The 57671-nt window shown below is 48.9% G+C and carries 56 protein-coding genes (2 of these 56 running past the window's edge); 33 read left to right on the forward strand and 23 right to left on the reverse strand.

The genetic code is table 11. From position 1 onward, the window contains the following. Positions 1 to 935, reverse strand: the 5' portion of a protein-coding gene (gene dnaN, locus HXZ99_RS06830; protein ID WP_194756535.1) for a DNA polymerase III subunit beta. The gene continues 166 nt to the left of window position 1, outside the view; only the first 935 of its 1101 coding nucleotides appear in the window; its start codon is at positions 933 to 935; the stop codon falls past the left edge of the window. A 39-nt stretch (positions 936 to 974) separates the two neighbouring features. Next, positions 975 to 2390 (reverse strand): chromosomal replication initiator protein DnaA, encoded by a 1416-nt coding sequence (gene dnaA / locus HXZ99_RS06835; protein ID WP_194756536.1) that lies wholly within the window; start codon positions 2388 to 2390, stop codon positions 975 to 977. Between the two features lie 332 nt (positions 2391 to 2722). On the opposite strand from dnaA, the gene rpmH reads away from it, so the two are divergent. From rpmH to mnmE, 6 genes are all read left to right on the forward strand, one after another. Continuing rightward, positions 2723 to 2857: a 50S ribosomal protein L34 gene (gene rpmH, locus HXZ99_RS06840; protein ID WP_143235735.1), complete on the forward strand. Its 135-nt coding sequence runs from the start codon at positions 2723 to 2725 to the stop codon at positions 2855 to 2857. 24 nt (positions 2858 to 2881) lie between these two features. Continuing rightward, a complete protein-coding gene (gene rnpA, locus HXZ99_RS06845; RefSeq protein ID WP_194756537.1) occupies positions 2882 to 3256 on the forward strand; it encodes a ribonuclease P protein component in 375 nt (124 codons plus the stop codon). Beyond that, complete coding sequence (gene yidD, locus HXZ99_RS06850) at positions 3208 to 3498, forward strand: membrane protein insertion efficiency factor YidD (RefSeq protein WP_194756538.1); 291 nt, start codon at positions 3208 to 3210, stop codon at positions 3496 to 3498. The genes rnpA and yidD overlap by 49 nt, the downstream gene beginning before the upstream one ends. Before the next feature lie 2 nt (positions 3499 to 3500). Further along, positions 3501 to 5174, forward strand: a complete 1674-nt coding sequence (gene yidC, locus HXZ99_RS06855; RefSeq protein WP_194756539.1) for a membrane protein insertase YidC — start codon at positions 3501 to 3503, stop codon at positions 5172 to 5174. A 69-nt stretch (positions 5175 to 5243) separates the two neighbouring features. Beyond that, the gene (locus HXZ99_RS06860; protein WP_194756540.1) at positions 5244 to 5960 is read left to right on the forward strand and encodes a type 2 periplasmic-binding domain-containing protein; all 717 of its coding nucleotides are present in this window, start codon (positions 5244 to 5246) and stop codon (positions 5958 to 5960) included. 2 nt (positions 5961 to 5962) lie between these two features. Next, positions 5963 to 7339, forward strand: a complete 1377-nt coding sequence (gene mnmE / locus HXZ99_RS06865) for a tRNA uridine-5-carboxymethylaminomethyl(34) synthesis GTPase MnmE (protein ID WP_194756541.1) — start codon at positions 5963 to 5965, stop codon at positions 7337 to 7339. A gap of 52 nt (positions 7340 to 7391) precedes the next feature. Here mnmE and HXZ99_RS06870 read toward each other — a convergent pair whose 3' ends face one another. Continuing rightward, a complete protein-coding gene (locus HXZ99_RS06870; RefSeq protein WP_194756542.1) occupies positions 7392 to 12743 on the reverse strand; it encodes an alpha-2-macroglobulin family protein in 5352 nt (1783 codons plus the stop codon). Between the two features lie 276 nt (positions 12744 to 13019). Between HXZ99_RS06870 and HXZ99_RS06875 the strand changes: the two genes are divergently transcribed. From HXZ99_RS06875 to HXZ99_RS06890, 4 genes are all read left to right on the forward strand, one after another. Then, the gene (locus tag HXZ99_RS06875; protein ID WP_194756543.1) at positions 13020 to 13898 is read left to right on the forward strand and encodes a patatin-like phospholipase family protein; all 879 of its coding nucleotides are present in this window, start codon (positions 13020 to 13022) and stop codon (positions 13896 to 13898) included. A 53-nt stretch (positions 13899 to 13951) separates the two neighbouring features. Next, the gene (locus tag HXZ99_RS06880) at positions 13952 to 15100 is read left to right on the forward strand and encodes a dicarboxylate/amino acid:cation symporter (RefSeq protein ID WP_194756544.1); all 1149 of its coding nucleotides are present in this window, start codon (positions 13952 to 13954) and stop codon (positions 15098 to 15100) included. Positions 15101 to 15122: 22 nt separating this feature from the next. Beyond that, a complete protein-coding gene (locus HXZ99_RS06885) occupies positions 15123 to 15563 on the forward strand; it encodes a hypothetical protein (protein WP_194756545.1) in 441 nt (146 codons plus the stop codon). Positions 15564 to 15727: 164 nt separating this feature from the next. Continuing rightward, positions 15728 to 15982, forward strand: a complete 255-nt coding sequence (locus HXZ99_RS06890; protein WP_194756546.1) for a hypothetical protein — start codon at positions 15728 to 15730, stop codon at positions 15980 to 15982. Positions 15983 to 15993: 11 nt separating this feature from the next. On the opposite strand, the gene HXZ99_RS06895 is transcribed toward HXZ99_RS06890, so the two are convergent. The 4 genes from HXZ99_RS06895 to HXZ99_RS06910 form a co-directional block, all read right to left on the reverse strand. Continuing rightward, on the reverse strand, positions 15994 to 16416 hold the full coding sequence (locus HXZ99_RS06895) for a hypothetical protein (protein ID WP_194756547.1): 423 nt from the start codon (positions 16414 to 16416) through the stop codon (positions 15994 to 15996). 5 nt (positions 16417 to 16421) lie between these two features. After that, positions 16422 to 16766 carry a TraR/DksA family transcriptional regulator gene (locus HXZ99_RS06900; RefSeq protein WP_194756548.1) on the reverse strand — a complete coding sequence of 115 codons (345 nt, stop codon included), beginning with the start codon at positions 16764 to 16766 and terminating at the stop codon, positions 16422 to 16424. Positions 16767 to 16888: 122 nt separating this feature from the next. Beyond that, on the reverse strand, positions 16889 to 17755 hold the full coding sequence (locus HXZ99_RS06905) for a universal stress protein (protein ID WP_194756549.1): 867 nt from the start codon (positions 17753 to 17755) through the stop codon (positions 16889 to 16891). Between the two features lie 12 nt (positions 17756 to 17767). Continuing rightward, positions 17768 to 19246: a SulP family inorganic anion transporter gene (locus HXZ99_RS06910; protein WP_194756550.1), complete on the reverse strand. Its 1479-nt coding sequence runs from the start codon at positions 19244 to 19246 to the stop codon at positions 17768 to 17770. A gap of 386 nt (positions 19247 to 19632) precedes the next feature. On the opposite strand from HXZ99_RS06910, the gene HXZ99_RS06915 reads away from it, so the two are divergent. The 17 genes from HXZ99_RS06915 (at position 19633) to HXZ99_RS06995 (ending at position 36080) form a co-directional block, all read left to right on the forward strand. Beyond that, complete coding sequence (locus tag HXZ99_RS06915; RefSeq protein WP_194756551.1) at positions 19633 to 20079, forward strand: flavodoxin domain-containing protein; 447 nt, start codon at positions 19633 to 19635, stop codon at positions 20077 to 20079. Between the two features lie 550 nt (positions 20080 to 20629). Beyond that, on the forward strand, positions 20630 to 22531 hold the full coding sequence (gene mnmG / locus HXZ99_RS06920) for a tRNA uridine-5-carboxymethylaminomethyl(34) synthesis enzyme MnmG (RefSeq protein ID WP_194756552.1): 1902 nt from the start codon (positions 20630 to 20632) through the stop codon (positions 22529 to 22531). Between the two features lie 55 nt (positions 22532 to 22586). Then, positions 22587 to 23252 (forward strand): 16S rRNA (guanine(527)-N(7))-methyltransferase RsmG, encoded by a 666-nt coding sequence (rsmG, locus tag HXZ99_RS06925; protein WP_194756553.1) that lies wholly within the window; start codon positions 22587 to 22589, stop codon positions 23250 to 23252. Between the two features lie 73 nt (positions 23253 to 23325). After that, positions 23326 to 24108: a ParA family protein gene (locus tag HXZ99_RS06930; protein ID WP_194756554.1), complete on the forward strand. Its 783-nt coding sequence runs from the start codon at positions 23326 to 23328 to the stop codon at positions 24106 to 24108. A gap of 12 nt (positions 24109 to 24120) precedes the next feature. Next, complete coding sequence (locus tag HXZ99_RS06935; protein ID WP_194756555.1) at positions 24121 to 25008, forward strand: ParB/RepB/Spo0J family partition protein; 888 nt, start codon at positions 24121 to 24123, stop codon at positions 25006 to 25008. Positions 25009 to 25230: 222 nt separating this feature from the next. Then, a complete protein-coding gene (locus tag HXZ99_RS06940) occupies positions 25231 to 25629 on the forward strand; it encodes an ATP synthase subunit I (protein WP_194756556.1) in 399 nt (132 codons plus the stop codon). Between the two features lie 15 nt (positions 25630 to 25644). Beyond that, entirely contained in the window at positions 25645 to 26493 is an 849-nt protein-coding gene (gene atpB / locus HXZ99_RS06945; protein WP_194756557.1) for a F0F1 ATP synthase subunit A, read from the forward strand. A gap of 90 nt (positions 26494 to 26583) precedes the next feature. Next, positions 26584 to 26838 carry a F0F1 ATP synthase subunit C gene (atpE, locus tag HXZ99_RS06950; protein WP_143235714.1) on the forward strand — a complete coding sequence of 85 codons (255 nt, stop codon included), beginning with the start codon at positions 26584 to 26586 and terminating at the stop codon, positions 26836 to 26838. A gap of 38 nt (positions 26839 to 26876) precedes the next feature. Next, on the forward strand, positions 26877 to 27347 hold the full coding sequence (gene atpF / locus HXZ99_RS06955) for a F0F1 ATP synthase subunit B (protein WP_194756558.1): 471 nt from the start codon (positions 26877 to 26879) through the stop codon (positions 27345 to 27347). A 17-nt stretch (positions 27348 to 27364) separates the two neighbouring features. Beyond that, positions 27365 to 27898, forward strand: coding sequence for a F0F1 ATP synthase subunit delta (atpH, locus tag HXZ99_RS06960; protein WP_194756559.1), 534 nt, complete (start codon positions 27365 to 27367; stop codon positions 27896 to 27898). Positions 27899 to 27912: 14 nt separating this feature from the next. Further along, positions 27913 to 29454 (forward strand): F0F1 ATP synthase subunit alpha, encoded by a 1542-nt coding sequence (gene atpA, locus HXZ99_RS06965; RefSeq protein ID WP_194756560.1) that lies wholly within the window; start codon positions 27913 to 27915, stop codon positions 29452 to 29454. A gap of 55 nt (positions 29455 to 29509) precedes the next feature. Beyond that, positions 29510 to 30370, forward strand: coding sequence for a F0F1 ATP synthase subunit gamma (gene atpG / locus HXZ99_RS06970; protein WP_194756561.1), 861 nt, complete (start codon positions 29510 to 29512; stop codon positions 30368 to 30370). 40 nt (positions 30371 to 30410) lie between these two features. After that, complete coding sequence (gene atpD / locus HXZ99_RS06975; protein ID WP_194756562.1) at positions 30411 to 31796, forward strand: F0F1 ATP synthase subunit beta; 1386 nt, start codon at positions 30411 to 30413, stop codon at positions 31794 to 31796. A gap of 18 nt (positions 31797 to 31814) precedes the next feature. Next, positions 31815 to 32243, forward strand: coding sequence for a F0F1 ATP synthase subunit epsilon (locus HXZ99_RS06980; protein WP_194756563.1), 429 nt, complete (start codon positions 31815 to 31817; stop codon positions 32241 to 32243). Positions 32244 to 32461: 218 nt separating this feature from the next. After that, on the forward strand, positions 32462 to 33841 hold the full coding sequence (gene glmU, locus HXZ99_RS06985; protein WP_194756564.1) for a bifunctional UDP-N-acetylglucosamine diphosphorylase/glucosamine-1-phosphate N-acetyltransferase GlmU: 1380 nt from the start codon (positions 32462 to 32464) through the stop codon (positions 33839 to 33841). A 1-nt stretch (position 33842) separates the two neighbouring features. Beyond that, positions 33843 to 35672 (forward strand): glutamine--fructose-6-phosphate transaminase (isomerizing), encoded by a 1830-nt coding sequence (gene glmS, locus HXZ99_RS06990; protein ID WP_194756565.1) that lies wholly within the window; start codon positions 33843 to 33845, stop codon positions 35670 to 35672. Between the two features lie 9 nt (positions 35673 to 35681). Beyond that, the gene (locus HXZ99_RS06995) at positions 35682 to 36080 is read left to right on the forward strand and encodes a cytochrome c oxidase assembly factor Coa1 family protein (RefSeq protein WP_194756566.1); all 399 of its coding nucleotides are present in this window, start codon (positions 35682 to 35684) and stop codon (positions 36078 to 36080) included. Here HXZ99_RS06995 and HXZ99_RS07000 read toward each other — a convergent pair. Both HXZ99_RS07000 and HXZ99_RS07005 read right to left on the reverse strand, forming a co-directional pair. Continuing rightward, positions 36046 to 36369 (reverse strand): hypothetical protein, encoded by a 324-nt coding sequence (locus HXZ99_RS07000; RefSeq protein ID WP_194756567.1) that lies wholly within the window; start codon positions 36367 to 36369, stop codon positions 36046 to 36048. The genes HXZ99_RS06995 and HXZ99_RS07000 overlap by 35 nt on opposite strands. Before the next feature lie 58 nt (positions 36370 to 36427). Further along, a complete protein-coding gene (locus HXZ99_RS07005; protein ID WP_194756568.1) occupies positions 36428 to 37075 on the reverse strand; it encodes a hypothetical protein in 648 nt (215 codons plus the stop codon). 438 nt (positions 37076 to 37513) lie between these two features. Here HXZ99_RS07005 and HXZ99_RS07010 point away from each other — a divergent pair, with 438 nt between their 5' ends. From HXZ99_RS07010 to HXZ99_RS07030, 5 genes are all read left to right on the forward strand, one after another. Next, positions 37514 to 38440, forward strand: a complete 927-nt coding sequence (locus HXZ99_RS07010; protein ID WP_194756569.1) for an ABC transporter ATP-binding protein — start codon at positions 37514 to 37516, stop codon at positions 38438 to 38440. Then, positions 38437 to 39198: an ABC transporter permease gene (locus HXZ99_RS07015; RefSeq protein WP_194756570.1), complete on the forward strand. Its 762-nt coding sequence runs from the start codon at positions 38437 to 38439 to the stop codon at positions 39196 to 39198. The genes HXZ99_RS07010 and HXZ99_RS07015 overlap by 4 nt, the downstream gene beginning before the upstream one ends. A 47-nt stretch (positions 39199 to 39245) precedes the next feature. Next, the gene (locus tag HXZ99_RS07020) at positions 39246 to 39992 is read left to right on the forward strand and encodes a hypothetical protein (RefSeq protein ID WP_194756571.1); all 747 of its coding nucleotides are present in this window, start codon (positions 39246 to 39248) and stop codon (positions 39990 to 39992) included. Between the two features lie 142 nt (positions 39993 to 40134). Further along, positions 40135 to 40350 (forward strand): VF530 family protein, encoded by a 216-nt coding sequence (locus tag HXZ99_RS07025; RefSeq protein WP_194756572.1) that lies wholly within the window; start codon positions 40135 to 40137, stop codon positions 40348 to 40350. Positions 40351 to 40657: 307 nt separating this feature from the next. Then, a complete protein-coding gene (locus tag HXZ99_RS07030) occupies positions 40658 to 41770 on the forward strand; it encodes an OprO/OprP family phosphate-selective porin (RefSeq protein ID WP_194756573.1) in 1113 nt (370 codons plus the stop codon). Between the two features lie 241 nt (positions 41771 to 42011). Here HXZ99_RS07030 and HXZ99_RS07035 read toward each other — a convergent pair whose 3' ends face one another. Genes HXZ99_RS07035 through yghU form a run of 3 tightly spaced genes read right to left on the reverse strand, consistent with a single transcriptional unit; the run spans position 42012 to position 44607 of the window. After that, on the reverse strand, positions 42012 to 43112 hold the full coding sequence (locus tag HXZ99_RS07035) for a metal-dependent hydrolase (RefSeq protein WP_194756574.1): 1101 nt from the start codon (positions 43110 to 43112) through the stop codon (positions 42012 to 42014). After that, positions 43084 to 43689, reverse strand: a complete 606-nt coding sequence (locus HXZ99_RS07040; RefSeq protein ID WP_194756575.1) for a TetR/AcrR family transcriptional regulator — start codon at positions 43687 to 43689, stop codon at positions 43084 to 43086. The genes HXZ99_RS07035 and HXZ99_RS07040 overlap by 29 nt, the downstream gene beginning before the upstream one ends. A gap of 54 nt (positions 43690 to 43743) precedes the next feature. Next, positions 43744 to 44607, reverse strand: a complete 864-nt coding sequence (gene yghU, locus HXZ99_RS07045; protein ID WP_194756576.1) for a glutathione-dependent disulfide-bond oxidoreductase — start codon at positions 44605 to 44607, stop codon at positions 43744 to 43746. 281 nt (positions 44608 to 44888) lie between these two features. Here yghU and HXZ99_RS07050 point away from each other — a divergent pair, with 281 nt between their 5' ends. After that, positions 44889 to 46559, forward strand: coding sequence for an esterase/lipase family protein (locus tag HXZ99_RS07050; protein ID WP_194756577.1), 1671 nt, complete (start codon positions 44889 to 44891; stop codon positions 46557 to 46559). 29 nt (positions 46560 to 46588) lie between these two features. Here the strand turns inward: HXZ99_RS07050 and HXZ99_RS07055 are convergent, their stop codons facing one another. From HXZ99_RS07055 to HXZ99_RS07105, 11 genes are all read right to left on the reverse strand, one after another. After that, positions 46589 to 46984, reverse strand: a complete 396-nt coding sequence (locus HXZ99_RS07055) for a hypothetical protein (RefSeq protein ID WP_194756578.1) — start codon at positions 46982 to 46984, stop codon at positions 46589 to 46591. A gap of 97 nt (positions 46985 to 47081) precedes the next feature. Further along, a complete protein-coding gene (locus HXZ99_RS07060) occupies positions 47082 to 48044 on the reverse strand; it encodes a vWA domain-containing protein (protein WP_194756579.1) in 963 nt (320 codons plus the stop codon). Further along, a complete protein-coding gene (locus tag HXZ99_RS07065; RefSeq protein WP_194756580.1) occupies positions 48044 to 49102 on the reverse strand; it encodes a vWA domain-containing protein in 1059 nt (352 codons plus the stop codon). Before HXZ99_RS07065 ends, HXZ99_RS07060 begins: the two co-directional genes overlap by 1 nt. A 6-nt stretch (positions 49103 to 49108) precedes the next feature. Then, a complete protein-coding gene (locus HXZ99_RS07070; RefSeq protein WP_194756581.1) occupies positions 49109 to 49882 on the reverse strand; it encodes a MotA/TolQ/ExbB proton channel family protein in 774 nt (257 codons plus the stop codon). A 160-nt stretch (positions 49883 to 50042) separates the two neighbouring features. Beyond that, entirely contained in the window at positions 50043 to 52145 is a 2103-nt protein-coding gene (locus HXZ99_RS07075) for an SUMF1/EgtB/PvdO family nonheme iron enzyme (RefSeq protein WP_194756582.1), read from the reverse strand. Further along, entirely contained in the window at positions 52132 to 53571 is a 1440-nt protein-coding gene (locus HXZ99_RS07080; protein WP_194756583.1) for a tetratricopeptide repeat protein, read from the reverse strand. The genes HXZ99_RS07075 and HXZ99_RS07080 overlap by 14 nt, the downstream gene beginning before the upstream one ends. 8 nt (positions 53572 to 53579) lie before the next feature. Then, positions 53580 to 54845, reverse strand: coding sequence for a hypothetical protein (locus tag HXZ99_RS07085; RefSeq protein WP_228517743.1), 1266 nt, complete (start codon positions 54843 to 54845; stop codon positions 53580 to 53582). A 38-nt stretch (positions 54846 to 54883) separates the two neighbouring features. Continuing rightward, positions 54884 to 55462 (reverse strand): hypothetical protein, encoded by a 579-nt coding sequence (locus HXZ99_RS07090; protein ID WP_194756584.1) that lies wholly within the window; start codon positions 55460 to 55462, stop codon positions 54884 to 54886. A gap of 272 nt (positions 55463 to 55734) precedes the next feature. After that, positions 55735 to 56955 (reverse strand): ATP-binding protein, encoded by a 1221-nt coding sequence (locus tag HXZ99_RS07095; RefSeq protein WP_194756585.1) that lies wholly within the window; start codon positions 56953 to 56955, stop codon positions 55735 to 55737. Positions 56956 to 56957: 2 nt separating this feature from the next. Next, a complete protein-coding gene (locus HXZ99_RS07100; protein WP_194756586.1) occupies positions 56958 to 57659 on the reverse strand; it encodes a response regulator in 702 nt (233 codons plus the stop codon). Next, a protein-coding gene (locus HXZ99_RS07105) for a DUF3019 domain-containing protein (protein WP_194756587.1) crosses the window boundary here: on the reverse strand, positions 57659 to 57671 show its end. Its footprint extends 290 nt past the window's final position; only the last 13 of its 303 coding nucleotides appear in the window; its start codon lies off the right edge, out of view; the stop codon is at positions 57659 to 57661. The genes HXZ99_RS07100 and HXZ99_RS07105 overlap by 1 nt, the downstream gene beginning before the upstream one ends.

The raw sequence follows: 57671 nt of genomic DNA on the forward strand, positions 1-57671 counted from the left end.
CCGCCGTACTCAACTTCCAGCTTTTCTTCTGCTTGTTCTTGCTCTGGGTTATTCGCCGTGAGCACAACTTCATTTGCAGATAGACCCATGCGAACGCCACGGAATTTTTCATTGGATAAAATCGATGCCCGTACACAGCTTTGGCGCAATAGGTCACGATCCGCGACAACAATACGATCGCCGCCCTGAGGCAATACACGTCGATAATCAGGGAATCGGCCATCGAGCAGTTTGCTGGTAAAGGTCATGCTGCCGGTGCTTACACGAATATGATTCTGGCCAAGGGATAAAGATACCGGGGCATCGTCATCAGCCAGCAATCGCAGCAGTTCTGTTACTCCTTTACGTGGCACAATCACTTGCTTATGTGGCAGTCCGCTTTGTTCCAAGCCAACCGCGGCTAAGGCCAACCGGTGGCCGTCTGTGGCAACCGTACGCAACACGTCGTCGTTTACTTCAAACAACATCCCGTTGAGGTAGTAGCGAACGTCTTGATTTGCCATGGAGAAATGGGTCTTTTCCATCAGCGCTTTTAGCTCGCCCTGACTCATCTCAATTTGAATCTCACTTTCCCACTCATCGATATTCGGGAAATCAGAGGCAGGAAGACTACTTAGCGTGAATCGACTCCGGCTCGCGCGTACAATCACTTTGTCGTCGCTTGCCTCAAATTTCACATCCGCACCTTCCGGAAGACTCCGCACAATATCAAGAAGCTTTTTCGCGGGTACCGTTACATCCCCTGGGGTAGCGTCATCGAGACCCACATCCGATACCAACTCCACTTCTAAATCGGTCCCGGTCATGCGCAACTGCTCATCCGTGACCTGAATAAGTACATTACTTAATATAGGTAAGGTGTTTCGGCGTTCAACAGCTCCGCTAACCACCTGCAACGGCTTCAGCAGTGCATCTCGGCTAATTGTGAATTTCATGGGGTTCGCTCCCTTTATTTTTATTCGTTAACACCTGCATCAAACCGATAACGTACGGTTCAGGTTACGGTAGTCTTCTTGTATTTCGTGATCCGATTCAATCAGCTCTTTCACTTTTCGGCAGGCATGCAGCACCGTGGTGTGATCCCGACCACCAAAAGCGTCGCCAATTTCCGGCAAACTATGATTGGTTAACTCTTTTGCCAACGCCATCGCCACTTGCCGCGGACGCGCAATGGAGCGGCTACGTCGCTTCGAAATTAAATCAGATACTTTAATATTGTAATATTCAGCGACCGTGCGCTGAATGTTGTCGATGGTAACAAGGCGTTCCTGTGCAGCAATAAGATCGCGCAGTGCTTCTTTCACGAAATCAATCGTAATGTCGCGGCCAGTAAGCGTCACGTTAGCGATTACGCGATTTAATGCCCCTTCCAGCTCCCGAACATTAGAGCGCAAGCGCTTGGCGATAAAGAAGGCCACTTCATGGGGGAGCTTAATTTTTCGCTCTTCCGCTTTCCGTTCAAGGATAGCCACCCGAGTAGGTAATTCTGGCGGCTCAATAGCCACCGTTAATCCCCAGCCAAAACGCGACTTCAATCGTTCATCAACGCCTTCGATCTCTTTTGGGTACACGTCACTTGTTAGTATAACCTGTTGATTTCCCTCAAGAAGCCAATTGAACGTGTGAAAGAACTCATCTTGAAAGTGCTCTTTCTTGGCAAAAAACTGCACATCATCAATCAGCAATGCATCGACGCTGCGATAACTCTCTTTAAAGTTGTCGATTTTATTATGCTTCATGGCATACACCATGTCTTGCACAAAGCGTTCAGCGCGCAGGTAATACACTTTCGCGTCTGGCTTGTTTTTTAGAATGCCGTTACCAATGGAATGTAACAAATGGGTTTTACCCAGACCCGTTCCTCCATAAATAAACAGAGGGTTATAAGCCTTACCTGGGTTTTCGGCGACTTGTAGCGCAGCGGCGCGGGCCAGTTGGTTTGATTTACCTTCAACGAAATTGTCAAAGGTGTGGTTCGGCTGCAAATTACTGTGTTGCAACGAAACCGGGCGTTCACCTTGCTTTAAATTCGATTTCTTACGGCTAGTGTTTTCAACTTCAGTTTGCGGTTCTGAATTGTCGGTGGGCACATCCGCCGTAGCACCATTTACACCGTTCGTTTTCGCAGCCGGCGCACTCACTTTACGAGCACCCCCCACGCGTAGCTCAACATTCGGCGATTGCTCACCGCCCTCGGCACGCATGAAGGTCATAATTTGTTTTAGGTACTTGTCTTTAACCCAATCCATCACATAGGTGTTTGGGGCATACAAAAACAATGTATTGTTCTCGAAGTCTGCTTGTAGTGGACGAATCCAAGTGCTGAACTGCTGAGCAGGTAATTCATTTTGCAAGCGAGCAGCACACTCTTGCCATAATGGATTACTCACAGCAGACCTCGTGAATGTATGTTGTACCGTTAACCGTCACCGGCGAACTCCTGTTCTTATTATTTGGGCATGATAACTAAAACTAGGAACCAAATCATAACGAGCAAATGGTCGATTCCTGATCCCCCGATCCTCTACGAGATCGTTGTTTCTTACCACATGAAACCGGACTCTCCATTGTACGGAATTAAAGGGGTGGACGCCAGTGTTTTGACCCCAGAAAAGCAGACTTATCCACAGGCATTTTTTTCTGATCCTATTTGACAGGGATCGATTTTACGGGTAGAATCCGCGCTCATTTTGAACGACATACCAGCTACGGAATTACAGCAATGAAAAGAACATTTCAACCAAGCGTACTGAAACGCAAGCGTACTCATGGCTTCCGTGCACGCATGGCAACAAAAAATGGCCGTCAAGTTTTGGCCCGCCGTCGTGCCAAGGGACGGAAGCGTCTGGCTGCTTAACTAGCAACTAGCTCAGGCTGCTGAGTGAATCAGTATTCATACTCTCGGGAGTTACGTCTGTTAACTCCCGCAGATTTTCAAAACGTATTCAACTCCCCTCCCGTGAAAGCAGTGAGCACGCAGCTCACCATGCTCGCAAAACCTAATGATCGGAATTATCCTCGTTTAGGCACTACTGTCAGTAAAAAAGTCGCCAAAAAAGCCGTGGATAGAAACCGAATCAAGCGAATCATGCGCGAAACTTTCCGTTTACAGCAGCATAAATTGTCGGGCTTTGATATTATCGTCATCGCTAAGCCCGGGGTGAACGATTTGGATAATCAAGCCCTGAGTGATTTGTTAAACTATTTATGGCGAAAATTAAGCAAGCGTTGTACGCAATACTCGTCGGAGTCATGACGTTACTGATCCGAATATACCAGCTGGTGATTAGCCCGCTGTTGGGTCCGCGCTGCCGATTTTTACCAACCTGCTCAGAATACGCCATGGTTGCGCTTAAGCGCCACGGCCCATTTAAAGGCAGTTTGCTCGCCATACGTCGCATAAGTAAATGTCATCCCGGGCATCCGGGTGGTTTTGATCCGGTTCCCGAGAAGAAACGCAACGCGGAAACCCAAAAAACGCAACGAGAGACAAAGTAACTATGGATTCGCAACGTACAATTCTGGTTATTGCCTTACTGGTCTTATCATTTTTTATGTACCAGCAATGGCTAATCAAAGACGCCGCCACAACCCCTGGGATTGATCCTACCTCTGCCCCTGCGGAGCAAATTCAACCTCGCGATGCGGACGTACCTATGGGCGACGCAGATGTTCCCGTAGCAGAGGGTTCTGATGCAAGCGTTCCAGCCGGTGCAGAGACAACCGCAACCATGGGCCGCAGCATTTTCGTCAATACAGACACCCAACGCGTTGAAATTAGCTTACGCGGCGGCGATATTATTCGCACTGAGTTGCTTAATCATGCGGAAACACTTGGCGAAGATGAGCGCTATACCATCCTTTTCCAACGTCCCGGTGAATTACATGTGGCCCAAAGTGGTCTAATTGGCCCAGATGGCATCGACAATCGCGAAGAGCGACCGCTGTATCGCGTTGACCAAACCGAATTTGCCTTAGAAGGCGATACCCTCACCGTTCCTTTGCACTACACCCTTGATGATGGCACCGAAATCACCAAATTGTTCACGTTTAATCGCGGCGATTATGCGGTTAAAGTTGGCTATCGTGTAGAGAACAACAGCGAAAACACAAAAACTGTATCGTTTTATGGGCAACTCAAACAGACCATGTTAAATGGTGGTCGTGGCAGTATGTTTATGCCGACCTACCGTGGTGCCGCCTACTCGAGCGATGGCAACCGCTACCGTAAATACAGCTTCGGCGATATTCGTGACCGCAACCTAAGTCAGAACACGCCTGCAGGCTGGGTCGCCATGCTTGAACATTACTTTGTGACCGCTTGGGTTCCTGATCAAGACGTCACCAACCGCCTGTACAGCAACAGCAACGCTCTTGACGAAGCCATGATTGGTTTCATTGGTCCACAAACCACTGTGGCGCCGGGAGAAGTACTTGAGCTTAACAGCGTGCTTTACACAGGTCCGAAAGATCAGGCGCGTTTACGTGAAATTGCCCAGCATTTGAACCTGACCGTTGATTACGGCTTTCTCTGGTGGCTGGCACAACCTATCTATTGGTTACTGTCTTTCCTGCAATCTTTCGTGCATAACTGGGGCTTGGCCATTATTTTGGTGACCATCGTGGTGAAAAGTTTGCTTTACCCACTCACCAAAGCGCAGTATGTGTCTATGGCGAAGATGCGTAAAATTGCACCTCGCATGAAAGAAATGAAGGAACGTTTTGGCGATGATCGGCAGAAAATGTCGCAAGCCATGATGAAAATGTACAAAGAGGAGAAAGTGAATCCTCTCGGTGGTTGTTTGCCGATGTTGCTGCAATTGCCTATATTCTTAGCACTATACTGGGTACTTCTGGAAAGTCCGGAAATTCGCCACGCCGATTTCATGCTGTGGATTAACGACTTATCGAGCCGAGACCCGTACTTTATATTACCGCTGCTGATGGGTGCGAGTATGTACCTTATGCAACGCTTGCAGCCAACGCCGGTAACGGATCCGATGCAAGCGAAGATCCTTCAGTACATGCCGGTCGTATTTACAGTATTCTTCCTGTTTTTCCCTGCAGGTCTGGTATTATACTGGTTAGTAAGTAACCTGATTTCGATTACCCAGATGACATACATCTACCGGCAAATCGATAAACAAGGGTTAGGAAACAAGAAAAAAGCCTGATCGGACGCAACTTAACGTAGTAAAGCCCGGCAGGAAGCCGGGCTTTTTTACAGCCAGAGGATATGTGGAGTGATAAATACAATTGCAAAAGGAATGATTGCAGGACTGTGTAGCCTGCTTGTTGCACTGGGCACACACTCAGCATTTGCATCGGAACGCGAGATTGTTATTGGCACCTTAAGCGACGTTGATTCATCACACCCAACGTATCAGTTAGTGCAAGAAGCATATCGACGCATAGGTGTCCGCACCCGCCTGCTGTCTTTACCCTACGAACGCAGTGAATACGAAGCCAACCGCGGCCGCATAGTCGATGCGGAACTTGCTCGTACCTCTGAAGCCGAAACCTTGTTCCCCAATTTAGTAAAAATCGACGTGCCCTTACAACCTGTCACCGTTACCGTGTTTACCAGTAACCCCGATTTGAAAGTGCGCTCTTACGCCGACTTACAAGACCTACGCATCGACACCGTTCGTGGGATGCAAGTCGTGGTTAGTCGTCTTGGTAATTTGCCATACACGGAAGTGGCCACGATCGAGCAAATCTTTAAGCGCTTAGAGAGTGGACGCAGCGATGTCGCTGTACTTCCCGGCGATGTCGCCAGTATTGTCTTGGAACGAATGAATATTCGCGGCGTATACCAACTGACGCCTAATCTAGAAGAACTCCTACTGTATCATTGGTTACACCTACAACATGCAGACTTGGCCGAACCCTTAGCGAAGGCCTTGCGCGATGTTATTGAAGAACATGAAGCGCAACAACAGTTATCCAAATCGAATTAACCATGAGTGAGCTCGACCTGCTAAACGACACCATTGTTGCTCAAGCCACACCGCCAGGAAAAGGCGGTGTCGGAATTGTACGTGTCAGCGGACCGCATGCAAAAAGCATTGCAGAACAATTGTTAGGTCATTGTCCCAAGCCCCGTTACGCCGATTATACCGGTTTTCGTGATGCGCAGGGCCAGCTCATCGATCAGGGCATTGCCCTTTATTTTGCCGGTCCGAACTCCTTTACCGGTGAAGATGTGCTCGAACTGCAAGGGCATGGCGGTCCTGTCGTGATTGATATGCTCATCAAAGCTATTCTAGCCACCGGTGTCGCTCGTTTAGCCCGCCCTGGTGAATTTAGCGAGCGTGCGTTTCTTAACGACAAACTCGATCTCGCCCAAGCAGAAGCCATTGCCGATCTTATCGATACAACCTCCGAGCAAGCGGCTCGTATGGCGCTACAAAGCCTGCAAGGTGAATTCTCACATCGCATTGATCAACTCGTTGATGCGGTGATTCATCTTCGCATGTATGTGGAAGCGGCGATTGATTTCCCCGACGAAGAAGTCGATTTTCTCAGTGACGGAAAAGTCGCCGCCGATCTGGAAGAAATTATAGATTCACTATTACGCGTAGAAGCCGAAGCAAAGCAAGGCAGCCTGCTCCGTGAGGGCATGCGCGTGGTTATCGCGGGTCGTCCGAATGCCGGTAAATCATCACTGTTAAATGCCTTAGCTGGGCGAGAATCGGCCATTGTGACCGATATCGCGGGCACCACCCGCGATGTCCTGCGTGAGCATATTCAAATTGATGGAATGCCCCTGCACATCATCGACACAGCAGGCCTGCGGGAAAGTCCGGATAAAGTAGAGCAAATTGGCATTGAGCGCGCGTGGGCCGAGATAGAACAAGCCGATCGGGTTTTGTTTATGGTGGACAGCACCGAAACCGATGCCATTCACCCCGATGATATATGGCCTGAGTTCTTCGCCCGTTTGCCGGACCATTTGCCCTTTACCGTCATACGCAACAAAATCGATCAAACCCACGAAAACAAGGGCTACCATGAGTACCAAGGCATCCCTCTGGTCGCTTTAAGCGCATCAACGGGTGCCGGCATTGAATCATTGCGCGAGCACTTAAAAGCATGCATGGGCTTTAATAACAGTATGGAAGGTGGCTTTATGGCGCGCCGCCGCCATCTCGACGCCATCGAACGCGCCAAATCCCACTTACTCTCCGGGCAAGAGCAACTCGAAGTATTTCAAGCTGGCGAACTGCTCGCCGAAGAGTTACGTCTTGTTCAACATCACCTAAGCGAAATCACCGGCGAATTTACCAGCGACGACCTGCTTGGAAAGATCTTTGGATCCTTTTGTATCGGGAAGTAGTAGAACCACAGGCTACCTCCCTAATATCTATGTTTAGGTCGCCCTTTTCTCGTTATTTCCCTAACTCTTTCACTTGCCAGATCTCACTTGCAGAACGACCGCGAACATCACTTCTAAATAAGGTTTCAACCGTTGCTCCGGGAGCAAGGAAGGTTCCTGAATTTCTAACTTCAACGACATAGTCGAGCTCAGTAAGCCCTGCTGACAGACGCCACCGGTACATGCCGATTTGTTGGGGCTCTATGGTTTGATGGCAATGGTACATACAAAATACGCTGCGCGAGCCGAAGAAGCCCGACCGATTGACATACCACCCACCGGGCACAGAGTCTCGAATCACGACATGTTCATAATCAACCGGTGACTGAATTTTCAGGGTAACACGCACCCTATCGCCGAGTTGCAGCTGCGAGCTACTATCCAAAGGCTGCCATTCTCCCTTGCGTCCAGGTTCGCCTCGAAGTAGCGCATACTCTCTTACAATTTGTACACCATCGTAACGGCTGGGCAATTCTGTGTAATGGCTTTGATACCGTGCAAATAGTGCAGACTGAGGCGACTGCAAGTCTAATTCCCATATACTTGAGCCTAACTCATTTCCATGAACAGCAAGCTCAGTTTGGGGTTCATTGTCATCTCCACCTTTCACCAAAGCACTCACGCACAATCCTCCTGCTATAACCGAAGCAAAGGAACCTTGAGTTCGTTGCAGCAGCAGTAAATCCTGCTTCTCTTGCTGTTTAAGCGGATGCGCCTGAGGATATCCATGTAAGACCAGGCAGCGCTCCCATGTGTGTCTAAACACAGGACCTACTCCACTTTGATACCCCATATCTTGCAGGCGGTCTACTAAATGTCCCCGAAGAGACTCAGCCTCAGGGAATCGCTCCAAACTGGCCAGATACACCAATATTTCTTGCGCTTCATCCTCAACAATCAAGTGTTGAGCTAACGTCTGAAAGGCATCAAAATCGAGGTCTTGATATTCCGTTAGACCCCATAATGCAAATGCTCGCGCGACAGCGTTATTTGATCGCTTTAACACCTCTTTAATGCGGCTTTGTATTCGACCGTGCTCTAAGAGTTTTGTGGCATATTCACCGTAGCGATGTTGTGCAATTTTCTGTAATACCAAAAAACTATAGGCGTTTAGTAGATCGTCATCGATAAACGAATGTTGAGGTATCATCTGAAAATATCGATAACCATAATCCATTGAAAATTCAATAAGCTGCGCCACTAACGCCTCATCTTCTGGCTCCACATAAGCGTCAGGAAGAATGGAAAGCAGCAACGCCGCGTTTAATCGCTGCGGTGTGGTTTGCATCGATGACTGCAACATCTTTTCGCGAAGCGCGCTCCAGTCAATTTGCAAAGCGCCCCCGAGTTGGTAGAAGCTTACATTTGTCGCACTTTCTGGCAATTGCCAACGAATGTTATCAGACCCCCTTGGCCATAAGCTCTGCTGACTTTGCACCCAAGCAGACCGAACATTGAGCTGCAATGTCCGTACTTGCGTTTGTTCCTCATCATGGGCACTTACTCCGTATTGCCCTGTCGGCAGCGCGGGCAATCTCACTGTCTGTCGCTGTGATTGACCCGGTTCTAACTCGAAAACAACGGTATCTAGCAATTCGCCATTAAGTTTAAGGTGAATATGCTCCCGCTGCGTTCCTCGACGTTGTGTCGCACTCACCGCTAAGCTCAATTGATCACCTTCATAGCTATATTCTGCTGCTTCAATACTGAACTCAAATGCGGATTGCACTGACAAGCGCTGTTCTACAATTTCTCGCTGCTGTTTCGTGGCCGCAACCGCGATAACTCGCCAGCTTGTTGCCCGTGCTGGCAGTTCAAGAGTTAGCGATTGAGTTTCACCCGCAGCAAGGATGATCCGAGGCTGCCACAACACCCATTCCGGATGATGATTAGTAAAGGTGTTCAAATTTCCAAAATTAGGCGGTGGCGGAGGTGTGCGCCGGCGGGTGGAGTAAGAACCAAGAAAGCTCTCGAGTCGTGCGTTTGTGTAAAACCCTTGTTCTAGCGATTCTCTCACGTTGTATCTATGTGCAGAGAATGTAGAAAAAGCGGATTGCCATCGGCCCGCTGAAAGACTCCGAACATTATTGAGTTCGGGAACCCGCGCTAAATCTCCCACAATCAAGCTCTCGTCGACAAGCCACAACTGCACTTCAGACGCAAGCTCACTGTGCAGTTCGATCATGACTCGCTCACCGAGGTTAATTTCAGGCTGCGCTACCTTCATTGTGAGATGAATCGGCTCAGAAAAATGTTTTACCGGAACGTCTTCGTGCAAAAATTGGTGGCCACTTAGCGCATCGAAATGGACAACAACGATCGATGCCGCTTGTCCCCATTCTTCTGTTACAGGTAGCGTGATGGCGTTGCTACCCGGTGCAACACTCAACCATTCGCTATGCTGCACACGATCAGTAAAGACAAACAAAAATACATCTTTTGCCTCCTCGGAGTGCACATGAATTTGATTCTCTCCCTCTGCGGCAAAATCAGCCCGACTGCCACTCACGCCATCCGAAGTACGTGTGTATAGCGCTTCCGGCAACTGCAACTTTAGTTCTGAAGCAGAAACATTATTTCGCGATGAAAACCTACCTGAAAATTCATTCTCACCAACAGTAACAACGACTGTGAAAGTAGGATGTCCCTCGGGGTAATCGCATCTCGCGTTATTTTCATTGATCCTGCAGTTTGAAGGGATAGGGGTATCGCTGTAAATATCGCGCAATTGAACAACAAAATCATCGTTCAACCACTCGCCCTGCGCATTTACCAAGCGCACGGAAAACCCACCGTTCTTCTCGTGTCGAAACGCTGGGTAGGCCGGTAAACCGAAAATAGTATGCATTCCCTCTTGACGTAATTGCTCGCCGGTAACCGCTGTGGTGTTCACATGCCATCGCAAGTTCCCATGAACTTTCGGGGCCTCCTGTAAGATAACATTTGCCGCTGTGGGGCCCTCTTTCGCTACGTTGTTGGGGAGTTCGGTGTGGGCTTGAAATTTACCCCATTGATCCGTGATTAATGTCACTTCATGCTCAAAGGATGCCTCATCCGAGGTGTTATTATATGAAAAATCAAAGCTCCAGCCCGATGGCCAAGAATTCGGTGCTCGAATTGAATACGTAGGCCAAAAGCTTAATTCCAGATTTATCGCATGGTCGGCCATAGCGGCTCGAGAAATGCGCTTTAACTCCCCTTGAATCTGCAACCATTGCGAGTCCGACAAATCTAATTCTGATTGGGCCAGTAGCTCCACCTCCGGTGCTACAAAATGATTCAGAATTACGCCCTTCCGATGCAACATCCGTCCGGAGTAGCGTAGTTCTGCGGAGAAATAGCCAATGGGGAGGGTGTCATCAAATAGGAATTGCGCTGTCGCCAATCCATTCTCACTCACATCACTTACTTTGAGATCAAATGATTTCTGACCATGAATTAGCTTTAATTCAATTTTATCCGGGTCCAGCGCTTCCAAGTGTCGATGCTGCATTTCAATGGTGACATACAATGTATCTCCATGCCTGACTTGCTCTTGGGTAGTGATAATCGTCCCAACAACAGACTCCAATTGGCTTACCCAGCTTCTTTTCAGAAGCGGAATACTTGAGTGACGCAGGTGAAAAGTCGACTCTCCATCTGCCTGTATCAGATCATCGTCATGATAAGTGCCCCACAACCAACATGTTTGTTTGGAATCCGAAGGCCATTCTGGCTCGCGCTTTAAGAATCCTGATTGATCTGTTGAGCCTAGCTTAAGGGGGGCATTCTGATCCGAGCACACCAAATAGACGTCCACATCGGATAGGGGTTGGCCTTGCATATCCCATGCAAAAATGAGCCATTCATTCATAGGCAAAATATTCAGATGAAAGGCATTTCGTTGCACAATACCGGGTTTTTCTGGTAACCCAGAGGCCGCTAAAACACGAAGCTGGCCCGATGTTTCAAGCATCTGCTCTAAGGGAAGCTCATACAAATTTCCCGTGGCTTGCTCAGATATTTCCCATTGAAACTGCGTGCTTTTCGACTGATTATTTAAGACGTCCTGAAGATGTTCTGGCGATGAAATCGCGATGACCTCTAAGCTCATATCTTCTGCATAACGTAGGGCGATTTGTATGGGTTTATCTTGCTGAGCGTAGATTAGGTTATTCGATGTGAAACTATCGTCCCAAATTGGCCACCAGTCTCCCGGAAATGCTCCGATACTAAGAGTGACCTGGTCGTTCGGTGGTGCTTTCACAAGTGGCTTATCCGCAAACTGTTGCTGCCAGATTTCATTCAAGTCGAAAACGTATTCTCGATTGGGTAATAACATTGCCGTGACAACAAAAAGTGACTCTTCGTCTTCTTGAGTATAAGACTTGTGCAAAAAGGCCGGCTCTGAGCTCCATGGCAAATGATTGAGGCGGTATCCTAAGGTCGTTGGTGTAGTATTTGCCGTGGTTAAAAACTCGTGACTAAATCGCAACTGTAACGCCCCTGTCTTACACGCAATTGCAGTGTCATCGTTTACAATGCCATTTTCGCGAGTTCTCCATGGCCCAGCACGATCTCCCGTATGACATCGATATCCCAACCAACGAAATTCGTCATAAACGCGCACTTGCTTTAGCACCAAGGGGTTTTCAAGAGGCTGATTTGTTCCAGACAAAACCAGCCCGGCAGGCAGTTGCACCTTGTATAGCCCGGACTCCGCTAGGAAGATCTCAGCACGCCAAGTCCATACATCCGTCCCGGATTCGATCTCTGCTAAAACTGGCTCCGTGATCCCATCCGGTTTTCTTAACTCAATGTGCTGATAAAACTCCTCAAAATAATCAGGAGAATCCTCGAAATCGGCAAAGGCACGAAACCGATTGCTCACGCCTTGAAATATACGGGTCGATGCGTCCCAACTAAAATGAATGCGCCCGTAGTCAAACGTGATTTGTGAAACATCCGATACTCTTGCCGTCTCCAACTCGAATTGATAATCGGCTCCCAAGGTTGAGGATAGCGTGGGGAAATCAGAGCGAACGGTAAAGGTGAATTGTGAATTGAGCGGCAAGGCTTGAATAAGTTCACACGATAAGGTTTGTGTATCTAAAAAACGCCAGCGACATTCGGGGAAGTGCTCTCCCTCGACTGTGATTGCGTTCGTTTGCGCTTTACGTGGCAGTGCCCCAGCAATAGTTACAGGCTCTGTAAACTTAAAGCGAATTTGACGAATAGTCTTTGCCCGGGCATCGTCAAATTGCAATGTGACCGATGACTCACCTGTTCGCGCCATTGATTCAGAGCTTATCGCAAAAAGCGGAGCGGTCTGTAGGTAAACGAACAATCCTAGAATATGCAGTAAAATCGCGGGAAAACGGAGCATATACCTTCATTCCTTCGATGGTTGATAACGCCACTATATCAATATTTTTAAAAGCACTGGAATAACTTGTGCTCAAAAACGATCCAACTTAGAAGTTCTTTCGCTATGCACTGGCCGTCGTCATTAAGTCGTCTGATATCGTAAAATGATTACTTCCCTTGTTTTTTCAACGCCCCTTTCTTACTTCAATTTTACCCTTATTGACTGGCTTTCTTAGTTACCTCAGACCATAGTTATTAAGAACCTTGAATTGGACGATTGACCACGGAGTAATGGATGCGAAACTCCAAATTTAACAATAATCATCACACCCTCGTCGTTGAAGGTGGAGCCATGCGCGGTATTTTTGCGGCGGGGGTGCTAGATGCCTTTATTGAGCGTGATTTTTATCCGTTTGACGCTGCCATTGGCGTATCTGCGGGCAGCACCAATTTAATTGGTTATTTGGCGGGAAACCTGAAGCGCAGTTATCAAATTATTACCGATCACGCCCTTCGTGATGAGTTTATGAATATGCGTCGCTATTTGCGCGGTGGCCATTTTTGCGATGTAAATTGGCTATGGCATTGCTCGCTTGATGAACTACCTCTGAATATTCCAACCTTTCTTGAACGAAACATTCCACTCACGGTTGTGACCTGCAGCATTATTACGGGTAAAGCCTGCTATTTTGAAGTGAATGAAGACAATATGAATGCGCTTTTTCCTGCTTCCTGCGCGATGCCCGTAGTTTTTCGAGAGTTTCCACCCATCAACGGTGAACCCATGACAGACGGTGGATTAGCAGACTCCATACCCGTTGTTCACGCTTATGAGCAGGGCGCTCGGGAAATTACCGTCATTCTCTCCCAGCCTTTAGGCTACAAAAAACAACCGTCGCGTTTCCCAAATTTATTAAAGCCCTTATTTGCAGAGCACCCCGCTCTCTTCGACGCCGTTACCCGACGCAACGACCAATACAATGCAGCCCTTGAGTTTATCGCAAGTCCGCCAAAAGACTGTCAGTTGCGTATTATTGCTCCGCCAGGAAACTTTCCTGTATCGCGCTTTACCCGAGACCTAGATTCCCTCAATATGGGTTATAACCAAGGGGTGAATGCGGGTAATCGATTTATCGCAGAAGCCTTAATCAGGTCGGATGCTGCACACGCGTGAACCATGCTATGATGCCGCCATTGACCTCAACACAATAACAACGAGATCTACCCATGGCACTGATCATTAAACTATTGGCAGGTATTCTGCTAGGTACTTTTATTGGCCTATATGCACCGCATTGGTTCACACAACTCCTCCTAACCTTTAAGGTTTTATTTGGCCAACTGCTGTTTTTTACCATTCCATTGCTGATTTTCTTCTTTATCACCAGCGGAATCGCAAGCTTGCCTCAAAATTCCGGCAGGCTTCTTGGTAAAACCTTGGGGATAGCCTATCTTTCGACGATTATCGCCGGTATTTTGGCATTTTTCGCTGCAAGTGCTGTCGTTCCTATGCTGGCTCCAGACACCACCGATGTGGCGGGTATGTCAGGGACTCTGCTCGAACCCTTTATTCAGCTGGAAATCCCCCCGGTTTTTAATGTTATGACTGCGCTGGCACTCGCCTTTATTTTTGGTTTAGGCATTGCAGCAACCCAAGCAACGGCCCTGAAGAACTTAAGCGATCAAGGTCGCGACGTCATCAAGGTACTGCTTGAGAAAGTCATCATTCCATTCTTGCCGTTATATATTGCTGGTGTTTTTGCCGAAATGGCAGCTGCCGGAACGGTATTCGAGACGTTGAAAACCTTCGCCGTGATTCTCGTACTTGCGGTAGTGCTGCATTGGCTCTACATCGTCGGTATGTTTGTACTCGCTGGCCTCAAAGCAGGTAAATCACCACTGGCCCTGATTAAAAATATGCTTCCTGCCTATTTTACCGCGCTGGGAACCATGTCGAGTGCCGCAACGATTCCGGTAACTTTGAAATCGGTAAAGAGCAATAACGTACGCGATGAAGTGGCCGATTTCACGGTTCCTTTATGTGCCACTACCCATTTAGCGGGCTCAACCATTACTATCGTGGCAACAACGGTTGCGGTGATGGTGTTGCACAACGCGCTGGTTATTCCCTCATTTATGACGATGCTGCCCTTTATCATGATGCTCGCCATTGTGATGTTAGCCGCCCCAGGGGTTCCCGGCGGCGCTGTGATGGCGGCGGTTGGGCTACTTGGCTCCATGCTTGGGTTCGGTGAAACCGCTATTGCACTGATGATTGCCTTGTATATGGCACAAGATAGTTTTGGTACTGCATGTAACGTCACCGGTGATGGCGCCATTGCGGTCTTGGTCGACGATCAAGCAAAGGAAGAGTAAGCGCTCTCGAGGAGCAGCACTGATGAAGCACCCTAAGTATCCGGTCGCCATTGTGCTGCTCTTTGTCGTTTTAGGGCCTCCCTTGGGGGCCGTTACGCTTACCCTGATTATCACTGGCGAAATGCTGTGGTCCGCGTCTCTCCCGGATGCAGCTAGTATGACCATCATCGCCCTGATGTACGGGCTACCGATGAGCTACATACTGGGAGGGATTCAAGCCCTTGTATTGGGGATTATCGCCGCATTTTACGTACGTGAACGACAAACCCTGTCCTATCATTTTATGATCACCCTCTCGCTCATTGCCGCGGCGCTGTACACCAGTAATTTTTATGGCATGTTGTTGGGTCTTGCGCACACAGATTTTGTTCTTACTGCATCGCTATGGCTTGCGCATCTTGTACCCACTGTGGTGTTGACTCGCATGATACGAAAGCAATACCGACTGAGATATGATGTTTGACGTTTAGCCTAAGGCGGCGCGGGGGATGTCCATCAACTGGCGGGTGTGCGCGGCAAGGACGCCGCGCCCAAGCTTACAGGGACGTACTTGCAGCGTCCCGCAAGGTGATGAACCTCCTCTAGGTCTCAACAACCCAACGCGGTGCGTTGGTGCGGGAGTAAAATATGCCCTTTGAAATTAAGCAGCTAAGTTGGCACAAGCGGCGGCGGCCAACCGAGGTTCCTAAGCCCGTCGCTATTGAGGTCGATGATTTTCGCCAAGAAGTTAATCATCCCTGTGAAGTAACCGTCACCTTCGATAATGGTGAGGTTTTGCACATGCATGGCCGCGTAATTCGAAATCCAATCACCGGAATTTGGTCGGTCAGCGCTATTAACGGGACAGGTCAATCTGTACTTGCTAGATTCGTCGAACCCTAAATTGTAAGTGACTACTCACTTCGCTCCAAAGGTTTTTCTAACTGAGGCTTTTTATATCTACTCCGAATCCAATTAAGCGCCCGCAACACCCCACGTTGACGCACAATCCAGCGCTCAACGTCATATTTTCCTGGTACATCAGACGTGATAATCGCAATCAAGATAGTGAGTAGCCCTTGTCCTGGTAAAATCAACATGGCTATACCCGCGACTAACAACACCACGGCGATCACGTTTCGCACGACATAAAGTACAATGCGCGGACCGGTCCAACGTCTGGGTCGCTTTTTTGCCGTGAAATAGTCGGCAGGCATGCGCACCACGAGCAAAGGGATGGCAATCATGGATGCCAACGCCATCAATAAACTCAAACTTACCATCCACGGTAAGAATGGTTGCACTATCTCAAATACCGACTTAAACCACTCGATCATAGCGATTACCTTGCTTCCCGTTCTGACTGACAGTCAATACATAAGGTCGCTACCGGATCAATTTCAAGACGCGCTTCGGCAATTGCTTCCCCACAGGCTTCACAATAGCCATACTCGTCATCTTCGATACGCACCAAAGCGGCCGTAATTCGCTGCAACAGAAGTTCGCGACGGCGCTGATTGGCCTGAGCCATCTCTTGGTTTTGCATCGCATCCATGCGAGATAATCGCCCTACACTTTGCTGATCTAACGTCACCGGTTGCTGTGATTCAGCGGCGTCTTCACCTAGCGCTTGCAACTCACTGCGCAGCTCGAGCAATTTGGTTTTGTAATGTTCTAAATCCACCATCCCGTACTCCTTCAATTCTGCAGCCTATATTAAGGAAGTACCTCTTATTCTGGCACAAAAAAACCGACGAGCACGTACTCATCGGTTTTTCGTCACAATCGCACCAGCAATGGATGTGGCTATTAGCGCAATAGCAGTAGCGGCACCTTGGCACTGGAAATTAATTTATTGGTATGGCTTCCCACAAAAAACTCTCGAATACGAGAGTGCCCGTAAGCGCCCATCACCATGACATCGATTTGATTTTCTTGGGCGTATTCGTTCAGGCTTGGTTCAACGTCGCCAGAAATTAAGGCTGTTTGCACATCCGTAAAGCCTTGCTCAGCCAATATCGAGGCGGCACTGTCTAGTTGTGCTTGATGGTCTCCCGTCTCAGCACCTACCATCACCACATGCACCGGCATACCTGCAAATAACGGACTTCGCGCCACCATTTCCACGGCTTTTTTCGCAGTCGCGCTATGATCATAAGCAATCATAATGCGTTCTGGTGTTTTAAATGAGTCGGAAATAACCCAAATCGGCCGATGCAAAGTGCGAATAACGCGCTCGACTTGATGGCCAATATACTGGCCAATTTGAGAAGGTGTTTTTGTCGCCCGTTTGCCCTGGCGCCCAATCACAAGCAAGCGAACATCGTTTTCAATATCTGCCAAGGTATCGACTAAGTCGCCGTGGCGTTGCCGCAACAAAGGCTCCGGATAAACGCTTTTAACGTGTTTTTCTACCGCTTCAAGAAACAAATGACCTTGTTGCCGCGCTAACTTGGATCGTTTTTCTTCCAGATCAGTAAATTCCGTTAACAGTCGCTGACGCTCATCCATTCCAATCTGGCCACTGTAATCAGATTCATCACCTTTGCGAACATCATCGAGCACATTCAATAGCACCAGTTGATTATTCAACCGTGTCGCCGACCAAGCGGCATAATCTGCCACCGCATCAGATAAAGCGGAGCCATCGATACAAGCTACAGTATGTTTTGTCATTGCGGTGTTCTCCTAGTGGCCCATCAACTTGTCGGCAGCGTCTGGTTTATCAGATACGCCAAACTTATCAACGACAGTAGCGGTCGCTTTATTCATTCCTTGAACGACAACTTCAGCACCCTCTCGACGGAATTTTAAAATTACTTTATCAAGGGCTGCAACCGACGTGATATCCCAGAAATGGGCACGATCCACATCAATAGTTACCTTATCAAGCGCTTCTTTAAAGTCAAAGGATTCCACAAACTTCTCAGACGACGTAAAGAACACCTGACCAATCACTTTATAAGTACGGTGATCGCCCTCTTTATTCAGGCTTGAGGAGACATGCATGTAGCTGCCCACTTTTGCGGCGAAGAACAGTGCTGCCAACAGAACCCCAACGAATACACCAAAGGCTAAGTTATGAGTCCACACCACCACAACCACCGTGGCGATCATGACAATATTGGTGCTCATTGGGTGCTTTTTTAGATCCCGCACTGATTGCCAGCTAAAGGTACCAATGGAGACCATGATCATCACAGCGACAAGAGCGGCCATTGGGATTTGTCGTACCCACTCGGCTAAAAATACGACCATCACAATTAACACGACACCGGCAGTGAGCATCGATAACCGGCCGCGACCACCTGATTTCACATTAATGACGGATTGGCCAATCATGGCACAACCGGCCATACCGCCCATCAACCCTGAGCCAATATTGGCAATCCCCTGACCACGACACTCTTTATTCCGGTCTGATTTAGTATCGGTTAAGTCATCAACAATGGTTTGCGTCATCATCGATTCAAGTAAACCAACAATCGCCAACGGCAAAGCGTACGGCAAGATAATCATTAGCGTTTCAAAATTCAGTGGAATATCAGGCCATAAGAACACAGGTAAGCTATCGGGCAGCTCACCCATGTGACCGACGGTACGCACATCAACGCCGGTAAACATCACAAAAGCGGTAATCAGAACAATGGCGATTAAGGGCGATGGAATCGCTTTTGTCACATAAGGTAGGCCATAGATAATGCCCAAGCCCGCTGCTGTAAGCGCATACACATGCCACGTTACGTTGGTGAGCTCCGGCAACTGGGCAAGGAAAATAAGGATCGCTAAGGCATTCACAAAGCCAGTAACAACGGAGCGAGACACAAAACGCATCAACGAACCGAGTTTTAACAGCCCGAATATAAGCTGGAGCACACCGGTTAATAATGTCGCTGCAAGCAGGTATTCGAGGCCGTGATCACGGACCAAGGTAACCATAAGCAGAGCCATCGCGCCCGTAGCGGCAGAAATTTGTCCCGGTCGACCGCCCACAAAGGCCATAATCACACAGATACAGAAAGAGGCATAGAGGCCAACTTTCGGATCAACACCGGCAATAATAGAGAAAGCGATGGCTTCCGGAATAAGCGCTAATGCAACAACCAATCCCGCTAGAACATCCCCACGAATATTGCCAAACCATTCGTGTTTCCACGTGTTACCCATGTTTTTATTCCTATTTACCCAAGTGCACCGACTAAATTGTAGATCTATTTTTGAACTATGCTGTTTTTTTAAGCACAAAAGCTCCACGTTGAAGGCAGCTACTTTACTCGCTTACAGCGAGTGTTCGCTTCTCAACGTAGAGTAAATCTACGAAAATAAAGAGTTCATTCCAAAACCTGTAAAATGCACTGTTTTATCTATCTAAAACTGCAAGAAAACGCACTGTTTTGGTTAGATAACCTAGACATAAAGGTTAATGAGGGCGCGATGATACGGACGAATTGCGCATTAATCAAGCACCTGGATATCAACTTTTTGTTGAATTTTGTTCGTTTCCCCGAAAAACTACAACATATCCGTATCTACTCATTCATCTTAAGGTTGTTATGCATTTTCATATACTCATCGGCACCACATCAGGAAATACTGAATATCTCGCAGACGCAGTAAGCCAAGCGCTAATTTCCGAGGGCCATACAACCACCCTGCATGACCAACCCGATCTCACCGAAGTGCCCACAGAAAATGCCCTTTGGCTGTGCTGTATGGCGACCCATGGTGCCGGTGAATATGCCGATTCTATCTACCCGTTTATGCAGTCATTAAGCGATCAGCGACCTGCATTAGAAGGCGTTCGATATGCTCTTATTGGCATTGGGGATTCAAGCTACGATACCTTTTGCCAAGCCGCCCAAGATGCAGATGCCTTGTTTTCTGGCTTAGGTGCCACACGGATCTGCGACAGTCTGACGATCGATATGCTGAACGATTTAGATCCGGAAGCTAACGCAGTGAAGTGGCTAGATACATGGCAATCAGCCCGCAGTGAATAACCTTATCCACGCTATCAACCCTTGATTTAAAACGAAAATAAAAAGTTATTTGGATCTTATACACAGGTTACGCGGATCTTTACCCACCGGTTTCAAAAGCTGGGGATAAACAGGGATCAATGCTGTGATCCGATCCGGGGATAGATCTGGGGATAACTTTCACTGTGGATAAGCATCAAGTTATCCCACTGTTTATGCGTCCATAAGATCCCTGTTTATGCACATCCAAACATTAAAGCTAACCTTTTGATTTTAATTATATAAAACGGGCTATCCACAGATCTTTGGCGCGCTAATAGTAATCATAATAAAGAGATCTTAAAAAAATATAGATCTATATATTACCCAAGCCATGCGTGATCAAACGCAACCCATTCGTCCTATGCAAATCCCTTTGAAAAGCATTTTGAGTCACCCATAAAAGTGCTACAATAGTCGGCTATCTATGGGAATTGCCTAAGTTCACGATCCTTATGATCAATTGAGGATCCACTAGCTCTATCTTATAGACCTTATTTATTGACGCTTTAAGATCGAGGTTCAGATCGGTATGGCAACAGATTTACGGTTCGATGTGATTGTTATTGGTGGCGGACACGCAGGTACCGAAGCGGCACTTGCAGCTGCGCGTATGGGAAAGCAAACGCTACTGATCACGCATAACATCGATACCTTAGGACAAATGTCATGTAATCCAGCCATTGGTGGTATTGGTAAAGGACATTTGGTAAAAGAAATTGATGCCTTAGGTGGCATCATGGGTCGTGCTGCCGATCGCGCAGGTATTCAATTTCGGACTCTGAATGCCTCGAAAGGTCCAGCCGTTCGCGCTACGCGTGCTCAAGCCGATCGTCAACTATACAAAACCTTTATTCGCCAAACCTTAGAATCGCAACCGAATCTGAAAATCTTTCAGCAAGCCGCTGATGATCTTATTGTCACCGAAACAGGAACAGGTCCTCGCGTTGAAGGCGTGATAACGCAAATGGGCTTAAAGTTTTATGCACCTGCAGTTGTACTCACCACAGGTACTTTCCTAGGTGGACAAATTCATATTGGTTTATCAAATTTCAGTGGTGGTCGCGCAGGGGATCCTCCTTCGATTGCTTTAGCCCGTCGTTTACGCGAGCTTCCTCTTCGCGTTGATCGTTTAAAAACCGGAACGCCACCGCGAATCGATGCCAACACCGTTGATTTTTCAGTGATGCAAGAACAGCCTGGCGATTCACCACGACCGGTATTTTCGTTTATTGGGAGTACTGATGATCACCCCGAGCAAATTAGCTGTTACATCACCCATACCAATAACGAAACTCACGATATTATTAAATCAGGACTGGATCGCTCACCCATGTATTCGGGAGTGATCGAAGGTATTGGCCCACGATATTGCCCATCGATCGAAGATAAAGTGGTACGTTTTGCAGATAAAAACTCACATCAAATCTTCGTTGAGCCAGAAGGGTTAAATACCCAAGAACTCTATCCAAATGGCATCAGCACCAGCTTACCTTTTGATGTGCAAATGGCCTTGGTGCATTCCATCCGTGGATTCGAAAATGCGCATATTACGCGCCCAGGCTATGCCATCGAATATGATTTCTTTGATCCGCGTGATCTTAAACAATCATTGGAAACCAAATATATCCAAGGCTTGTATTTTGCTGGTCAAATTAACGGGACAACAGGTTACGAAGAAGCCGCCGCTCAGGGTTTAATCGCCGGCATGAATGCCGCCTTGGCCGTATCGCGCCAAGAAGCATGGACACCCCGTCGTGATCAAGCTTACATGGGCGTGCTCATTGACGATTTAGCAACCTTGGGAACCAAAGAACCTTATCGGATGTTCACCTCCCGTGCTGAATATCGATTGTTGCTGCGCGAAGATAACGCCGATATGCGCTTAACCGAGCAAGGCCGGAAGTTAGGCTTGGTCGACGATACCCGCTGGGCGTTGTTTAATACCAAGCTGGAAGCGGTTGAACAAGAGCAGCAACGCTTACGTTCTACCTGGATTCACAAAGATCACGTTGCTACCGACGCTGTAAACCCATTGCTAAAAACACCAATTAGCAAGGAAGCAAGCTTAGAAGAGCTATTGCGACGTCCGGAAGTCACTTATGATGCGTTAATGAAGATTGATGCGCTAGGCCCTGGATTAGTGGATCCAAAAGCAGCTGAGCAGGTCGAGATTCAAGTGAAATATGCGGGCTACATCAAACGTCAGGAAGAAGAAATAGCCAAGCAGTTACGCCATGAAAATACCAAGCTGCCGAAAGAATTTGAGTATCAACATATTTCCGGACTCTCCAATGAGGTGATTGCCAAGCTCAACGAGCATCGTCCGGATACCATCGGTCAGGCAGCACGGATCAGTGGAATTACGCCAGCGGCCATTTCCATGTTGTTGGTGCACCTAAAGAAACAAGGTTTACTTCGCAAGAGCGCGTAACCGAGCATCATCGCGCATAGCGTTTGCGGTGCATTAAGTGGATTAAGGGATTGTCATGGCAAAACTTCGGCCATTTCCGGAAGCAGAATTAAAACAAAAATTAAGCAAACTGCTAAAAGAGACTGATTTATCAGTAAGCGAAGCACAGCAACAACAGCTTATTGCGTTGCTTGGATTGCTGTATAAATGGAATGGTGCGTACAACCTAACATCGGTGCGAGATCCCCATGACATGCTCATTCGTCATGTTATGGACAGTATTGTGGTGGGTCCGTACTTGCATGGCACGCACGTTATCGATGTCGGAACCGGACCGGGCTTGCCGGGATTACCCTTAGCAATTTGTAATCCCGATCAGCAATTCGTGTTGCTTGATAGTTTAACCAAACGCATCACTTTTATCCGTCAGGTGGTCCATATATTGGGGTTAACCAATGTTACCCCGGTACTGGCTAGGGTTCAGGATTTCCAACCTAGCGACGTCGGCATTGTAGGATTTGATTCGGTGGTGAGCCGGGCGTTCGCGTCACTTGCAGATATGCTTAGCTGGTGTCATCATCTTCCTTCTGAGCAAGGACGATTTTTGGCGCTCAAAGGGGCTCCATCCGAAGAAGAGTTGAATAGCGTTCCCGCGCCATATCGGATTCATGCGGTGTATCCACTGCAGGTTCCAAACCTAGATGCCATGCGTCACATCGTCGATGTTCGAGTAACAGAGTAGATTGTGCGACGCGATAACGTCGCTTAATGCGCCCACTCAACGGGCATCAAGAACAATAATTTGAGGAAATTTCGTGGGGAAAGTCGTTGCAATTGCCAATCAAAAAGGCGGCGTTGGAAAAACTACGACCGCAGTGAATCTTGCAGCCTCAATGGCGGCCACCCGGCGTAAGGTGTTGTTGATTGATCTGGATCCCCAGGGCAACGCCACCATGGGTAGCGGCGTTGATAAATACGAAGTGCCTCACACGGTGTACGATTTGCTAGTGGATGAAAAGCCTGCAAGCATCGTAATCCAAACAGAAACCTCTGGAAATTATCATTTAATTGCAGCCAATAGTGATGTCACTGCCGCTGAAATCAAATTGATGGAAGTATTTTCCCGGGAAACGCGGTTGCGTCGGGCCCTTGATCCGGTGCGCGACCATTACGATTTTATCTTCATCGATTGCCCGCCATCGCTTAACTTGCTGACGGTGAATGCCATGGCAGCATCAGATTCTGTTTTGGTGCCGATGCAGTGCGAATATTATGCCTTAGAAGGATTAACCGCACTGATGGATACAATCGATCAACTCGCCTCTATTGTGAATCCGGGGCTGTATATCGAAGGCTTGCTTCGCACCATGTACGATCCTCGAAATCGTCTAGCCAATGATGTATCGGAACAATTAAAAAATCACTTTGGTGATAAAGTGTATCGTACTGTGATTCCTCGTAATGTGCGTTTAGCAGAAGCACCAAGCTTTGGTTCGCCTGCCATGTATTACGACAAATCATCAACAGGTTCAAAAGCTTATTTGGCTCTCGCCGGTGAAGTGATTCGCCGCGCCGAAACAAGCGCAAACGCTTCATAAGGAACTTTGTTTATGTCTGCTAAAAAACGAGGTTTAGGGCGCGGCTTAGATGCCCTATTAGCTACCAGCGCCAACGCTGTTGCCCGTCAGGAGGCACAACGGGTTGATGTAACCGATGCCCTAGATAAGGGTGAGTTACGGAAGTTGCCGGTCGAGTTTTTACGACCTGGTAAATATCAACCACGCAAAGATATGTCGCCAGAAGCTCTGGAAGATTTAGCCAATTCAGTCAAAGCGCAAGGAATTATTCAGCCCATCGTGGTGCGCCCTTTGGCTGAAAAAGATAGCTTTGAAATTATTGCGGGTGAGCGTCGTTGGCGCGCGGCGCAACTGGCCCAGCTCGATACAGTTCCTTGCCTCATTAAAGATGTTCCCGACGAAGCCGCGGTTGCTATCGCGCTGATTGAAAACATTCAACGGGAAGATCTGAATCCGTTAGAAGAAGCCAACGCCCTGAAACGATTAATGGATGAGTTTGAAATGACCCATCAAAGCGTGGCTGAGGCAGTAGGTAAATCACGCACAACGGTAACTAACTTACTTCGCATAACGCTATTGAATGACGATGTGAAAATTCTGCTTGAGCGGGGCGATATTGAACTTGGTCATGCCAAAGTGTTGTTAGGTGTGGAGGGTGAGGTACAAAGTGACCTAGCTCGGATTATCGCCGCCAAAGGTATGACAGTGCGCGAAGCCGAACAACTGGTGGCGCGCGCATTGAACCCAGTGAAGAAAGAAGAAAAGAAAGTTGATCCTGATGTGCAGCAGCTTGAACGAAAACTGAGCGAACAGCTAGGCGCAAAAGTGGCCATTAGCCATAACCGCAAAGGTCGTGGCAAGCTGGTGATTAACTACGCTTCTCTTGATGAACTTGATGGAATTCTAGCCCACATCAAATAACTGGTCGGATGCTTATAACATCTGCATTAGCGCGAGGTGACATTTGTGTTCACTTCGCTTCAGTTTTCCACCGACTTCATTTGCAATTTCAGGCGAAAACTTTATAATCTGCGCAGCTTTTGCTGGGGGGCGTGTAAGCCTCGACCAACAGATTTTATCAAACATCGCCGTTCGACTGTTCGACAGCGGTGTTTTTTGTCAGGAAAATGAAAGGTTTCGGATATGGCGGCCCAACATCACCATGAGATGACGCATAAAGGCCGGATCCTCGCTAAGCGCTTAATTCGTCTTCAAGCCCTCAGCGCAGCCATATTAATTTTCATTTTCGGACTTACTTTGGGAATACCGGCAGTGATAACCGCTACTGCTGGAGCCATCATCGGCTTACTCCCAAATATAGTATTTGCCGCGTTCGCATTTCGAACCGGAGGCGCCCGCGCTGCACCCGCTGTGGTGAATAGTTTCTACGTGGGCGAAGGTTTAAAGATCGCACTCACCATGTGCTTGTTTGTAATGGCCTTTGTGTTTCTTGAAGGTCCTTGGTTACCGCTTTTTGTGGTATTCGGCGTCATTACAATCTTGCACTGGCTAGCACCAATTTTACATTTGAAAATTAACTAACTTGGGTTACTTAACATGGCTGCTGATGGAAAAATGACTCCAACGGAGTACATTTCGCACCACTTGCAGAATGCACAGATCGGTGAAGGTTTCTGGACCGTGAACGTGGATTCTCTGGGGATGGCGATTGTGCTTGGGAGCTTCTTCGTATGGTTATTTGCTTACGTTGGGCGCAAGGCAACAACTGGCGTTCCAGGTAAACTACAATGTTTTATTGAAATGGTGGTGGAGTTCGTCGATACCTCGGTGAAAGAAACTTTCCATGCCAAGAGCAAACTAATTGCACCATTAGCCCTTACCATTTTCGTCTGGATATTCCTGATGAACTTGATGAAGCTTATTCCTGTGGACTTCTTCCCATTATTCTGGGGCTTGTTAGGTATCACGGTAGCGAGCGGCATGGGTAAAGGCGAAGTGTCTGAGGGTGCAGGTGTGATTGCGCGGGCCATGGATCACCCGTGGAGTTACATGAAAGCCGCACCGACAACCGATTTGAACGTCACCTTAGGCCTCGCGCTGGGTGTGTTTGTCTTGATTATTTTCTACTCAGTGAAGCACAAAGGGTTGGGTGGTTTCGTGAAGGAACTTACTTTCACACCGTTTAATCACTGGGCATTGATTCCGTTTAACCTGGTTCTCGAACTCGTGACCCTGATTGCTAAACCAATCTCGTTGTCACTGCGTTTGTTCGGAAACTTGTATGCCGGTGAGCTGATTTTCATTCTGATCGCGATGATTGGATTGTTCCAGCTGCCGCTCCACTTCGCGTGGGCTGTGTTCCATATTCTGGTCATTATCTTGCAAGCGTTTATCTTTATGATGCTCACGATCGTGTACCTGAGTATGGCCAGTGAAAAACACTAGGTAAGCAATATGAGCGTGGCAACACGCTCAATAAATTCAACGTTTTATTTGTACTTTTAACTTTAACTATCTGAAAAACTGGAGATATCAATGGAAACTGTAGTTTCATTTACAATCTTAGCTGTAGCAATCATTATCGGTTTAGCTGCTCTGGGTACAGCAATTGGCTTCGCCATCATGGGTGGTAAGTTCTTAGAAGCAACTGCTCGTCAACCAGAAATGGCTGCGCAACTGCAAACTAAGATGTTCATCTTGGCAGGTCTTATCGACGCGATCTCAATGATCGGTGTTGGTGTTTCTCTGTTCTTCGTATTTGCGAATCCTTTTGTTGGCTTATTAGGCTAATTGAAACTCGACGGTCACCAACTTAGAGGAGATCCGTTGTGGATATCAACGCAACTCTGATAGGTCTTATGATCGCGTTTGTGGTCTTCGTACTTTTTTGTATGAAGTTCGTATGGCCACCCCTGAATAATGCTATTGAAGAACGTCAGAAGAAAATTGCTGACGGTCTGGCAGCTTCAGAACTCGCCGAGAAAGACCTAGAGCAAGCGCGCAAGCAAGCAGACGACGAGTTAAAAGCAGCAAAATTAGAAGCTGCGACCTTAATTGACCAGGCCAAGAAACGGGCCGCTAAACTGGTTGAAGAAGAAACTCAACGTGGCCACGCAGAGCGCGAAAAAATTATCGCTTCCGGTTATGCAGAAGTGGAAGCTGAGCGTAACCGCGTTCGTGAAGAACTGCGCAAGCAGCTGGGTGTTTTAGCCATTGCTGGTGCGTCGAAAATCATCGAGCGTGAGGTTGATGCACAGAAGCAAAGCGACATTGTTGAAAAACTTGTCGCTGAATTGTAATCACGGGGGTAGAGCAGATGTCGGAACAAACTACGATCGCTCGCCCCTATGCCAAAGCAGCTTTTGATTTTGCTGTTGAGCAGGGTGCGATCGCCGAGTGGAACGAAATGTTGGAATTTGCCGCTGCTGTTGCAGTGCAAGAAGACATGCACCACTTTTTAAAAAGCGCCACTAGCCGTGACCAAGTCACCACCGTTTTTGTTGGTGTCTGCGGTGAACAGCTCAACGCGAACGGCCAGAACTTAATTAAAGTGATGGCAGATAACGAACGCTTGGTAGCTTTACCAGAGGTTGCACGTTTATTCGGGCAGCTTCGGTCTGACTACGAGAAAGAGGTCACTGTGGATGTTGTATCTGCAGTTGAACTCAACGACGCCCTTAAGGCGAAGTTAAGCGCAGCGTTGGAAAAACGTCTCGCACGCAAAGTTAAGCTCAATTGCAGTGTAGACCCGTCTGTTATGGGCGGACTGTTGATAGAGGCCGGTGATCTGGTCATCGACGGCACACTGAAGAGTAAGCTGACACGGCTTGCCAACACACTGCAATCATAATCGGGGACGAGAGCATGCAACTGAATTCAAATGAAATTGCAGAACTGATCAAAAAACGAATTGAGAAGTTCGAAGTTGTCAGTGAAGCTCGTAATGAAGGTACTATCACCGCTGTAACAGACGGCATCATCCGCATTACCGGATTGGCCGATTGTATGCAGGGGGAGATGGTCGAGCTTCCTGGGAATCGTTATGCCATCGCACTAAACCTTGAGCGCGACTCAGTAGGTGCGGTAGTAATGGGTCCGTATGGCGACCTACAAGAAGGCACAAAAGTTAAATCAACCGGACGTATCTTAGAAGTTCCAGTAGGACGTGCGCTGTTAGGCCGCGTTGTGAACACGCTAGGTATGCCAATTGATGGTAAAGGCGCAATTGATGCAGACGGCTTTGAGCCAGTTGAGAAAATTGCACCGGGTGTTATCGAGCGTAAATCGGTTGATCAGCCAGTACAAACTGGTTACAAATCAATTGACTCGATGATTCCAATCGGCCGTGGCCAGCGTGAGCTGATCATCGGTGACCGTCAAACCGGTAAAACAGCGATGGCTGTGGATGCCATCATCAACCAGAAAGGCACTGGCATTAAGTGTGTGTACGTGGCAATCGGTCAGAAATCATCGACTATCGCCAACGTAGTACGCAAACTTGAAGAGCACGGCGCCCTCGAGCACACCATCATTGTTGCAGCATCTGCGTCTGAATCAGCCGCTCTGCAATACTTGGCTGCGTACTCTGGTTGTACTATGGGTGAATACTTCCGCGATCGCGGCGAAGACGCACTAATCGTATACGATGACTTGTCGAAGCAAGCTGTTGCTTATCGTCAAATTTCATTGTTGCTACGTCGTCCGCCAGGCCGTGAAGCATTCCCTGGTGATGTTTTCTATCTACACTCGCGCTTGTTGGAGCGTGCTGCTCGCGTAAACGCTGATTACGTAGAGAAGTTCACCAATGGCGAAGTGAAGGGCAAAACCGGTTCACTTACCGCATTGCCAATTATCGAAACACAAGCAGGTGACGTATCTGCGTTCGTACCGACCAACGTAATTTCAATTACCGATGGTCAGATCTTCTTGGAAACTGACCTCTTTAACGCGGGTATTCGCCCTGCAGTTAACGCAGGTATCTCGGTTTCTCGGGTAGGTGGTGCAGCGCAAACTAAGATCATCAAAAAGCTGGGCGGTGGTATTCGTCTTGCGTTGGCTCAGTATCGTGAACTTGCAGCGTTTGCTCAGTTCGCTTCTGACCTCGACGAAGCAACACGTTCACAGCTTGAGCATGGTCAGCGCGTTACCGAGCTGATGAAGCAGAACCAATATGCGCCAATGAGCGTTGCCGAGATGGGTATCTCTATCTATGCAGCTGAAAAAGGTTTCCTGAAAGGTATTGCGATTAATAAAATTCAGGATTTCGAAAGTGCCCTGCTCTCTTATTTTAAGAGCGAGCATGCGGAGCTTATGGCGAAAATCAACGAAACAGGCGATTACAACGACACTATCGATGCTGAAATTAAAGCAGGTATCGAGAAGTTTAAATCAACTCAAAGTTGGTAAGAAGCGGGCCGCAGGAAACTGCGGCCTTCAGTCGTTGTAACGCAGGAGATTAATCATGGCCGTTGGTAAAGAGATTAAAACTCAGATCGCGAGTATTAATAATACTCAGAAGATCACCAGCGCGATGGAAATGGTCGCTGCGTCCAAGATGAAGAAGGCGCAGGAACAGATGGCGTTAAGCCGTCCGTACGCTGAGTCCATTCGCAAAGTGATCGGCCATATTGCTCAAGGTAACCTCGAGTACCGCCATTCGTGGTTGGAAGAACGCGAGGTGAAACGCGTTGGTTACATCATCGTCTCCACAGACCGTGGTTTGTGTGGCGGCTTGAACAGTAACGAATTTCGTAAAGTCATTCGTGATGTCCAAGTCTGGCAAGAGAAAGGCGTTGATGTCAGCTTCGCTGCTTTGGGTAGTAAAGCGTCAGGCTTTTTTAAGCGGTTATCAGGCAGCATCCTGTCACAAGCGTCAGCTTTCGGTGATAAACCAAAAGTAGAAGACGTGATTGGTACGGTCTCTGTCATGCTCAAGGCTTTCGAAGAAGGCGAGCTCGACAAGATCTACTTGGTGTACAACAAGTTTGTAAACACCATGACTCAGGAGCCGGTGATCCACCAGCTGTTGCCATTGCCAAAAACAGAGACTGCCAAGCGTGAACATGCCTGGGATTATCTGTATGAACCGGATGCTAAGTCTATTCTGGACACGCTGTTGCGTCGGTTTATTGAAAGCCAGGTATATCAAGGCGTGGTAGAAAACCTCGCTAGCGAGCAGGCCGCTCGAATGGTGGCAATGAAATCCGCTACTGATAATGCTGGCCAGCTTATTGACGACCTTCAGTTGGTTTACAACAAGGCCCGTCAGGCTGCGATTACCCAGGAAATTTCAGAGATTGTTTCGGGTGCCGGTGCAGTTTAAGGCAACAGTCAGAAAGATTTGCAGAGTTAGAGGATAAGTCATGAGTCAAGGTAAGGTCGTCCAAATCATTGGCGCAGTTGTGGATATCGAATTTCCACAAACTGACGTTCCAAAGATCTACGACGCACTCCGCATCGCTGAAGGCGATCTGAAAGGGTTAACCCTGGAAGTTCAGCAACAGCTTGGTGGCGGTGTTGTGCGTTCGATTGCACTCGGTACTACCGACGGTCTTCGTCGTGGATTGAGTGTTGAAAATACAGGTGAATCAATTTTGGTTCCCGTTGGTAAAGCAACTCTAGGACGTATTATGAACGTTCTGGGTGAGCCTATCGACGAAGCAGGTGATATCGGTGAAGAAGAGCGTATGTCTATTCACCGTGAAGCGCCTTCTTATGAAGAACAGTCAAGCTCAATTGAACTACTGGAAACAGGCATCAAGGTTATCGACCTGATTTGTCCGTTTGCTAAAGGTGGTAAGGTTGGTTTGTTCGGTGGTGCCGGTGTAGGTAAAACCGTAAACATGATGGAGTTGATCCGGAACATCGCAATCGAGCACAGCGGTTACTCAGTATTCGCAGGTGTTGGTGAGCGTACTCGTGAAGGTAACGACTTCTATCACGAGATGAAAGACTCTAACGTACTCGACAAAGTAGCGCTCGTGTACGGTCAGATGAACGAGCCTCCTGGAAACCGTCTGCGTGTAGCATTGACCGGTTTGACCATCGCTGAGAAATTCCGTGATGAAGGCCGCGACGTTCTGTTCTTCGTAGATAACATCTATCGTTACACGTTGGCCGGTACTGAGGTATCAGCACTTCTAGGTCGTATGCCATCTGCGGTAGGTTATCAGCCTACGCTAGCAGAAGAGATGGGTGTACTGCAGGAGCGTATTACCTCAACCAAGACAGGTTCAATCACATCAATCCAAGCGGTATACGTACCTGCGGATGACTTGACTGACCCGTCACCAGCGACCACGTTTGCTCACTTGGACGCAACCGTTGTATTGTCACGGGACATCGCTGCACTGGGTATCTACCCAGCAGTAGACCCGCTTGATTCTACCTCGCGTCAGCTGGACCCTCAGGTGATTGGTTCTGAGCACTATGAAACTGCACGTGGCGTGCAGTCAGTATTGCAGCGTTACAAAGAACTGAAAGATATCATCGCGATTTTGGGTATGGATGAGCTTTCTGAAGAAGATAAGCAAGTGGTAGCACGCGCTCGTAAGATTCAGCGTTTCTTATCACAGCCGTTCTTCGTAGCAGAAGTATTTACTGGCGCGCCAGGAAAGTACGTATCCCTGAAAGATACTATTGCCGGCTTTAAAGGCATTCTTGACGGTGACTACGACAGCTTGCCAGAACAGGCGTTCTACATGGTTGGTACCATCGACGAAGCAGTCGAAAAAGCCAACAAAATGTAATCGAACGGGAGGTTTGTAATGGCGGTATCCACAGTACATCTGGACGTAGTAAGCGCTGAAGATCGTTTGTTCTCCGGCGACGTTCGCTCGATTCAGGTGACGGGTAGTGAGGGTGAACTGGGTGTTTTACCAGGACACACTCCATTGCTGACCGCCTTGCAACCTGGCATGGTTCGCGTAGTAACCGCAGACGGTGAAGAAGAGTTTTTCTACATCGCCGGCGGCGTCATGGAAGTTCAACCAGAATCAGTTACCGTGTTGTCGGATACGGCAGTACGCGGTGGTGAGCTGGATGAGCAGGCAACTGAGAAAGCCATTAAAGAAGCGCGTGAAGCGCTGGCCCACTCGTCGCCTGATATGTCCTACGCCGAAGCTGCAGCAGAGCTTGCCCGAGCAGTTGCCCAGTTGCGTGTATTGCAGCAACTGAAAAAGCGCAAAGGCAAATAACAGGTTCGCAAAGGCGATCAACCGATCATAAAAAACCCGGCTCCGGCCGGGTTTTTCTTTTCTCTCATCATGAAAACCAAATGGGGTGGAATACTTGGCCCGCAGGAGTCGACTCGGGGGAAACAACCTTAACGTTTTGTTGTCATTTCTTACCTATTCGAAGCCTGCTAGAATAGTGCGAATCAATTAAGAACAGTGAATACAAGGAATCAGGCTATATGACTCAGCCTTCGCTTAATGTAGTAATTCTTGCGGCAGGAAAAGGCACTCGGATGCGCTCAAACTTGCCTAAAGTGCTTCATCCTGTGGCACAAAAGCCCATGGTTGCACATGTCATCGATACGGCCCTTGCTCTCGGAGCCGAAAAGCTGCAATTGGTGTACGGCCATGGTGCTGATCACCTTCGTAGCGCCCTTAGTGATTATGCCGTTAATTGGGTAGAACAGGCGGAGCAACTAGGCACTGGCCATGCGATGCAGCAAACGATTCCCCATATTGGTGACGATGAAACCGTTTTGATTCTCTATGGCGATGTTCCCCTCACTCGCCCAGAAACCTTGCAAGGCTTGTTAGCAGCCAAAGGAAATGAGGCCATGGCGTTACTTACGGTAACGCTCCCAGACCCCACCGGCTATGGACGCATTGTTCGCACCGAAAACGGCGAGATAACCGGCATTGTTGAACACAAAGACGCCAGCCCCGAGCAACATCAAATTGATGAAGTAAATACCGGCATGATGGCGGTGAATGGCGCTGATCTAAAGCGTTGGTTACAGCAGTTGGATAATCAAAACGCTCAAGGTGAATATTATCTCACCGATATCGTGGCGATGGCCGCATCTGAAGGTGTGCGCATTGCTAGCGCACAGCCAAGGGATATTCCCGAAGTTGAAGGTGCCAATAACCGTGTGCAATTAGCTGGGTTGGAGCGTGCCTATCAGCAACGGCAGGCCGAAGCACTGATGCTTGCAGGCGCCACCCTACTCGACCCTGCCCGTATTGATGTGCGGGGCATGGTGCGTGTGGGTAACGACGTGGTGATCGACGTGAATGTGGTGTTGGAAGGGAATGTATATCTCGGTGACGGCGTTGTTATTGAACCAAACTGCGTGATACGCGATAGCCACATTGCTAATGGTGCACGCATTAAAGCAAATTCTGTCCTCGAAGGGGCGAAAGTGGGCGAACAGGCCCAAGTAGGCCCATTTGCGCGCTTACGCCCAGGTGCCGAATTAGCGAAAGATTCGGCAGTAGGCAACTTCGTGGAAATGAAGAAGTCATACTTAGGCGAAGGCGCTAAAGCGGGACACCTCAGCTATTTGGGCGATGCCACGATAGGAGCCGGCGCCAATATAGGTGCGGGAACCATTACCTGCAATTACGATGGCGTAAACAAACATAAAACAGAGATTGGTGCCAACGCCTTTATTGGGTCGAATAGTTCCCTTGTTGCACCAGTGCATATAGGGGCTGGTGCGATTACCGGGGCCGGCTCTGTGATTACCACCGACGTGCCCGACGCTGCCCTTGCAGTGGGTCGAGCAAAACAACGGAATATAGAGGGCTATAAGCGCCCGGCAAAAAAAGGAGAGAAGTAATATGTGCGGTATCGTTGGGGCCACAGCAGAACGGCGCGTAGCGGGTATTTTGCTCGAAGGTTTACGTCGCTTGGAGTACCGCGGATACGATTCGGCGGGAATGGCATTGTTAAACAACGATGGACTGCACCAGCTGCGTCGGGTCGGTAAAGTTCAGGCCTTAGGCGAGGCGTTAGACGAAACCGGTGTGAATGGCATGAGCGGTATTGCGCACACGCGCTGGGCCACCCATGGCGGTGTTACCGAGGCCAATGCCCACCCCCACTTCTCGAATGGCACCTTAGCGGTAGTCCACAATGGTATTATCGAAAATCACGAAAGCCTGCGCAAAAAACTAAAAGGCTTGGGGTATGTATTTACCTCGCAAACCGATACGGAAGTAATCTCCCACCTGATGCACCACGAGCTCGAGAAAGGAGTGAGCCTACTGGATGCCTTGAAGGTTACCGTAAAACAGCTTGAGGGCGCTTATGGCACCGTGATTATGGACAAGCGCCATCCCGGTGAGCTTGTGGTGGCCCGTTCCGGCAGTCCGTTGGTTATTGGTTTGGGGATTGGCGAGAACTTTATCGCCTCTGATCAGCTTGCCTTGCTTCCGGTCACCCGCGATTTTATCTATCTCGAAGAAGGCGATGTGGCCTCAGTTACCCGTGACAGCGTTACTATTTTTGCCGCTGATGGCGAGCAAGTGAAGCGTGATGTGGTTACCTCCGATCTGCAATACGATGCCGGCGGTAAAGGCGAATATCGCCACTACATGCTTAAAGAAATACACGAACAACCCTTCGCGGTGCGTAACACCCTTGAAGGACGCGTGAATGGCGAAGAAATTCACGTGAACGCCTTTGGCGAAGAAGCAGAATCTATTTTCAAAGATATCCGTCATGTGCAAATCGTTGCCTGTGGTACGAGCTACCATGCAGGGATGGTCGCGCGCTATTGGCTAGAGCAACATGCAGGCGTGTCCTGCAACGTGGAAATTGCATCTGAATTTCGCTATCGCAAATCTCATGTATTTCCAGGCAGCCTGCTGGTCACTATTTCCCAGTCCGGTGAAACCGCCGATACGCTCGCAGCGCTACGGCTTGCAAAAACCTTGGGCTATCGCTCAACCTTAACGATTTGTAACGTGGCAACTTCATCCATGGTACGCGAATCTGATTTAGCCTTCTTGACGCGCGCAGGCGCTGAGATTGGTGTGGCTTCAACCAAAGCCTTTACCACGCAGCTGGCAGGTTTGCTGATGCTAGTCGCAGCCATTGGTCGCTACAATGGCGCCGAAGCGGACATCGAAGGTCGCATTGCCCATGCATTGTCAACGCTACCTAACCACCTCGAGCACGCACTGAAGATCACCAAAGAGATTGAAGCCCTTGCCGAAGAGTTTGCCGACAAAGAGCACAGTTTGTTCTTAGGTCGTGGGGAGCAATACCCTATCGCAATGGAAGGCGCACTCAAGCTCAAAGAAATTAGCTATATTCACGCCGAAGCCTATGCAGCCGGTGAGTTAAAACACGGGCCACTTGCACTCATCGACGCAGAAATGCCGGTCATTGTGGTGGCACCGAATAACGAACTACTCGAAAAGCTTAAATCGAACGTGGAAGAAGTGCGCGCTCGCGGCGGCATTATGTACGTATTTGCCGATCGAGACGCTGAGTTTGCCAGCGACGACAGCATGCGCGTCATTAACCTTAATCATGTTGATGAGCTCGTTGCTCCCATCGTGTACACCATCCCGCTGCAGCTACTCAGCTACTACGTGGCCATCATCAAAGGCACCGACGTAGACCAACCGCGGAATTTAGCAAAGAGTGTGACTGTGGAGTGATTTTAGAGAATGAGCGTGCGTAAAAACCTAAAATGGATTCTGCTCGGAACTGGCGCGACCCTTGTTTTTGCGGTGATGGTTGGGGCTGTGTTTTGGTTTGTTATGTCATTGCTAAAGGGGGAAGCTTACGAGCGCTCACTCAGTGCGGTGATGGATGATAGGCATGTAGTGGCGATTGTTGGAACCCCGATGACTCCCAGTCGTTTCGTATGGGGCAATATTTCAACAAGTGGGCCTGATGGCAACGCCAATCTTGAATACACGGTATCGGGGCCGCAGTCGTCGGCAAAGGTGTATGTAAATGCCACTCGTACTTTGGGAGAATGGCGTTTAAATGCCGTTGTTGTGGTGCCTGAAGGAACAAATCAACGAATTATTGTCGCCGGGCCCGATCGCAACGGGCCTTAAAGTACATACCTTTAAATACTGAAGAGCCCACTTCATTATCTCGAGTTACAGTACCGCTTTCCAAATCAAAAATAATCGTGTCGGGTGCCTTCTTGAATTCTAAATAATCATTAATGAGAATGTAAAATATTGCAGTAAAAGCAATGGTCATTATGATAGAGATTTTGATATTCACATTCCCACTCGATATGAGCCAAGCAGCACTCAAGAAAAACGGCAAAAATACCAACAATGCTATCGTAATATTCTTAAACAACAGTGAGCGATCTTTTTTCCCTTGTACTTTCATCGTAGTAAAACCTCATTAAATAAGGGCGTACATCAAAATCGCCCTGAAATGAAAAAAACTATTCTGATCGTAATAAGCTGCTATATGCGACTTTAGGAGTTGACTCTGTGAGCTCCCCAAATTCGTTATAGAATTTAAAAGTAAAACTGATTTCTGCATTAATTGACCAGCGGTCGCCATAGCGAAAATCACTGTCTGATACTGATTCTAAATCAAATGACAGATGCATGTCTTGAGCTGAATAAACTTCATTCGAAGAACAAGTGCCGGACCCATCTAAATCAACCCAGATTTGAAGGTATGGATAAAGGGGGCTAGTACTACTATCCAATACTGATGAGCCCTCAACTGCTAGTTTTGTGAGAGCTTCAGCAGCGGTGGTCGAATTAGAGGCTGGATTAAATGCGAAGCCAATTTGTTCTTTTTCTTCAAAACATTTATGCTCCCTTCCAATAAATAGTACCCCATGTGTTGGAGGTATACCTCTGAATTGTTCAGAATCTCCTTCCTTGTTAACTAGTATCATAGGTTCTGAAAGAGGTGCCCGATCGGGCTCGACTGTCGGAACCTCAGACACATCCAATACGATGATTGGTAACGTACTTAATAAAAATATTGATAACATAATTTTCTCTCTCTTTAAAAACTCAATGTAACATTCAATGGTCGGAAACCAATAGCAAGGATTCCATGGATCCTCTGGCATGTAACTCTTTGACCTTCTTTAGCACTAACCCGAAACACGACTCGCAGAAATCGAAATTAAACTCTTCTCCATCACTGTCCACTTCCCCATTCATGACACAGCTCTAAACTAGCGTTTTCCAGTCTTTCCCGGTAAACCGCTGGCGGTAAAATGACAAAGCTTTCATGGGTGCGGTCACGGGATCAAATTTAGGAAGGGGCGTGTTTGCGGAGAATATGGGCTACCATGACATGATCCCTTTAGCTTTCCTGCTCCAAAATACGCGGACCCGGTCCCTCTTTTGCTAACACATCCTGCGGGTTGCGTAGCGGGCATTCCGCAAGTGACAGGCATCCGCAACTCATGCAACCAAAAAGTGAAATTAGGCAGTTTTATTGTGACTGCAGCGGAGTACAATCAAAACGCACAAACGCAACATGATTCAGAGATCTTGACAGCATGAGTTCATATATTCTTGAAATTTCAAACCTAAGCAAAGCGTACCCGTCGGGTCACAAGGCGTTAAAGGATGTAAGCCTGCAAGTTGAGCGCGGGAAAATTCTGGCGCTGTTGGGCCCCAATGGTGCGGGTAAAACGACATTGATCAGCATTGTGTGCGGTTTGGTAAAGCCAGGCCCGGGAAGCATTCAAGTGGATGGGTTGGATGTGATTCGTGACTATCGGGAAGTTCGCAAGAAAATCGGCTTGGTGCCCCAAGAACTCTCTGTCAGCATGTTTGAAACCGTATGGGACACCGTCACCTTAAGTCGGGGAATGTTTGGTAAGCCTGCCGATCCAGTGTACTTAGAAAGTCTTCTGCGCGACTTGTCGTTATGGGATAAGCGGAAGAGCAAGATTATGACGTTATCAGGTGGCATGAAACGTCGGGTTCTGATTGCTAAAGCGCTCTCACACCAGCCGGAAATTTTATTTTTGGACGAGCCCACAGCGGGCGTCGATGTCGAACTGCGGCGCGATATGTGGGGTCTGATTCGTCGTCTCCGCGACAATGGCGTGACCATTATTCTGACCACCCATTACATTGAAGAAGCTGAAGAAATGGCAGACCGTATCGGGGTGATCAATAAAGGTGAGCTGATTCTGGTTGAGGAAAAAGAAACCCTAATGACCCGTTTGGGTAGCAAAAATCTAACCTTGGAACTGGCCGAACCGATGCAACAGGTGCCTGAGGCGCTGGCGCCTTATAATCTCACGCTCAGCAAAGGCGGAGCGCAGCTTGTGTATACCTACGACAGCCATGCAGGGCATGAAATCAGTGGTCTTCTGAAGGCACTACAAGAACAGGGAATTGATTACCGAGATTTGCACACCCGACAAAGCTCACTGGAAGATATTTTTGTCGATTTAGTGGCGGAGGGTATATGAATCATCATGCTGTTAAGGCGATCTATCATTTCGAGATGGCGCGTACCTTCCGCACTTTGATGCAAAGTTTAGCGTCGCCCATTCTATCGACGTCGCTTTACTTTATCGTGTTCGGCGGGGCGATTGGCTCGCGGATGATGGATATCGACGGGGTGAGTTATGCGGCTTACATCGTTCCAGGATTAATCCTAATTACCGTACTCACGGAGAGCACCTCGAATGCGTCGCTGGGTATCTATATGCCGAAGTTTACCGGCACGATTTATGAAGTGCTGTCTGCGCCTATTACGCCTTTCGAAATTATATTGGGATACGTTGGCGCAGCGGCGACGAAATCTGTGTTGCTGGGGTTACTGATTCTAGTGAGCGCGCGACTATTTGTGGATTTTTCCGTGCTCTACCCACTGTGGATGTTGCTCTTTCTCGTGGTCATTTCAGTCACCTTTAGTCTATTTGGATTTATTCTAGGGCTCTGGGCCGACAGCTTTGAGCGTTTGGGGATTATTCCCACCATGGTGATTACACCACTGGTGTTTTTAGGGGGAAGTTTTTACTCCATCAGTATGCTCCCGCCATTGTGGCAAACCATCACTATGTTTAATCCGGTGGTTTATTTAGTTAATGGCTTTCGTTGGAGCTTTTACGGTGTCGCCGATGTGCATGTGGGCTTTAGCTTGGCCATGATCACGCTATTTCTTGTCACATGTTTTAGTATTGCCTGGTGGATGCTACGGACAGGCTACAAAATTAAGAGTTAATATCGGCGCGATAAATCTCGCTCACTTAAGTAAATAGGAATAGACGCATGAAAAAACTTCTCGTTTTAATCGTCGTTCTAATCAGTGGCTGCGCAAGTTCAGTGGATGATCCGAACTTTGCAAATGAGCCGTCCTTTGCGGGCATCCAAGATGGCTATTTGGTGTATACCGGATATCTTTTGGAGGAGTCGAATCAAAAGCTTTTCGCAGCTTATGAGAATGCCGCTAGCAAACCCACTCGACTCTTGATTTCAAGTGGTGGTGGCGACATCGGGCTTGGAATTGAGTTGGGGAACTGGATTATTGAGCATGAGCTAGATGTGGAAGTTCTCGATGTATGCGCGTCATCTTGCGCAAATTATGTATTTCCTGCGGGCAAAACCAAATACTTGCGCAAAGACTCAGTGCTGATCTGGCACGGGAGTGCGTGGCAGCAGAATTGGAGGATACCTGAAGGTGCACAGGAATGGTTCGATGAGTGGTTAAATAGCATTAGGGCATCAGAAACAGAGTATTATGCCGAGCTCGAAGTAGACAATCTCCTTACGGTCTATGGTCAGCACTATGTGCCCTCAGTTTTTCGCCTCGTTTTTCACAACCTAACAATGGGTACTGGCCCTAAACAAGGTTTCGATTACTCATTAGAGGATATGCAACGATTTGGATTATCAAATATTTTACTTGTCGATGAAGAATGGAACTGGCGAAAGCATCGACCCGGTGTAAGGCAAATGGTTATCCGAGTTCCTGTAAGCAATGATTATGAGTTCACACTCCGTCGTTTTGAAATTTAGGCTTAATAAATAAAAGGTTTCGGAAGGGCGTCATTAGCTCGGGCCGTTGCTTTTACTACTCGATATCATTTACTGCTAAAATCCATTCTCAATTAGCCCCAGCGATTAATATGTTGGGCCAACAACAACTGAGAATGCTGCAATGAATACACAACCAAATAACCCGCTGCATGGCCTAACGCTGGAAAAGATTTTGACTCGTCTCGTCGAACATTACGGGTGGGAGGGCTTACATCGGCGCATCAGTATCAACTGCTTTTCAAATGAACCGTCGATTAAATCGTCCTTAAAGTTCTTGCGGAAAACCCAATGGGCTCGGGACAAAGTAGAAGCTTTGTATGTGAGTACGTTTCAATAAGTCGAAAGCTTACGCAGAATCAAAGCAAAGACATGAATTTAAACGCCAGATATTTCAGGGGAACATTCACTCAACGTCCGTCCAGTCGTCGGCAAAGGTGTATGTAAATACCACTCGTACTGGGGGAAATGGCACCTAACCCCCCCTCTTCTTCTCGCTTGTGTCATGAAAATGTCATCTAAGCGTCGTAAAACCGCCATATAACTCGGCTTTAATAAGCGTCAGTTTTGCTAGCGTCCGTTCTGGCTTGCCTGAACGAGAGCAACGATAAATCTACACATACACTCAACTTGCTGATGGAACCTTTATGAAAACGCCAATTAAAATAACTGTTGTTGCAGCCGCTGTTGCTTTTGCCATTTTCGCTGATATCGCTGAAGCCGCTCCAACTGTGGATGTTCGGGGTCGTATGCACTTGGATACCGCCGCTTATGACGCAGACGTCACTGAGCTTGGCGCAAGTACCGCGGTTCGTCGGACGCGCTTGGGCATGAACGGAAAACTGAACGATACGTGGTCATTTCAAATCGAGTATGACTTCGCTGAAAACGGGACCAGCGCAAATGATGTGTTCTTGCGTCGTTCGCTTGCCGATGGAACCCTCACGATTGGTCAAGTTAAAGTACCTATGGGCTTGAACGAGCTCACCAGTTCAAACGCCATCACGTTTATGGAACGTGCCTCTAACAGCAATATTACCGCCGATAGCCGCCGTTTAGGTGTGCGCTATGACCGGTCGTTCGAGAATGTATTGTTCCAAAGCATGGTATATACGCGCGGTATCGGCAGTGGTCGCGTGGCGAGCGCGGATGACCCTATGGGGTTGGCGGGCCGTTTAGTATTTACGCCAGTTACCGGTGATACCTTAGTACACTTAGGGGTATCGGTAGCAGCGGAAGATCGGGGTGATTACAATAGCTTGCGCTACCGAGATCGCCCAGAAATTCGTCCGGCGGATATTCGTTTGATTGATACTGGCAACCTTACCGACGTGGACTCAACCTTAAAGTATGGTTTAGAAGCAGCTTATCAAGCGGGTCCGTTCTCGATGGAAGCCGAGTACTTGGCGAACAATGTAAGCCGTAGCCAAGCAAATGATGTAACTTTTGATGGTTACCATGTTCAGGTGAGCTACATTCTTACCGGCGAAAAACGGGGCTATCGGGGCGGTAACTTTCGCGGTGTAACACCTAAGGGCGATGCGGGCGCATGGGAAGTTGCGGCGCGCTATAGCGTGGCTAATCTAAGTGATGGTGATGTTCTCGGTGGTGAGCAGAGCAATATTACCGTGGGTGTGAACTACTACGCTTCAGCGAACGTTCGCATTATGGCCAATCTAATTTTCTCTGATATTAAAGATGGCATTAACGGTAACGAAAAACCGAAAGCGTTAGGATTACGTGCTCAGTTCCACTTCTAAACGCTGATCTTAACTCACGAAAAAGCAGAGGCATCGCCTCTGCTTTTTTATTGGGCGCGTTTCTCAGGTTTTGAACTATATTGTTAAGCCGTGGGTTAAGGATTACAGTGTTAAAGCAGGTTAAATTTTCGGAGAAAAACAATGATAGAAGCTCTTTTACAGCCTTCAGCGTGGGGTTCGCCTCTCGGCATAGGGGTATTTCTCGTGTGTCTTGGTGTATTTCTATATCTACTCAAAGCGGCTAATCAGAAAGACGACTAAAAAAGCTGAGGATGGGTTTACGCACCACAATAAACTGACCGTTGCCGCCAGCGCACAAACCATAAGTAAACGGCGGCGATTGCTCAGGGATAGTAAATAGTAAGTCGGTAAACCATACGCATCCGTCGCTGTTGTGGCTCACATAGGCGGGATAGGTCATAAAGTCGCGTACGGCTTGAAACTCAGGGTGCTGCCAGGCCTCCTGAGCTGCTTGATGAGGTGTGGTGGGATAAAACTGCCACTGCACCTGTTGTGGCGATACAAACTCGGCCACGGTGTTATCTATGGAGGCGAGCGGCCATTGCAAGGGCGCGTGCTCCGTGACGCGCACATGACTTTGCCAGTAGCCGTGGTCGTCGATACTTATCAGTTTCCAATGAAACACTGAAAACGGTTGCGGCCATGCAGTAAGTTGCTCGGCTACATGCGGATGTGTGCTGGCAGCAATAGTAAGTGCTTCCTGCTTTTGCTGATAGGCAAAGCCTAGCCAGCCCACGGCGAAGAACAAGCAGCCGATGAGCACCCAAGGCTTCCATGCGCGATAAACGGCCCATAAGCCAAGCAAAATACTGCCGCTAAACACAAGATCGACCAAAAATATCAGCCCAAAAGATACCCGCTCTGTGCTCAGAGGAAGCCAAATCCCCACATCCCAGGCAGTAATCACATCAAGACCTATATGAGAGAGAATGCCGGCTAATCCGATCCAGTATATGAGCCATCTGTCATCAGTGCCTTTAGCGCGAATGGAGGCCCCGCCCCAGCGCTGAATTGCGATAATTAGTACTGCAAAGAGTGCGGCCCAGAGCGGCGCGAGTATTAGGGAATGCGTATAGGTGCCATGCCAATAGGCGTGATAGTGCAGAGGATTAACAAAGTAGCTAAGAATATCAATGTCGGGAAGTATTCCTGCGACTGCACCGAGGAGCATGGCATGTCGCAGGCTGATGAGCGGTTGATCTGACGAATGTTTTACCTGCTGCCTACGCAATTGACGTATCCCCACTCCCGCCAGTGCGCCTACCGCAGCATGGGTAAAGGGATCCATCGCGCTATGTCCACAGGCTAATGCGGTTTCCACGCAGCAACGCTTTCTGCAATCGCGCGCGGGTATTTAATTGGTTAGGCGACTTATCATTCAGCCAGTACACGAACATGCCAATAAACAGGCTACTTAGGGCAATCTCCTGGCCAATCCGTTGCAGATTACTCGCCTTGAGCTCGGCGGCTTCTCGAAACCATTGCACCGTGCGGCTGATGCGCAAAATGCCTGCGGCTTGCAAATGAATATGCCCCGGTTCGAGTTTATATAACAGCATCTCACCGGTAAGTTTATGGTAAGGGGCCAGTGCATCGAACCAACTTTGCATGGCTAACTGCAGGCGCTCTGTGGTGGTTAGGGCGGTATTGGGGCTATGATCGTTGCTCAGATGGATGTCGCTGGCGTGTTTTGGAAATTGTGCCAGCATGGCCTGATCCGCCCGATCAAGCCACGCGTCTACGATATCGTCTTTTTGTGGGAACTCTCGATGAATTTGCGCCAGTGAAATATGCAAATAGCGAGCAATGTGGTGCAGGGTGAGTCTTTCCCATCCCTGCTCACTGCCCAGTGTGAGAGCTGCATCGAGAATCTCATCACGACTGACTGATTTTTTCATACGCGCCTCACAAACATTGTGGATTTATCCAACAGTATAGTTAAGGCAACGCAATCAGTCTTTCTTGTCTTCGGTTTGTAATTGAAAGTCGCTCGCATCGTGGCGTTCATGCAATTGCTCGTGGGGCTCGCCCCAAGCACGATTCACCATTTGCCCGCGTTTCACTGCGGGTCGCTGGGCAATTTTATCGGCCCATTTCACCACGTTGGTGTAGCCCTGAGCTTCTAAAAACTCTGCGGCTTCATACACTTCATTTCGCACCAGAGCACCATACCACGGCCAAATCGCCATATCGGCAATGGTATATTCATCACCTGCGATATAAGGGTGTTTGCTCAATTGCTGATCGAGCACATCGAGCTGACGCTTTACTTCCATGGTGTACCGATCAATCGGATAGCGAAACTTCTCCGGGGCATACGCGTAAAAATGACCAAAACCGCCGCCAAGTATGGGAGCGCTTCCCATTTGCCAGAATATCCAGTTTAAGCATTCTGTGCGTTTTGCCGGATCTTTGGGAATAAATTCGCCGAATTTCTCTGCCAAATAGAGCAAGATGGCCCCTGATTCGAACACACGCGTTGGAGGCTGTGTACTGTGATCCATCATGGCTGGAATCTTGGAATTTGGATTTACATCAACAAATCCACTACCAAACTGATCCCCTTCCATGATGTTCACCAACCAAGCGTCATATTCCGCTTCTAGGATGCCCCGATCGAGCAATTCTTCTAGTAGCACGGAGACCTTCACGCCGTTGGGGGTAGCTAAGGAATACAGCTGCAAAGGGTGCTTACCAACGGGCAAATCCCGTTCCACCCGAGCACCCGCTGTGGGGCGGTTAATATTGGCGAATTTACCCCCATTACCGGGCTCCCATTTCCAAACTTTCGGCGGGGTGTAATCCTGATCTGCCATAGCTACTCCTCATATTTGCGTTCGTTGCATGCAAGGGGATATACGCACGTTCGATATAAATTGTTTAAACGACGTGCCGTTAAATCTAACAGTGAATCAAGTTGATGTCGCCTTCAGGGGCTTTTTTGGAGCCTATTTTCTTGCAAACGGGGGCTCCTTTCCTATGTTTAAACGAAGTGCAGTTCAGCATGTCATGATGCGGCATGAATAGTTTCCAGAAATGGATGAACGCGGTTTTGCAGCGGAAAGCGTGGTTCCGATGCAAGCCAAAGGAGCAAGTCATGAAAATTAAATTGAATGCGGGCGGAGCCATGCTCTCGTCGTCCCGCGATGAACAGCGGTATATCCCACTCGGTGTCCGCCGAAACGACCGGGTATCCCGTCGCGATCGACGTCGCTTACGCGGTGAGGAAGAGGGTATTCCTGACGGTATTTGGGGTACTTTGGGTGGTTGGGAAACCCGATCGCCTCCGCTACGCGGCACGATTATGTGCTCCGATCGTGGCAGCTATCAATCGACTGCGGAATGCTCGGGCGAAGCCACCATGGAAGAGATTCGTATGGTGCGAATGGGTCGGGCGGAACACCTAAATCAGGATCCAGAGGCGGCGGTGATTGAGCGTTACATCAGTTTCACGCCTAAACCTATGCCTGAGTTACGCGATGGCTTTACGCTAGATGACCTTCCCCAGCTTCGTCTTACGCTATTTTTGCGGCCCGACGAAGGCGCCCTGGTATTTTATCAACGGATGCCTGGCGGCACGTGGAAAAGCAAACTGGACGACCCCTTTGATACAGAGATTGAATACCTTCTTCCTGAGCCAACAGAGAATCACGACTGCGAGCGACGAGATCGACTCAATTATCGTATCCCGCTGTATCCATCGGCGGATTTTGAAGCGGTAGAAACCGATCAAGGTATCGTACTCAAGTGTAATGACCGTAGTGCCTCCAAGCTGGTGATTAAAGCCTTAATCTTTAAACGTCAAAACAGTCGCTCATTGGATGTGTTGCAGCGTGTTGCCGAACGCTTGGCGCTTAATCGGCATAATTTACAGATTTGGAATACGGAGCCGGGCACTTACTACTTTACCGATGTGACCGCGCAAGATATCGATTTTAATAAACGTACCTTGCTGTTGTTGCACGGCACCTTTTCGTCGACTCGTGGTACCTATGGTGGCTTGTTTGAGCGGGACGATGGAGATGGTTGCAGCGGACCTGTATTTTTACAGCAGTTGATCGATCATGGGCACTTTGAGCAGATCTTGGCTTTTGATCACGACACGGTATTTCTGTCGCCAGAGAAGAATGCCGAACGCTTAGAAACCATGCTCGGATTAAACGAGTTTGCCCAGCCGGTCACGGCTATTGGCTTCTCGCGCGGCGCTTTATTGCTGAAGTGCTTAGCTTGCCGGGGCAATAAATTTCAAATTGACCGCGCTGTCACAGTAGCGGGTGCAAATCACGTGGAATACACGCGATTGCCGAAGCATCTGACAGTATTGTGTAACGCACTTAAGCGCATCACGCCACCAAGTGCCATGCTCACCTTCGTGAATGCGTTGGCGCAACACTCAGGCCAATTGCTCAGTGTGCTGGATGGCTTGCGATCAATGAACAAAGATGACCCATTGAATCAGGCTATTTTAAACCCAGCAAGTGCACCGACAACGGTTCTTATCCCAATTGCCGGGCGGTTTACCCGGGCTACAGTGCAAGGCGGACGTATTCGCAAAATTGGCGCTTTGGCGTTGCACGGACTCATTTCCGTGATTTTACAAAGCTTGCGGCACGACTGGGTGGTGACGGAAGAGCGGCAAAGTGCGGTGGAGCCTTGTCAGCCGTCGCCGACTTTGCCAGTAATTCAGGTGGAAAGTCGCCACACCAGTTTCTTCGGGAATAACTTAAAGAATGAGCTGTTGCTGCAAGCCCTGACCGGAGAGCATTAAGTCCGTATCAGTGAGAATATGGCGCTGTTCTAACGAGCAGCGCCACGCCCTAGGGTGTGGACAACTAAAATGGTAATGGCGACAACGCCATTAACGACCCAAATGGGATGTGCATTGAGCGGGCCGAGATCGAGAGGAATACGATTCAATCCATAAATCACGGACACACCAAAATAGGACGCAACGAGGGTGTGCATAAATGCGCAGGTGAAAAAGTAGCTTCGTTCACGCAAAGCACCGATAAGGGCCATAATCGGTAAAATGATGAAAAACAGCTGTAACAAGCTATCGACGACACTGAGCCAATCACTAAAGAAAACGGTTGGATATCTCATCGGAAAGGTATAGATACCAAACCATGGAATAGCACTGAGTAGCAGTACAGCGGAAAACACGACCATGAAGGCCCAATAGATGCGTCTCATCCCTCACTCCTTTGCCTTAAATTTTATCGAACACCCTTTATCCTAGCGGGAATTTTGAATCGCGCCATGGATTTACGCATTTTAAACGAGGTTCGTATTAATTTGGCAATGCAACAAACGAACCACGATTGCGCTCAGTAACCGCTTTCATAAAGGCAGCAAACTGTGGGGCATCGCCCCAACGCTCGCGGTGAAAGCCCACCCCATGAATGCGCCAGCGCGGCTCACCATCGAGACCGCGATTTAATCGGGTAATTTCCATCACAAGATCATCTAAGGTGCCTGGGCGGAAATCGTCGCCAAATACATACATGCTCGTTTTACCTTGATGATTTCGGTAAAGGGATAGCGCGCGCTTCATACCGACCTCCGGCGCACTGCCACCCCCACGGAAGTTTTGCAGACCGGCAATGGCCCGTCGGCGCATGCTCGGGGTGTCATTTAGCCAGCGCCCTTCCTGATTGGAGAACAAGAACCTGCCATCTGCATCCATAATCTGAAAGCCCTTAAGCTCTGGGTGATTGCGAATAATATCCGACAGCACATTGGTCACTTGTTGCCAGCCACCGGCGACCGACATGGAGCCGGAGGTATCAATAACAAAGATAACGTACTCTGCATCGGTGGGAATACCGCCCACCATGATGGACGGCTCTTCGGGTACGCGAGGAACCTGAATTCGCGCCTGTTCGCGACGGATTTGATCGCGTAGCGACTGCGCTTGCCCTTGTAAACGGGCGATACTTTGCTGTGCTCGTGGTATCGATGTTTCTAGCGCTTCTTTGCCTTCAAGTATACTGGCCGCTTCCGCCTCGGCCATTTGTAACGCATCTTGTTCCGCTAACAATCGCTCTTGCAATTCATTGACGCGCTGTTGTGCTGCCATCAGTCGCTCGATGCGCATAACAACTTCTTCTGCAGAAAGCTCGGCGGGAACTTCATTATTTTTTGCTAACAACACGAGCAGGACGATGGCTCCGAAAGCGCAGGCAATAATATCCAAAAACGAGAGATTAAAGATCTCGATGGGTGGCCGTTTAAGACGAGAGCGCTTACTCATTACGGCCACTCGTCCGCTGGTGCGAGCAGCGTTCCTTTACTTGCATTCGTCCACTCCCAGTACATCGACGCGGCATAGGGATCTCCCTGCAATGGCAGTAGAATCACATTCATGCGATAACGACCGGGGACCCTTCGAATCGTTTGTATGGTCAGTTCGCGGCGACATTCGGAGCTGATGGAGCGACTTCGAGAAATAAAGTTACGACAGCGTAGGCTGAGACCTTCGCCGAGAGTTGGCAGGCCGTCGGTAATTAAGTACACATCGGTGATATTGGGGTTTGCCGATAATAATGTTTGCATACCTAGTAACAGATTGGTGCCACCATCGGGCACAACGTCGGTAAACGCCCTAGAGATGGCGTCCAGTGCGTTCCCATCGCTTCCCGAGTTAATCGTATTTGGGCCCAGCACTTCGGCGGTATTGGAGAAAGAAACAACAGTGACATTAGACGATTCAGGAATGCGAGCGAGTAGCCATTGTCCGACCCGCACCGTACGCCGCCACTTATCGGTGAGCTTGCGTTGCTCCGGTGGATACGCCAGAGATCGCAGAATATCAATCAGATTGTCGTCCATCATGGAAGCGGAGCGATCAAATAAGATACCGATCTCACGGCCTTCCACAACCATGCCTGTAATATAATTTTCTTCGCCCGTTCCTTCTAAACGGACGGCTGCATCGGGCGTTTCAATGGCCGCGAGCGCCGCCAGCTCTTCTTGTAATTCTGCAATGACGGCCAGTTGCTGTGACACTTGTTGCAGCAACAGACGCTGGCGCGCCAAACTTTCTTGTTGGGCCTGCTCTGTCTCCTCCTGCCTGGCTTGCGCATCGGCGAGAGCAGCCAGCACATCATCGACGGATTCTTCTATTTCTCTTTCTGCTGCAGCGGCTGCCGCCAACTCTGCTTCGAGTCGGTTGATTTCGTCACTTGGGTCGATGCGAGCGGCATAGAAATCGATGAGAATAAAAATTAGGATAACCGCGCCAAGGCCACAGGCCATAACGTCGATAAACGACATATTAAATCCATCGGAAGCGCGGCGTCGAAATCGCATTAAAAATTACCGGTGCAGATGTTGCAATAAGCTCTTTTCGCAAGAGCTTTGAATGTTCAATACCATGGTATCTTGGCGGCTGTTGAGCAAATGCATCAAATACATCAGCACGAGGGAAATTAATAGCGCAACCAGGGTCGAATTAAATGCCAAGCCAAGGGATGCGGTCATTCCAGAAATGTCACCAGCGAGGGCTTCATCTGCTTGTGCTAACGCTTGGCCAATGCCGCGCACAGTTCCAACGAAACCGATACTGGGGATGGCCCAAATCATATAGCGAATCATGTTATTGCCGTTTTCGAGCTGGGAAGCCACGTTATCGACCGAGGATTCAATGGCATCGGCGGCATGCTGCACGTTATTGGTATTTTGAAAGCGTCGAATACACATGATCCACGTCGCCAGCGCGGGATTATCACGATAGCGCGAGCTTTCTAGCTGCTCTAAAGCGCGTTTGGTATCTAATGGTTGTGCTTTGTCATGATCCGATAAGAAATCACGACTGTAGATCGCTTCTTCATCAACGAGACGCCAAATTTTGTAGCCCATGAGGAACATGGCCACAAGCATGAGCGAAATACAGATTTGCTGTTCAATGCCATTGAGTACCACCCAAATAGACGACACTGACATGGTGCCTTGCGTGGCTACGGCGTGGTCTGCTGCGGGCCTGATAATGCCGGCATACAACAGCTGAACCAAGGTAAATGAAATGGCCACGACGATTAGGCTAGTTAACACGCCTGGGTTCATTGCGCCATTTGTGCGATTGGGTTGCATGGGCGTATCCCTCATTCGAGCTTAAATATTAGTTGGAAAATCTTGGGGTGCATCCAACGACACGAAATACGCCGTGGCGCTCGCGGCCGCTAATAGCAGAATAAGGCCAAGTACAATGAGTAATCTCTTTTTCATCTCAACCCCTCCTCTTCGTTCTCAGTTAATCATGATATCGGGCAATGCGAAAGCCAATATCTTCGGCCGGTTCTGTGCCTTGATAGCGCACCGAGGCGCGCAACAAATGGGCTTGCCCGGTTAAATAAGAAGCGCCTTTTACCACATGCCCGCGGCCACTCTCAGGGCCCAAATAATCGGTTTCTGCATCGGCCATTTGCGGCGCCGTGGCGGGAACTAACCCATAGCTATCGTGAACCCATTCGCGGGCGTTACCGTCAAGGTCATAAAAACCATTGCGGTCGGCCGCGTAGCTCCCTACTGGCGCCAGCCCTTTGTGCTCATCTTTGTAATTGGCAAGAACGAACGTTTGTTCCCCACGTAGGGATTCATCCGCAAAGTTCGCTTGCCCTTCGCGTAAATTCGATTGATTGCCCCACACATAAGTAGTGCGCGCCGCGCGCCGGTAATGTTTCGCAATAAACTCCCACTCTGCTTCTGTGGGCAGGCGATAGCCGCGAGATTCTTTGCGAATCCCCACCAAGCGGTCATTTTGAATAACGTAAAACGGAATTAAGCCTTCTTGCTCACTGAGCCAATTGGTAAAACGTGCGGCATCGAGCCAACTTACGTTGGTGACCGGCAAGTTGCTCGAGGTGTCGCCGGCACCGCGGTAGCGAGCAAACTGTCCTTCTGTGACTTGTTTTTCTGAGACCCAGAAATTGCGGGTGAAAGACACAGGCCGTTGGATTTCGTTACGCAAGCGCCCGGTTTCAGTCATCGGCGAGCCCATAGTAAATGCGCTCGGCTGCACCGGAAGTAGACGTATGCCAATGGTATTGGCGTATAACGGCTGATTTTCTGCTCTGCGGGCATCGAATTCTTCGAGTAACTCAGCATGAACCTGTCTTGTGGTGCGGGCACTCGGGGTTACCCCAATGCGCTGCGTTCGGTAATGTTCACGTCTAAATTCAATCTGCTGCGGCAGTGCTTGTAGTGTCAGGGTGAGTGGCGTAGTGCCCTGTTGCTGGCCGTTAATCCATACCTGTGCGGTCTTATTTGCCGTGATCCGCACACTGCCCATTTCAGGTTCAAGGCGGAACTGCACCGTTTCTCGCGAATCTGGTGCGAGCGTGATGTTGCGCTCTTGGCTTTGATACCCTGCTTTTTCATAGCGAACCCGAAGGTTCTCATTGGCATTGACGCGGGCCGGATTGCTCACGGGTTGGTTGTTCACCAAAAGTACCCCGTCGCTTGGATTAACATTCGCAACTAAGGTTGCCTTAAGCAGCTCAAGTTGATAATTGCGTTGCTCTATCGGGCGTTGCTCGCGCACGCTGAGGGTATCCACAATAGGTTCGTATCCTTCAGCGCGCACCACTACGTCATATTCGCCACCGACTCGATCAAGGCGCAACGGTGTGACGCCTACGTCCATGCCGTCAATAACTACAGATGCACCCGAGGGCGTGGAGGTGATGTCTAGCCGGCCTTGTACGGGCTCAAGCGCAAATACATGCTCTAGCTGAGCGCCCTTGGGTGCCTCAATGACCGTTGTGGCATTGTGGAAAAATGGATGGGAGAAGCCAAGTTCATAGATACCTTCAGCAAGCTCAAGCTCGGCTAAGCTGCCAGTGTGAACATGTTCACCATCAATATACCATTCGCTGTTTGCCAATGCCGGTTGACTGCGTGCGGTCAGTTGCGCGGGCAGCGGCTCTAGTAAGATATCGATACGCGGCGGGCTTTGCTTGGTGAGAGTGACGCGTTGGCTGTAATACAACGGCGCCGAGGCTTCGATTTCGAGAGAGCCTCCTAAGGTGTATACGGTCGTGCCGGTGACAAAGCCAACACCCGATACCCGCTCTACAGTGGCGTGGGGATGTGCATCTTCGGGGCCAATCACAATGGAATAGCCTTCAAGCAAGGTCACCCAGCTTAAATATAAGAGCAGTAAAATGGCAATGATGGAGGCGCTAAGCGCCACAAAAAGGCGATGCTTTTTGATGCCCGACTCAATACCATCATCAATGCTATGACGATGCTGGGAATCCGTAGCCAACGCATCGCGTTGGGGTCCCTCATCCGTGCCGTTGCGCTGGGATGACTCTACCGCCCCACGCTTGTGAGAATCATCAGACTCGCTCATCGCACACCAACCTTACTTCTATAGGCGCAGCATCACGCGCCACTGTTACGGTAATAATTTTCGAGCGGTAGCCCTCTCGGCGCCCTTCAAATTGGTACACCCCTGGTTTCAGGCTAAAGCGATATTCGTTATGCATACCGACGTTACCGACCCCCAATACGCGCACAAAGGTGCGATTGTCACTGCGAAGTACCACTTCCACTGGTTGATTAGCCAGTTCAATTAATTCGTGCAATGTATCGAGATCGGCAGCAAGGCGCGGGCTGTCATTGGCAAATACTTCGCCTGCCTTCAGCGTCTGCTGGGCGTTGTTTAAGACCGTGAGATCACTGAGCCGATCCGGACGAGCGATATAGTTATTTACCCGTGAGCGCACTTGTTGGATTTGCTGAGCTTTCTCCAATGCTTGTTGTGATGCCGGGTGTCCTGGGTGCCGCTGCAACGCGCTACTGGCTACCATGGCTACCGTAGACCATTCATCGGCAGCAGCGAAGGCGATCAACTGCTGCTCAATGGATTGTAACTCACGGGCATTAATCGCGGTTTGAATTCGGGCACGCACACTGACAGTCTCCGCGCGATTGGGCAGAATGCGATTGGCGTTTTGCACTGCTGCTTGCGCTTGCTGCAACTCACCGGCTTCGAGGGCGTGAATCGCTTGCTCAAGAGCGGCTAAGTACGCTCGTTCGGTAAGCTCGCGCTCTACTTCGCCAAGGGCGTAAGCCGCCTCTGTATGCTGCGGATCGAGTAAAGTGACTTGATGGAGGTAGTCGCGCTGGCGCTCAAGCTTATTTTCCATTCTCGCGACATGGGCTTGCTCTAACAGTACTTGAACGTCTTCGTACACATCAATGCGCGCTTGCAGTGCTTGTGCCTGCTCGTGCTCGGGGTTGAGAAGCAATGCACGGCGATTATAGCGATCCGCTCTTTCAATTTGGCCCAAGCCGAACGCCTCTTTCGCATTCACAAAAGCTTGCGTATAGGTGGCTTCGAAATTGGCGTAGGCGTCATCTAATGCCGTATTTATTTGGTTAAAGTTCGCGTGAGCCTGTGCGTATTCGCCCAGCGTATAGGCGTCGACAGCGGCGTCAAAATCACGGCCTAAATCGGCCAAGATAACGGCTTTTTCCTCGGCAAATTGCAACTCCCGTTGCGCGTTTTGCAAACGGCCTCGGGTATGGGATAAGGCCTCTTGCGCTCGCTGACGCTGCTCAGGGTCGGCTCGATCAGACTCGTTCTGGGTGGGCTCTTCGACAACTGGATAGGGCGTGGGACCGGGGCTGGGTGCAAAAGCATTCCATAACCCCCAAACCCCATAACCAATCGCACATGTGACGATAATCAGCAATCCACCTAAACCGAGTTTTTTGAACTGCGCTTGCTTTACCTGCTTATCTCGCGAGATAGATTCATCAATGTTCGACACGGCGTCCCTTACAGTTGATTATCCGGTGTAGATTCAACCGCGTGAATGGCTTTTAATTGGGCGCGTAATTGGGTGTACTGCTCTCTCGCGCTCCCCTGAAGCTCAATACGCTGGTTATTAAATTCAACCACTTGTGGCGTTACTTTAATATCCAAACTTTGCCCCATCTCACTCAGTTGCTGACGTTGAAAGCGCAGATTGCGATTCGATTCGACCGCACCCGATAGATTGTACAAGGATGTTACGCCAAGCACATAAGCACCTACTTCAGCTTCCGTGGAGTCAGAATTACGGATCAATAACGCGGCACCGACAGCGGCTAACACCGCGGTAATTTGCTGGCTTGCCCGACGTGCTTTCTCGCGGCGAATTTCTGCGGCGATCGGCAGCGTTTCCCGATGGTAGTCTAGGTAACTTGAGTCACTTTCCGCATAAAACGCATCGTAATTGGTTTGCAAGTTGTCGATAAAAGCTTGGTCTTCCGCTTGAATCACTTGGATGCGCTGAAACATGGGGTTGTTCTCAGCTGGAAATCCGTTAAGGCTATAGCGGGTGCCATTGCGGGTGCTGCGCTCGTCTAAATAAGGCGCCATCGATTCTGGACTGTACATTGCCGCATAACGTAACTGCGCAACGCGCTGAATCGTCTGCTTGTCTTCATCACTGCGACGCAATAGGAGATCGTACACATAGCCGGCGATATGCTTAAACATGGGCTCATAAGGGTTTTTCCCTTGATTAAACGCATCGCGATAAAATCCTTCATGGACACGGTACTCGAACGTCCGCTCACCCCACATGTGATTGGTGGCGTCCATTACCCGCACCGATAATTTCAGCGTTTCTGTGTCGGAATGGTCAATCTTACCGAGTACATACACATCTGCAGTGGCACTAGTATCGGGCGTGACACTTAAATTACTAAAGGCATTTGTTTCGGCGAGTGCGCGCTTGGTTTCAATCGCAAAACGATTCGCTTCTAAGCGGCGCACTTGTGGCCAAATATCTAAGTCATGCACTTTGCCGTAATCAAGATTGCCTTGAGCATCGAGCGGCAATCCCGGATCAAACACCGGAATGGCGACGCTTAGATACACATCAGAAGGATAATTGTAGGTTCTATCCTGAACGCTTCCTAAGGTGGTGCCTCCGGATGCGTTTGGCCCTACCGAATTAACGCTGTGCGTGGTTTGACAGGCACTCAGCGTAAGCGCAATCACGGCTCCCGCTAACACCTGTAATACCATGTGATAATTAGGCCATAGGTTTTTCATAGTTACTCCTTATGCGTTTGCATGCCAGCTTGATGTGATCAAGGCTGACACCCATATTCTTTTGCTAGCGCTTCAAAATGCTCTTTCTCGCTTTCTGTGGCTGCCTCGTCTAAGCCTGTTTTGATGGCATCACATACTGCTGAGCTACCCGCTTGTCGTTCACTTCCTTGGTGTTGACGAGAGGGATCTGCTGAAGCGCGTTCAGACGTGTCGGTCTCTTCGCTTTGTTCGTTTTCATCTTCCGATGTTTGTTGCGCTTGAGTCGCTTGTTGACTGCTATCGGCGGAGCCACTCGCACCACCCGCAGCGCCAGCGCTACTTACGCGGTCTTGTCCTGCGGCTGCAGCGGCTGCCATACAGGCTTCATGTTGACCTAAATTCGCCTCTATATCGGCATTGAGCACCGCGATCCGTTCAGCGCGCGTTAATTCTTCACCTTCTCGCGAGTCGAAGATCAAGTGGGAGCAATCTGAGAAAAAGTAAGGCACTGTTTTAGATACCTTCTCGCTGCTCGATTCATCACTTGCCGCGAGAGCAAAAGGAACAAGGCAAAGCACGGCGAGGCTACCCAACCATGTGGGAGTACGCCGTCTATTCACAAAAATTAGTGTGCTCATAGCCTCACCTCACTTCCTACCTATCTACTCAAGTAAAGCACTCCGAATCAGTTTGTGCATACTATTTGTTCGGGTATTCCCACGAACGAGAGTGATGCTTATACAGAGCGCTATGTATGAGTTTAGGCTGATATTGGTGAATTCGGTTCAATTGCACAATATGGGCGTGATTGCGAGATCCAACGGTTTTTCGTGAAAGGTTCCACTTTTCAATGGGTTGAGATTTTGTATAAAAATGTAGAAATGCCATTAATTGTGCAGATTTAAAGGAATTAATGGTTTCGTCGAGGAAGCGATAGGGTAAAGCGCGACCCCCCTAGTGGGCTTTGGGTAATGTGAATACGGCCTTGGTGCCACTCCACAATTCGCGCCACTATGGTAAGGCCTAAACCGACACCGCCACTTTGGCGCGACCGACTGGTTTCTAATCGCACAAAGGGTTGCAGCACCCGTTCTTTTTCATGTTCAGCAATTCCTGGGCCGTCATCATCCACATGGATATGAATTTGTTTTGGGTCAGATTCGATATGCAGGGCAACCTTGGATACCGCATGGCGGCGAGCATTTTGCACCAAATTTTGTATGGCGCGTTCTAAATAGTGGCCGTCGCAGGCTAGCGTACACTGATCGGGAAGTTGCAATGCAATAGGGGGACCGGGTAATTGTTCAAGTTTTTCGGCGAGGTTTTCGCACAGTTCAGTCAGATTTACCGCACTTAACTCTAACAGCTCTTCTTGGCCTTCTAACCGTGCATAATCGAGCAAGGTTTCCACCAAGGATTCCATTTCCTCCACGTTTTCTGATAATGCCTCCCTCACCTCGGGGCTGTCAGGCATTTCGAGGATAAATTTCATGCGCGCTAGCGGTGTGCGTAAGTCGTGGGAGACCGCGCTGGTAAGCTCTCGCTGCAGGCCGAGGAGGTGCTGAATTTGGTTGCGCATCCGATTAAAACTATTGGCTAGCCCCTGAATTAAGCTGCGTTTGGGCAATTTCAGCGTTTGTGATTGGTCGGTGGCAAATGCATTCAAGTGATTCTCTAAGCTATGTAAATCACGGGCAAGTGGGCGGATCCATAGGGTTGTTAAAAGCGCCAGCAAAACAAAGAAGAGCAAGTGATACCAATAGTTGGTGGAATCCGTACCATCAGCGATGGGGCCAATGCGCCAAATAACATCGTTCTTTTTAAGATACAGGTAGAGGCTCTGATCAGCACTAAATACCGGCAGTGCTTCGCCTTGCTCAAGGCGTCGTTGTTCGGCTTCAGGCCAACCTACCCGGCCGTCGCCCACCACGGCAACCGCTAAGCCTAATTGTTCACTTAATTGTTCGGGCGATTCAGCTTGCGCGGTTAATGAACTAACACTTTGAGTGAGTGCAGAAAACCAAGGGGGCAGCTCTGCTTGATAATCGCGCCATACCTGCTCGAGGCTCCAGCCTAAGCCAATGATGGCAAGGAGCAGGAACACATAAAAATGAGTCAGGAGACGGCGCATAATTAATCGTTCCACGCATCGGGCACGAACAAGTAGCCCTTGCCCCACACGGTTTTTAGACGGGTGGGTTGTTTTTGATCATCGAAAACTTTGCGGCGCAGATGAGAAACCCGCATATCGACGGTGCGATCGAGGCCGTCGTACTCACGACCAATAACGTCTCGATGAATTGACTCCCGCGTGACCACGCTGCCAGCACGTTCAGCCAAATACCAAAACAGCTCGAATTCGTGGCTCGTAAGCACTACGGGGGCGCCCCGAAACTCAACCGTTTGTGCACGCGCGTTAAGCTTTAACGAACCAAAGTTTAATTGCTGTTGAGAATCAGTGTCCAAGGTACGCCCGGAGCGGCGTAGCAAGGCTTGAACGCGTGCCAGTAGCACCCGCGGTTCAACCGGCTTAACAACGTAATCATCAGCGCCGAGCTCAAGCCCAAGCACCTGATCAATATCGCTTTCACGCGCGGTAAACATCAGAATTGGACCGCGGAAAGAACCGCGGATAGCGCGACATAAATCGAATCCATCACGACCCGGCAACATGACATCGAGAATGAGTAAATCGGGTTCGTGACGTTTCACCGCAGGCAAGACACGATTGCCATCAGCTTCCCAAAACACCTCGAATTGATGTTGTCGCAAATAATCGGAAATGAGTTTAGCCAAACGGGTATCGTCTTCTGCAATTAAAATCCGTTTCGACATCAGAAAATACTC

Source organism: Aliidiomarina indica (assembly GCF_015354615.1).
In the GTDB taxonomy this organism is placed as follows: Bacteria; Pseudomonadota; Gammaproteobacteria; order Enterobacterales; family Alteromonadaceae; genus Aliidiomarina; species Aliidiomarina indica.

Coding starts and splice junctions, on each gene's coding strand:
- HXZ99_RS07065 (WP_194756580.1), bottom strand. CDS start 49,102: ATGCGATTTCGACGCCGCGCTTCCGATGGATTTAATATGTCGTTTATC.
- atpD (WP_194756562.1), top strand. CDS start 30,411: ATGAGTCAAGGTAAGGTCGTCCAAATCATTGGCGCAGTTGTGGATATC.
- atpE (WP_143235714.1), top strand. CDS start 26,584: ATGGAAACTGTAGTTTCATTTACAATCTTAGCTGTAGCAATCATTATC.
- HXZ99_RS07025 (WP_194756572.1), top strand. CDS start 40,135: ATGAATACACAACCAAATAACCCGCTGCATGGCCTAACGCTGGAAAAG.
- HXZ99_RS07090 (WP_194756584.1), bottom strand. CDS start 55,462: ATGAGCACACTAATTTTTGTGAATAGACGGCGTACTCCCACATGGTTG.
- mnmE (WP_194756541.1), top strand. CDS start 5,963: ATGAGTGAGCTCGACCTGCTAAACGACACCATTGTTGCTCAAGCCACA.
- HXZ99_RS07010 (WP_194756569.1), top strand. CDS start 37,514: ATGAGTTCATATATTCTTGAAATTTCAAACCTAAGCAAAGCGTACCCG.
- HXZ99_RS07005 (WP_194756568.1), bottom strand. CDS start 37,075: ATGCCAGAGGATCCATGGAATCCTTGCTATTGGTTTCCGACCATTGAA.
- HXZ99_RS07015 (WP_194756570.1), top strand. CDS start 38,437: ATGAATCATCATGCTGTTAAGGCGATCTATCATTTCGAGATGGCGCGT.
- rsmG (WP_194756553.1), top strand. CDS start 22,587: ATGGCAAAACTTCGGCCATTTCCGGAAGCAGAATTAAAACAAAAATTA.
- HXZ99_RS07040 (WP_194756575.1), bottom strand. CDS start 43,689: ATGAAAAAATCAGTCAGTCGTGATGAGATTCTCGATGCAGCTCTCACA.
- HXZ99_RS06935 (WP_194756555.1), top strand. CDS start 24,121: ATGTCTGCTAAAAAACGAGGTTTAGGGCGCGGCTTAGATGCCCTATTA.
- HXZ99_RS06940 (WP_194756556.1), top strand. CDS start 25,231: ATGGCGGCCCAACATCACCATGAGATGACGCATAAAGGCCGGATCCTC.
- HXZ99_RS06870 (WP_194756542.1), bottom strand. CDS start 12,743: ATGCTCCGTTTTCCCGCGATTTTACTGCATATTCTAGGATTGTTCGTT.
- rpmH (WP_143235735.1), top strand. CDS start 2,723: ATGAAAAGAACATTTCAACCAAGCGTACTGAAACGCAAGCGTACTCAT.
- mnmG (WP_194756552.1), top strand. CDS start 20,630: ATGGCAACAGATTTACGGTTCGATGTGATTGTTATTGGTGGCGGACAC.
- HXZ99_RS07100 (WP_194756586.1), bottom strand. CDS start 57,659: ATGTCGAAACGGATTTTAATTGCAGAAGACGATACCCGTTTGGCTAAA.
- HXZ99_RS07030 (WP_194756573.1), top strand. CDS start 40,658: ATGAAAACGCCAATTAAAATAACTGTTGTTGCAGCCGCTGTTGCTTTT.
- HXZ99_RS06895 (WP_194756547.1), bottom strand. CDS start 16,416: ATGATCGAGTGGTTTAAGTCGGTATTTGAGATAGTGCAACCATTCTTA.
- HXZ99_RS06885 (WP_194756545.1), top strand. CDS start 15,123: ATGAAGCACCCTAAGTATCCGGTCGCCATTGTGCTGCTCTTTGTCGTT.
- HXZ99_RS07055 (WP_194756578.1), bottom strand. CDS start 46,984: ATGAGACGCATCTATTGGGCCTTCATGGTCGTGTTTTCCGCTGTACTG.
- glmS (WP_194756565.1), top strand. CDS start 33,843: ATGTGCGGTATCGTTGGGGCCACAGCAGAACGGCGCGTAGCGGGTATT.
- atpA (WP_194756560.1), top strand. CDS start 27,913: ATGCAACTGAATTCAAATGAAATTGCAGAACTGATCAAAAAACGAATT.
- HXZ99_RS06995 (WP_194756566.1), top strand. CDS start 35,682: ATGAGCGTGCGTAAAAACCTAAAATGGATTCTGCTCGGAACTGGCGCG.
- HXZ99_RS07050 (WP_194756577.1), top strand. CDS start 44,889: ATGAAAATTAAATTGAATGCGGGCGGAGCCATGCTCTCGTCGTCCCGC.
- yidD (WP_194756538.1), top strand. CDS start 3,208: ATGGCGAAAATTAAGCAAGCGTTGTACGCAATACTCGTCGGAGTCATG.
- HXZ99_RS06915 (WP_194756551.1), top strand. CDS start 19,633: ATGCATTTTCATATACTCATCGGCACCACATCAGGAAATACTGAATAT.
- HXZ99_RS07000 (WP_194756567.1), bottom strand. CDS start 36,369: ATGAAAGTACAAGGGAAAAAAGATCGCTCACTGTTGTTTAAGAATATT.
- HXZ99_RS06900 (WP_194756548.1), bottom strand. CDS start 16,766: ATGGTGGATTTAGAACATTACAAAACCAAATTGCTCGAGCTGCGCAGT.
- atpG (WP_194756561.1), top strand. CDS start 29,510: ATGGCCGTTGGTAAAGAGATTAAAACTCAGATCGCGAGTATTAATAAT.
- HXZ99_RS06875 (WP_194756543.1), top strand. CDS start 13,020: ATGCGAAACTCCAAATTTAACAATAATCATCACACCCTCGTCGTTGAA.
- HXZ99_RS06980 (WP_194756563.1), top strand. CDS start 31,815: ATGGCGGTATCCACAGTACATCTGGACGTAGTAAGCGCTGAAGATCGT.
- HXZ99_RS06880 (WP_194756544.1), top strand. CDS start 13,952: ATGGCACTGATCATTAAACTATTGGCAGGTATTCTGCTAGGTACTTTT.
- HXZ99_RS07020 (WP_194756571.1), top strand. CDS start 39,246: ATGAAAAAACTTCTCGTTTTAATCGTCGTTCTAATCAGTGGCTGCGCA.
- HXZ99_RS06905 (WP_194756549.1), bottom strand. CDS start 17,755: ATGACAAAACATACTGTAGCTTGTATCGATGGCTCCGCTTTATCTGAT.
- HXZ99_RS07095 (WP_194756585.1), bottom strand. CDS start 56,955: ATGCGCCGTCTCCTGACTCATTTTTATGTGTTCCTGCTCCTTGCCATC.
- glmU (WP_194756564.1), top strand. CDS start 32,462: ATGACTCAGCCTTCGCTTAATGTAGTAATTCTTGCGGCAGGAAAAGGC.
- atpH (WP_194756559.1), top strand. CDS start 27,365: ATGTCGGAACAAACTACGATCGCTCGCCCCTATGCCAAAGCAGCTTTT.
- HXZ99_RS06910 (WP_194756550.1), bottom strand. CDS start 19,246: ATGGGTAACACGTGGAAACACGAATGGTTTGGCAATATTCGTGGGGAT.
- HXZ99_RS07070 (WP_194756581.1), bottom strand. CDS start 49,882: ATGCAACCCAATCGCACAAATGGCGCAATGAACCCAGGCGTGTTAACT.
- HXZ99_RS07060 (WP_194756579.1), bottom strand. CDS start 48,044: ATGAGTAAGCGCTCTCGTCTTAAACGGCCACCCATCGAGATCTTTAAT.
- HXZ99_RS07075 (WP_194756582.1), bottom strand. CDS start 52,145: ATGAGCGAGTCTGATGATTCTCACAAGCGTGGGGCGGTAGAGTCATCC.
- HXZ99_RS06890 (WP_194756546.1), top strand. CDS start 15,728: ATGCCCTTTGAAATTAAGCAGCTAAGTTGGCACAAGCGGCGGCGGCCA.
- HXZ99_RS07085 (WP_228517743.1), bottom strand. CDS start 54,845: ATGAAAAACCTATGGCCTAATTATCACATGGTATTACAGGTGTTAGCG.
- yidC (WP_194756539.1), top strand. CDS start 3,501: ATGGATTCGCAACGTACAATTCTGGTTATTGCCTTACTGGTCTTATCA.
- atpB (WP_194756557.1), top strand. CDS start 25,645: ATGGCTGCTGATGGAAAAATGACTCCAACGGAGTACATTTCGCACCAC.
- yghU (WP_194756576.1), bottom strand. CDS start 44,607: ATGGCAGATCAGGATTACACCCCGCCGAAAGTTTGGAAATGGGAGCCC.